Raw genomic sequence first — 56,445 nt, forward strand, 5'->3', positions numbered from 1 at the left:
CTGCACGTCGTGTGCGACCTCTCGGTGGCATCGGCGGAGGAAGCGCGCTTCAAGCAGACGGATGCCGACGTCGGCAGCTTCGACGCGGGATACGGCTCGGCGTACATGGCGCGGCAGACGGGCCAGAAGATCGCGCGTGAGGTGTTCTTCCTCGCCGAGGAGTACTCGGCGCAGCGCGCGTACGAGATGGGCGCGGTCAACCGCGTCGTGCCGCACGCGGAGCTGGAGCGCGAAGCACTGGCGATGGCCAGGACGGTGCTCACGAAGTCGCCGACCGCGATCCGCATGCTGAAGTTCGCCTTCAACGCCGTCGACGACGGACTCGTCGGCCAGCAGGTGTTCGCGGGGGAGGCGACCCGTCTCGCCTACGGCACGGACGAGGCCGTGGAGGGCCGCGACTCCTTCCTCGAGAAGCGCGCTCCCGACTGGTCGTCCTTCCCCTACCACTACTGATCCCGCCCATGGTCTCGACGATCTTCGACCCTCTCCACCCCGGCATCGTGGGGGAGAAGCCCCGTGCTCGGCGGGGTGGCCGATGATCGCGCTCAGGCCCACGGATGCCGACGACCCGGTCGCGCTGCGTGAGGCGCTGGCCCGGGCACTCGACGGCGGACCCGCTCTGGGATTCGGCATGCTCGACGGGGCCCCTGAGCGCGTGCCAGACGGCACGGCCGCGGTCATCGCGACCTCCGGGTCGAGCGGCATCCCGAAGCGGGTGGTCCTGAGCGGGGAGGCGCTCCGCTCCAGCGCCGAGGCCACCGCGTCGCGGATCGGCAGCGGCCGCTGGCTGCTCGCCCTCCCCGCGACCTATGTGGCCGGGCTCCAGGTGCTCGTCCGCTCCGTCGTCGCCGGCACCGAGCCCGCCGTGCTCGAGGGCCGGTTCTCGGCGGAGACGTTCGCGCAGACCACCCTGTCCATGCTGCGCACGGGGGAGGAGAGGCTCTACACCTCCCTCGTGCCCGCGCAGCTCGCGACGCTGCTGGATGCCGCGGACAGCACCCCCGTCCGTGCGGCGCTGCAGGCCTACCGCGCCATCCTGGTCGGCGGTCAGGCGCTGCCGGAGCCGCTCCGCGACCGTGCGGGAGAGCTCGGTGCGCGCCTGGTCCGCACCTACGGATCGAGCGAGACGAGCGGGGGCTGCGTGTACGACGGCGAGCCCCTCGACACGGTCGCCGTCCGTTCCGTCGACGGAGAGCTGCACATCGCCGGACCCATGCTCGCCGACGGCTACCTCGGAGACGAGGAGCTCACCGCCCGCTCCTTCACCCGAGACGAGCACGGCATCCGCTGGTACCGCACCGGCGACCTCGGACTGGTGGAGGACGGCATCGTGCGGGTGCACGGCCGTGCGGACAACGTGATCGTGTCCGGCGGCATCAACATCTCCCTCGACCGGGTCGAGCGGATCGTCCGGCGCGTCCCCGGACTCAGCGGCGCCGTCGTCGTCGGCGTCGCGGACGAGCGCTGGGGTGAGGCCTCCGTGATCGTCGCCGCCCGTGGTGAAGCGCTCCGCCGCAGCGAGTCCGAGCAGCTCGCCCACGCGAGGGATGCCGTCGCCGAAGAGCTCGGCAGGCACGCGCGCCCCGCGCGGCTCATCCTCGTCGACGAGCTCGACCTCCTGACCTCGGGCAAGCCCGACCGCGAGTCGATCCGCAGGGCCGTCTCCGAGCTGCGCTGATCGTCGCCCTGGCGGGCGCGGTCTCCGGCAGGTGCCAGACTGGAGCATGGCCACGTACACGCATGGACACCACTCGTCCGTCCTCCGCTCCCACAGCAGCCGCGACATCTCGAACTCCGCCGAGTACCTCCGCCCGCACCTCACCCCGTCGACGCGGCTCCTCGACGTCGGGGCCGGTCCCGGATCGATCACGGTCGACTTCGCTGGAGTCGTGGCCCGCGTCACGGCCACCGAGATCGACGAGAACGCCCTGGGGCTGTCGCGCGGGCTCGCGGAGAGCCGGGGCGTCGCGAACATCGACTTCTCGGTCGAGGACGTGCACGCGCTGAGCTTCGCCGACGACAGCTTCGACGTGGTGCACGCGCACCAGGTGCTGCAGCACGTCGGCGACCCGGTGCAGGCGCTGCGGGAGATGCGCAGGGTCACCGTGCCCGGCGGCGTCGTCGCGGCGCGGGACGCCGACTACGCGGGCTTCCACTGGTTCCCGATGCTGCCGGAGCTCGACCGCTGGCTCGACCTGTACCGGCGCGCGGCGCAGGCCAACGGCGGCGAGCCGGACGCCGGGCGACGTCTGCTGTCGTGGGCGCGCGCCGCCGGCTTCGACGACGTCACGGCGACGGCATCCACCTGGTGCTACGCGAACCCCGAGGACCGGGCGTGGTGGGGTGGCATGTGGGCCGACCGCATCCTGGAATCCGCGCTGACCCGTCAGCTGCTCGACAGCGGCATGGCGACCGACGCGGAGCTGCGCGGCATCAGTGAGGCCTGGCATCGCTGGGCCGACGACGGCGACGGCTGGTTCCTCGTGCCGCACGGGGAGATCATCGCGCGCGCCTGAGGTTCACAACTCCTCAAGAATCGGGCCGGGATGCGGCGACGGCGTCTTCACAGCGCCCGAACATCGGATTCTTGAGGAGTTGTGAACGCGGCTCGCCGGATACATCCGCAGACGGATGCGGCGTCCTGGCGCGGCCCCGTACCGTAGGAGGGTGTTCCGCCCCGTCTCCCGAGCCTGGCTCGTCGTCGACATCATCGGCGCCGTCTTCGGCTTCGTCGTCACCACCCCGCTGACGTTCATCGCCGGCTCCAGCTGGCTCAGCGCGTGGATCGGCGCCGAGCCGGTGGCCGTGGTGATGTACGTCATCGTCGGCCTCATCCTGTGGGGCGCCGCGGCGATCAGCCGTCTGTCTCCCACCCTCGCGATCGGCGTCGCCTGGTTCGGCGCCGTCGTGCAGATGGCGGCAGGGCTGCCTCCGAGCGCCTATGACGCGGGCATCCTCGTGGTGCTGTTCGCGACGGCCGCGTGGGGCACGCGACGGATCCTCTGGATCGGCGGCGTCTCGGCGCTGGGCGGCGGGATCATCGGCGGTCTCTACTTCGCGGTCATCTGGTCGGGAGAGCTGCTGACGGATGCCGCGAGCACCATGCGCGCAGCGCTGATCGGCTCGCTGATGGCCTCCGTCTTCGTGCTCGCGATGGTGATGTCCTGGGGCACGGGGCTCCTGTGGCGCGTGGTGCTGAACGGCCGGGAGACGCAGGTCGCCCGTGCCCAGGCGGAGCTGATGGCGGCCGAGGAGCAGGAGCGCGTGCGGATCGCGCGAGACATGCACGACATCGTCGCCCACTCGCTGGCCGTCGTGATCGCGCAGGCCGACGGTGCGCGGTATGCGGCGGCGGTCAAGCCGGAGATGGCGACCGAGGCGCTGAGCACGATCGCGCAGACCGCGCGCGGGGCGCTGTCAGACGTGCGGCTGCTCCTCACCCAGCTGCGTCATCGGCAGGGCGACGGTCCTCAGCCGACCCTCGCCGACCTCGAGACCCTCTTCGCGCAGGTGCGTCAGGCGGGCGTCGAACCGCGCATCACCGTCGATCCGATGCCGCCGGGTGAGCCGCCGGGGGCCATCCAGCTCGCCGTCTACCGGATCCTGCAGGAAGCGCTCACGAACGCCATCCGACACGGTGACGGCGCGGTGGACGTGCGGCTCGCGTGGCTTCCCGACCGCGTCGACGTCGTCGTCACCAACGCCTTCGAGAAGGAGACCGCGTCGCTCGGGGGCGGCCACGGCGTGATCGGCATGCGCGAGCGCGCCCAGCTCGTGGGCGGTAGCCTTCAGGCGGGGCAGGAAGGCGAACGGTTCGTCGTGCGCGCCTCGCTTCCCATCGGAGGAGCCGCATGATCAGGGTCGTACTCGTCGATGACCAGGCGCTGTTCCGCGCCGGCATCCGCATGCTCGTCGCGTCGCAGCCCGACCTCGACGTCGTGGGCGAGGCGGGCGACGGGCGGGAGGCGATCGACGTCGTCCTGGCCACGCGCCCCGACGTCGTGCTGATGGACATCCGGATGCCGGTCATGGACGGCCTCACGGCCACCGCCGAGATCCTCACCCAGCCCGACGCCCCTCGCATCGTGATGCTGACGACCTTCGACCTCGACGAGGCGGCGGCCAGAGCCATCCGTCAGGGGGCCAGCGGGTTCCTCCTGAAGGACGCCGACCCCGAGTTCCTGCTCGCGGCGATCCGCACCGTGCACGGAGGGTCGAGCGTGATCGCGGCATCCGCCACCCGTGATCTCTTCGCGCACTTCGCCGAGGCTCCCAAGCCCGTCCCCGCGCAGTACGCCGACCTCACCGATCGGGAGAGGGAGATCTTCGCGCTCGCGGCGAGGGGCCTCTCGAACTCCGAGATCGCCGCGCGCGAGTACCTCAGCGAGGCGACCGTGAAGACGCACATCAGCCGGATCCTCACCAAGCTCTCCCTGCGCGACCGGGTGCAGCTCGTCGTGTTCGCGTTCGAGCACGGGCTCACCTGACCCGATCCGCGGTCCTGGCGCCGAATGTCGGCGGGCGGGAGGATGCTGTCGTCATGACAGAACCTCTCGTCCCGATCCCCGTCCGCCTCGACATCGACGCCGTCGCCCCGCACTTCTCCCGGGCGCTCGCCCATCTCGACAACGCGATGGTCCGCGAGCTCGACGCGGTGGGCTTCGAGAGCCGTCTGCGCGAGCTGGTGCGTCTCAGAGCCTCCCAGCTGAACGGCTGCAGCTACTGCGTCGAGCTGCACTCCGGCGATGCCCTCACGGCGGGCGACACCCCGCAGCGGATCAACGCGGTGGCCGTGTGGCGGGAGTCCCCGCTGTTCACCGCACGCGACCGTGCCGCCCTCGCGCTGACCGAGAGCATCACGAGGACGTCGGAGACGCACGTCCCCGATGCCGACTGGGATGCGGCCGCCGCCGTCTTCCGGCCGGAGGAGCTGGGGGCGCTCGTGGCGCTCATCGTCACGATCAACGCCTGGAACGCGGTCGGGGTATCGACGCACGCCTGGGTGGGGTGATGGCCACAGACGCTTGTGCGGGGTGAAGGCCACGGACGCTTGTGTGGGGTGAAGGCCACAGACGCTTGTGCGGGGTGAAGGCCACGGACGCTTGTGCGGGGTGAAGGCCACGGACGCTCGTGCGGGTGACGGCGATGTCATCCTCCAGATGTACGCGGATGCGCCGCACGGGCGACGCGCCCGCTGACGCCGCCGAAATAGCGTCGAAGGCATGGAGATCACGACCACAGACCTGGGGCTCGCCGCCCGCGTCCAGCACCTGAAGAAGACCTACGGCGCCGGCGAGGGCACCGTGCGCGCCCTCGACGATGTGAGCGTCGGCATCCGTCGCGGTCAGTTCACCGCGATCATGGGCCCATCGGGCTCCGGCAAGTCCACGCTCATGCACATCATGGCCGGACTCGACACCCCCACCGAGGGGCGTGCCTGGATCGGAGACACCGAGATCACCGGACTCGGAGACCTCGACCTCACGATCCTGCGCCGACGCCGCGTCGGCTTCATCTTCCAGGCGTTCAACCTCGTTCCCACGCTCACGGCGCTCGGCAACATCATGCTGCCCTTCGAGCTCGACGGGCGTCGTCCGAGCGCGATCGAGAAGGCCCGCATCGACGGCCTCATCGAGACCCTCGGACTCGTCGCACGCCTGGACCACCGCCCGCACCAGCTCTCGGGCGGCCAGCAGCAGCGCGTCGCGATCGCCCGCGCCCTCGCCACGGCCCCCGACCTCGTCTTCGCCGACGAGCCGACGGGCAACCTCGACTCCAAGACAGGTCGCGAGGTGCTCCAGCTCCTCGCCACCGCCAGCCGCGAGCATGGCCAGTCCATCGCGATGGTCACGCACGACGCGATCGCCGCGAGCCATGCCGACCGCGTGCTCTTCCTCGGCGACGGCCGCATCGTCGCCGATCACCCGCGGCAGACCGCCGAAGAGATCTCGGCGTACATGCTCGCCGCCGAGGTGGCGGCGTGAGCGCGGTCGCGACGGTCGTTCCGCAGACATCGGCGACCGGTCCTCGGCTGGCGTGGCTCCGCGACAGGGGCATGGGCGCCAGCATCCTCGTGGCGACGCTGTCGGCCGCATTCGGCGTGCTCCTGGTGGAGACGACGGTGTTCATCGGCGCGGTGCTGCAGGCCGACCCCTTCATCGGAGACAGCGAGACGCTCGCCATCGTCGTCGGCATCCTGTCCGTGCTGCTGACAGGCGTCGCGATGTACGTCGCCGCGATCGTCACCGCCAACACGTTCTCCACGATCATCGCGGGACGCACCAGGCAGATCGCGCTCATGCGCCTGATCGGGGCCACGGCGCGCTCGCAGCGCGGTGAGGTGGGACGTCAGGGGCTGATCGTCGGCATCATCGGCGCCGTGCTCGGGCTGCTCGCCGGGCTGCTCGCCTCCGTCGCCGGCGTGCAGATCGCCTCTGGGCTGCTCGCCAACCCTCCCGTCGGCTTCTCGCTCGCGCAGCCGTTCATCGTGCTGCCCGCCGTCGGCGTCGCGCTCACGACCTGGGCTGCGGCCTGGGCGGGATCCCGCCGTGTGCTGGCGGTGACCCCGCTGCAGGCGATCGGCGGCTCCGTCGAGCGCACGCACGACGAGGTCTCCCGCCCCGGCCGTCACATCGGCGCGTGGGTGCTTCTGGCCATCGGTGCGGCCCTCCTCGCCGGCGGCGTGCTGGTCGGGCTCGCGAGCCCGCTCGGCGTCGTCGTCGCCTTCTTCGGCGGCCTGCTGTCGTTCACCGGGCTCGCTCTGGGCTCCGTGCTCTTCATGCCTCCGGTGCTCCGCCTCGTCGGCCGTCTCTTCGGGCGCAGTGCGACGGCGCGCCTCGCCGCCGAGAACGCCCTCCGGTACCCGGAGCGCTCCTCGCGCATGGCCATCGGCGTCGTGATGGGCGTCACGCTCGTGACGATGTTCGCCGTCGCGCTCGAGTCGGTGAAGCAGATGATGATCAACCAGGTGGAGGGCGAGGTCCCCGCGGAGTTCTTCGCGCCCTTCGACGCGTTCGCCTCGGTCATGATGGTGCTCGTCGCGGTCTCCGCGGTGATCGCCGCCGTCGGACTCGTGAACCTGCTCACGATCGGCGTGGTGCAGCGCCGTCGCGAGCTCGGGCTGCTCCGTTCGATCGGGCTGTCCAACGGTCAGGTGCGCCGCATGGTGCTGCTGGAGGCGACGCACATCACGGTCGCTGCGACGCTGACCGGACTCGTGCTGGGTGTCGTGTACGGCTGGATCGCCGCGCAGTCGCTGCTGGGATCGGTCCCCACGCTGCCCGACTTCGTGCCGGCGGGTCTCGTGCCTCCGCACGTCCCGTGGCTGCCCATCGTGATCATCGTCGCCGCGACCGCGGTGCTGACGCTCGTCGCGGCGGCCACCCCCACGCGTCTCGCGACCCGCGTCGCTCCGGTCGAGGCGCTGGCCGCCGACTGAACGACTCGGGGCCCGATGCGGGGAGCCGATCTCGCGTGCGGAGCCCCGGTGACGGAGATGGACGCCTCTGCGGTGCGGAGGCGTCCGTTTCGTGCACCCCGTGGCTGCGGACTGCGTCCTGGGGCGGCGGGCCCGCTCTCCGGGGCGCATAGGCTGGACGGATGGCTTCGCCGTTCGATCAGTCCACCTACCAGGTCCGCCACGAGTGGGGTGTCGCCGGGCTCGCCCGCCTGGCGCCGGCCGACATCGTCGTGGTGGTCGACGTGCTGCGGTTCTCCTCGACGCTCCCGGATGCCGTGGCGTCGGGGACCGTCGTCGCGCTCGCAGACGCCGTCGAGTGGTCGAGCAACGGCGCCGCCGTGGCCGCATCGGCGGGCGACGCCCTCGTCCTGGTGGGCGGGCTGCGCAACGCCTCGGCGGTGGCGAGAGCCGTGCAGACCGTGCAGGAGCGACGTCAGGCGCGCACCTCGGTCGCCGTGATCGCGGCGGGCGAGAAGGCGGACGACGGGTCGCTGCGCTTCGCGGTGGAGGATCAGCTCGGGGCGGGGGCGGTGATCGCCGCGCTCACCGACCTCGGCATCGATCACACCGCGCCGGATGCGGCCGTCGCCGCCGAGGGTTTCCGCGCGCTGCGGCGGGCTCTGGGCCACCTGCTCAGCGCCAGCGGCTCCGCCCGAGAGCTGGAGATCGGCGTGGCCTCCACCGCACGGATGGCGGAGTCCGGCATCCGTCCAGCGTCCGTCGCCGAGGCGGCGTCACTGGACTCGAGCGATGTCGTCCCTGTTCTTCGCGAGGGCCTGTTCGTCCGGTTCGAGTAGGCCGCGGCATCCGCCCCGCCGCGACGTAGGGTGGCGGCGCACGGCACGACCATCCGTCGCAGTCCTCAACAGGCCGTGCGTCCGGCGAGGAATCCGCCGCCGCGGACGTAGGGTCGTGGCATGAGGTACCTCCCCGCCTTCCTCGTCGACGCCGTGCTGGTTCTGATCTTCGCCGTGATCGGACGTGCGTCCCATGGCGAGAGTCCGATCGGCTTCCTCCTCACGGCCTGGCCGTTCCTCGTCGCCCTCGTCGTCGGACATGCCCTCGCCGCCCTGATGGGCAGCGGACCGCGCAAGCCGTGGTCGATTCTGTGGGGCGCCGTCGTCTGGGTGGTGACCGTGGCCGGCGGGATGCTGCTGCGGGTGGTCTCGGGCGATACGGCGCAGGTGCCGTTCATCATCGTCGCCACGATCGTGCTCGGTGTCTTCCTGGTCGGATGGCGGGCGCTCGCCGCGCTGTTGCGTCGCAGGCGGGGTGTGCAGGAGAGCACGACGGATGCCGCGGCATCCGATGCCCCCGAGGAGCCGACGTCGGTCTGAGCCCGCGGGCCGCCGTCGGTCAGCGTGCGGACTGTGCCGCCAGCCGCACGTCGGCGGTGATCTCGCGTCGCGTCCAGGTGAACTGATGCCGGGCGTCGAAGGACCGCGAGCAGCGGGCGCACGAGGTCGCACGCGTCGGACGGCGGTGTCGATAGGTCACGTGCCCTGCGGGGCAGGTGCCGACCCAGGGGGCGAGTTCCACCGCCGTCTCGCCGTGATGCGTGGTGCCGCCGACGTAGCCCAGATCGCGCGCGACGCGCTTCCAGGTCGGGCCGTGCGCCGCTCGATGCCCGGCGAGCGCGTGGGCCACCTCGTGCAGCAGCACCTGATGGATCTCATCGTCGTCGAATCGCGCGGCGAGATAGCGCGACACGGTGATCCGTTTGTTCGTGTAATCGCACTGTCCTGCACGGCGCTTCGCATTGTCGAAGCCGAACGACCAGCTGTCATCGAGATGCAGCGTGATCAGTGCTTCGCCCCAGACGCGCACACGGTCGAGTTCCGCCATGCGCCCAGGCTAAGCCATGCCGGGGACGTTGAGGTCGGCTCGACGCACCGCGTCAGGGTGAAGGGGCGGATTCAGCCCGCGACGAGCTGCGTCGATCGACGACGCTCCGCCGCGTCGATGGCGAGCAGCGCCGTCTCCAGCTCGCGGTCCTCGGCGCCGGCCTCGCGGCGCAGGAAGAGCGACCTCTTGAAGCTCTCGCGCGCGGTCTCGTAGTCCTCGGCCTCGTATGCGTTCTTGCCGTGGTGCTGGTGGGCGAAGGCGGCGATCGACAGCCACCGCTGTCCTTCGGCCTCGTCGGCGCAGGTGGCGAGCTCCTGTTCGGCCGCCGCGTGGGCGCCGCGGAACTGCAGGACGGTCGCGTGCAGCACGCGGGCGCGCAGAACGTCCTTGCGGGTGCCGGCCATGCGGGCCTGGCGCACGGCCTCGTCCGCCAGCGCGAGCGCATCGTCGAGGCGTCCGAGCACCTTCAGCAGCCACACGCGCTCCAGCAGAGCCGGAAGGCTGCGCTGATACTCGATCTCGGCGAGCCTCGTCTCGCACTCATCGAGATCGACCAGCTCGCGGAGGGTGTCCTGGTCGTATCCCCGGATGAAACTCATTGCTCTCCTTCCGCAGCGTCCCGCGTTCCAGTCTGCATGGCCTCGCCGCGGTCGCGGGGGCGGCGCGCCCCGCTCCTCGGCATCCGATTCCGCAGGTCGTGCTCCGCCCGGGCTGAGGAGCCAAAGATCGTTGAATGCTGGGCCCCCGAAGGGACACATTTTGACCCCTCACGTATGCGAGGGCATGACGGGGCGAGAGGGCCACGGTAGGAGGGGCGAGATGCTTCTTGACCCCCACTTGCGCTGCGCGCGGTGCGTGAGGGGTCATGAAGTGTTGGGTGCGGGGCTCGTGAGGGGACGTGTTGCGACCTCTCGCGCAAGGGAGCGCGGGGCACACGGGGTGAGGGGTCATGAAGTGTTGGGTGCGGGGCTCGTGAGGGGACGCTTTTTGACCCCTCAGCCCGGCAAAGTGCCGCGAGAGTGAAGGCGGCGGGTCAGCGCAGGAAGAGGGAGGCGTCGGGGCGAGGGGATGCCACGGCATCCGCGTCGGTCACCACTCTCGCGCCCTGGATGAACGAGGCGACCTCCGCGCCCTGGGCGATCTTCGCGGGATGCGGGCCCGCCGCGAGCATCCTCGGCAGCCACTCGGTGGGCAGAGGGGTGGCGGATGCGGCGATCACGAGGTTGCCGAAGCGGCGGCCCTTGAGCACCTGGGTGTCGGCGAGGATGCCGATCTCTGGGAGCACCTCCGCGACGGTCGCGGCCTGGCGTCGGGCGAAGGCGAGGCCCGGTCCGTCGGCCACGTTCACGAGCAGCACGCCGGATGGCGCCAGCAGCTCGCGCAGTTCCCGGTAGAACTCGACGCTCGTGAGGTGCGCGGGAGTCTGCGCTCCGGAGTAGACGTCGGAGACGACGAGGTCGCACGCGCCCGTGAGCGCCGGGGGCAGCTTCTGCACGCCCGCCCTCGCATCGCCGATGCGCACGCGGATCGCCGCGCCCCGGGGCAGCGGCAGGTGCTCGCGCACGAGTGCCGCGAGCGGACCCTCGAGCTCGATGACCTGCTGACGGGAGCCGGGCCGCGTGGCCTCGACGTAGCGAGGGATCGTCATGGCGCCCGCACCCAGGTGCACGGCCGTCAGCGCGCCAGCGGGCAGCTGGTCGATCACGGCGCCCATGCGCACGATGTACTCGAAGTGCAGATGCGTCGGGTCGTCGAGATCGACGTGCGACTGCGGGGTGTCGTCGACGATCAGCTCGAACCCGCTCGTGAACTCCGAGGGCACGATGCGGGCTAGGCCTCCCTGGTCGAGTCGGGCCTGCGGATGCTCGGTGTCTCGTGCGCGCGTCCTGCCCATGCTCCGAGACTACGCGGTCGTGCTCCGAGCCCTACGCGGTCACTTCGACTGCCTGCCGTTGGAGCAGGTCTCCTGATCCACGGATTGTCCGGAGATCTCCGGGGGCAGCGTCGTGCGCACCTCGGGAGTCTCGGTGGGCGTCGCGGTCTCGACCGGAGGCGCGGTGGGCGCCGGGGTGACCAGCTCGACGCCGGAGTTCGTCGCCACGTCGCCGGAGAGGGCGATCGGCTGCCCAGCGATCAGCGCCTGCCAGAGCTGCTCGGCGGCGGCTTCGTCGGGGACGACCCTGTTGCTGTCCGTCGGGTCTGCTCCGTTGGGGAACTGCACGAACACGAAGTCCGAGAACGGCACGTCCTTCAGGGCGAGGCCGAGCTGCGTCAGCGTGAGCGCGTTGTTGAGCGATTCGCTGGGGACGATGTTGTCGGCGACGGTGGTCGCCAGGCGCAGCACCTTCGCCGGATCGGTGAGCGTCTCGGCGCTGAGGATCTTCTTCGCCAGACGCGACATGTACTGCTGCTGGTTCGAGATGCGGGCGAGGTCGCTCTCGTCGCCGACGCCGTGCCTGGTGCGGATGAACGCGAGAGCGTCCGGGCCCGACACCGTGTGGGTGCCCGGCGGCAGGTTGATGCCGGCCTGCGAATCGCGGATGCCCTTGCCCGCGACGCAGACCTCGACGCCGCCGATCGCGTCGGTGATCTCGATCACACCGTCGAAGCTGATCTTGGCGGCGAACCCGATGGGGATGCCGCTGAGCTCGGAGACGGTCTTCACGATGCAGGAGACGCCGGCGCGGTCGAACAGGCTGTTGAAGGCGACCTTGGGGGAGGAGGGCGCAGTGGAGCCGTCTTCTCTCGTGCAGGACGGCACCTTGACCATGAGGTCGCGCGGGAAGGACACCACCGTGACGTTCCGCGGTTCGGCGGAGACGTGCACGAGGAGGTTCACGTCGTTGCGGATGCCGTCGTCGACCTTCTCGCAGCGCTCGGCGAGGTACTGCTTCGAGATCTCCCCGCATTCGTCCGTGCCGACGACGAGGATGTCGAACGACTTGTCCGCCGGATAGGGGCCGAGAGCGGGTGGTGCGACCGTGGGGGCGCCCTCGAGGACGACGGCGCCGTCGCCGATGCGGTTCGCGAAGTCGGCGACGAGGTATCCGGCCACGGCGATCGCCGATACGAGCACGACGCTCAGGGCGATGCCGGTCAGCTTGAGCCCGACGGAGAGGCGAGAGGGGGAGGGCAGATGTGCGTGACGTGCGACGGTCGAGCGGTCGGTGCTGTCGTGGGGACGGCGCATGGGCTGAGCCTACCTTTGGAAATTTGTGTCACGACGAGATGACGATCTTGAGAATTAGTTGCAGCGAATTAGTTAGTCGTGGATACTTATCTCAGTTGGTGAGCACCCGATGCCGCCAGGACGTTTCAAAGAGGAGATCCCTGATGCACAAGCGCATTCTCTCGGCTGTGGCGCTGGGCGCCGTGGCCACCCTGGGCCTTGCAGCCTGCTCGAGCGGTGGAGGAACCGGCTCCAGTGATGGCGGATCCGTCGACGGAAAGGGCAAGGAGCTCACCGTCTGGATCATGAAGGGCACCAACCCCGACTCGACCGCCTTCTACGACGCCGTCTCCAAGGAGTTCAAGAAGGAGACCGGCGCGACGGTCAAGATCGAAGAGGTCCAGTGGGCGGATGCGCACGACCGCTTCGTGACCTCGATCGCCGGACAGACGACCCCCGACATCGCCGAGACCGGCACCACCTGGACCGCCGAGTTCGCCGATGCCGGCGCACTGCTGCCCATCGACGACTACGTCGCCGCCGAGAAGGGCCTCGACAAGGACCTCGTCGAGGGCCTCAAGGTCGCGGGCACCTACGACGGCGAGCTCTACGGCATGCCGTGGTACGCCGGCGTCCGCTCCCTCGTGTACCGCACGGACGTCTTCGAGGAGCTCGGTCTCGACGCTCCGAAGAACTGGGACGACATCGTCGCCGCCGGCGAGGCCATCAAGGCCGCCAAGCCCGACATGCTGCCCTTCCCGGTTCCGGGTGACGCCGAGTTCCAGGTCTACCCCTGGGTCTGGGGCGCGGGCGGAGAGGTCGCGACCCTCGACGGCAAGACGTGGACCAGCGAGCTCGACAGCAAGAAGTCCCAGGAGGGGATCGAGTTCTACACCGACCTCGCGACGAAGCACGGCTTCTCGTCGGCCGGCGCCACGACCTGGAAGGAGACCGACCTCCGCGACGCCTTCACCCAGGGCAACGTCGCCATGATGCTCTCGGGCTCCTGGACCCCCAAGGCCCTCATCGAGGCCAACCCCGAGCTCGACGGCAAGATCGGCGCCGCGGTCATCCCGGGCAAGGACGGCGGTATCGCCCCCTCCGTGCTCGGCGGCTCGCACCTGTCGATCTTCAACACGACCAAGAACGCCGACCTCGCCTGGAAGTTCGTCCAGCTCATGACCACCGGCAAGTTCGCCGAGCAGTGGTCGCAGGAGACCGGCTACTTCCCCGGCGTGCAGTCGGCGATGGAAGAGGCCCTCGCCTCGACCGACCCGCTGGTCGCCCCGTTCGCGCAGCAGATGGTCGAGGGCGGCGCCTCCGTGCCCGTCACCCCGAACTTCGGTGCCGTGCAGGCGAAGAAGACCACCAACTCGATGATCCAGGCCATCCTCAGCGGGCAGAAGGACGTCGCCACGGCGACGAAGGATGCCGCTGCTGAGATGACCGAGCTCCTCAACCAGTAGGAAAGTCTCCCTCCATGTCGATGGTGCAAGCACCGCTGCCGGCCACGAAGGCGGAGTCCTCCTCCGCCTCCGTGGCCGGCAGGCCGCGCGGGTTCTCCCTGGTGAAGGCCCGCCCGTGGCTTCTTCTCGCTCCCGGCCTGATCATCCTCGCGGTGCTCATGCTGTGGCCCCTCGTGCAGGTGTTCCTCTTCTCGCTGCAGGACTACGGTCTGCGCGAGATCAACACCGGCGAGCAGAACTGGATCGGCCTCGAGAACTACGCGAAGGCGCTCAGCGACCCGCAGCTGTGGACCGTCGTGCTGCCGAACACGGTCGGCTTCGCCGCCGTCGCGGTGTTCGTCACCGTCGCCGTCGGCACGCTCGTCGCCCTGCTGCTCGCGAAGCTCGGCCCGGTGTGGCGCACCATCGTCTCCAGCTGCATCATGGTCGCCTGGGCGATGCCCGCGGTGACCGGCACCTACGTCTGGACCTTCATCTTCGATGCCGACCGCGGCATCTTCAACGCAGTCCTGCAGGACCTGGGGCTGATCGACGAGCCCGTCAACTGGTTCACGAACCAGTGGTCGTTCTACGCCATCGTCCTCCTCAACGTCGTGCACCACGGCTTCCCGTTCGTCGCGATCACGGTGCTGGCCGGACTCCTCGGCGTCTCGAAGGAGATGCTCGAGGCCGCCGCCCTCGACGGTGCGAACGCCTGGCGCCGGTTCTGGCAGATCGTCTTCCCGACGCTCAAGCCCGTGTTCTCGGTCGTCATCATCCTGTCGACGATCTGGGACTTCAAGGTCTTCGCTCAGGTGTATCTGATGCCCGGTGGAAACGGAGGCAACCGCTCCGTGCTCAACCTCGGCGTGTGGTCGTACGTCGAGTCCTTCGGTCAGAACAAGTACGGGTTCGGCGCCGCCCTCGCTGTGCTGCTGACCCTCGTGCTGATCGGCATCACGATCGTGTACATCCGCTCCCTCATGAAGGAGGACGAGCTGTGAGCTCCCGTCGGTCTGTCATGTCGAGGGTCGGCACAGGCGTCGCGATCGCCGCCGTCCTGATCTTCACCCTGTTCCCGGTGTACTGGATGGTCTCCAGCGCCCTGGACAAGAAGGCGTCGAGCGGCGGGCAGTCGCTGCTGCCGCAGGAGTTCACGTTCGACAACTTCGCCTTCGTCCTCACCGACGGCGGCTTCGGCACCTACCTGCGCAACTCGGCGATCGTGGCACTGGTCACCGTCCTCGTCAGCGCGCTGGTCTGCCTGCTCGCGGCGGTCGCCGTCGCCCGGTTCCGCTTCAAGTTCCGCACCACCATCCTCATGATGATCCTCGTGGTGCAGATGGTGCCGCTCGAGGCGCTCGTCATCCCGCTGTTCCTCCAGGTCAAGAGCCTCGGGCTGCTCAACAGCATCCTGGGTCTGATGGTCGTCTACGTGGCGCTGTCGCTTGCCTTCGGCATCTGGATGCTGCGCGGCTTCGTCGCCGCGGTCCCGGTCGAGCTCGAGGAGGCCGCGTACATCGACGGTGCGAGCTGGTGGCGGATGTTCCGCTCGATCCTGCTGCCGCTGGTCATGCCCGGCCTCGTCGCGACGAGCATCTTCAGCTTCATCACGGCGTGGAACGAGTTCATCTTCGCCATGACGATCCTCGGCAGCGCGACCGACCAGTACACGGTGTCGATCGGACTCAAGTCGTTCTTCGGCCTGCACTCCAACGACTGGGGCAGCATCATGGCCGCGTCGACGATCATCACCATCCCGGTCATGATCTTCTTCGTGATCGTGCAGCGCCGCCTCTCGGCCGGCATGGTGGCGGGAGCGGTGAAGGGATGAGCGGCGACCTCACCCGCCTCGCCAACGGCGTGCTCTGGCCGGGCTTCTTCGGCACGACGGCCCCCGCGTGGCTCCTGGAGGAGCTGCGCGATGGTCTCGCCGGCGTCGTCTACTTCGGTCAGAACATCAGCGACGATCTCGCCTCCCTCAGCGAAGAGATCCTCGCCGCCCGACCGGACGCGCTGATCGGCATCGACGAGGAAGGCGGCAGCGTCACCCGCCTCGAGACGGCCACGGGCTCGACCCTTCCGGGGGCGGCTCAGCTCGGCCGCCTCGACGACGTCGCGGCGACCGAGGCCACCGGCGCCGAGCTCGCACGACGCGTGCGTGCGATCGGCGGCAACGTCGTCCTCGGACCGGTCGCCGACGTGAACACCGACCCGCGCAACCCCGTGATCGGCGTCCGCTCCTTCGGCAGTGACGAGCAGCTCGTCTCCCGGCACACGGTGGCGGAGGTGCGCGGCATCCAGAACGGCGCCGTCGCGGCCTGCGTCAAGCACTTCCCCGGTCATGGGGACACCCATCTCGACTCGCATCATTCGCTTCCCGAGATCGCCCTGCCGGTCGAGGAGTTCGAGCGCGTGCACCTCGAGCCGTTCCGCGCCGCGATCGCCGCCGGCGTCGACACGATCATGACCGCGCACATCGTCGTCCCCGCGTGGGGCGAGGAGCCGGCGACCCTGAACCCGCGGGTCCTGGGGATGCTGCGCGAGATGGGCTTCGAAGGCGTGATCATCACCGATGCGCTCGACATGGCCGCGATCCGCGAGACCGTCGGCATCGGCGGGGGAGCGGCCAAGGCCCTGGCCGCGGGGGCCGATCTGCTGTGCATCGGAAACCCGACCAACCCGGGCGAGGCCGCGCTTCCCGACCAGGATCTCCGCGACTTCCTCGCGGCGCGCGACGGCATCGTCGCCGCTCTCCGCGACGGCTCGCTGTCGGAGGAGCGGGTCCGTGAGGCCGCGGGTCGCGTCGCCGCGCTGGCCGCGAGACTGCGGGAGGCGGATGCTGTGCAGGTCGCCGACTTCGACGCGGCCGAGGTGGTCCGCAGGGCCGTCGCCGACGCGGGCGTCGCACCGGCATCCGCTCTCTCCGTCGTCGATGCGCGCCGCCGCTCGTCGCTCGCCGTCGACAGCGCTGCGGGCTATGTCGCCGCAGCGCTGGCCGGCGACGGCCACCGGGTGCGGCTCGACGTGGCGAGCACCGGCGTCGAGGAGCAGGATGCCGCGCTGGACGCGGCGGTCGCCGCCGAGGGCACCACGGTGATCCTCGTCGACCGCCCCGACGCCGATCCGGCGCAGCGGGCCCTCGTGGAGCGCGCAGCGCAGCGCGATGCGGCCGCCGTCGCCGTCAACGTCGGGCTGGCCGCCGAGCGCCCGCTGGCACTGCCCACCGTCGAGGTGGGAGCCGCGAGCCGCATCGGGGCTCTGATCGCCAGGGAGACGCTGCTCGGCCGCGTAGGCTGAGCGCGGAGGCCACCGTGGACGCTGACGTTCTCGCACTGGTTCGGCGATCCCTTCCTCGGTTGAGCGCCGCCGAAGCGAGGGTCGCCGACACGATCCTGGGCGACCCGACGCTCGTCGTCGACCTCGCGATCAACGACCTCGCGAAGCTGTGCCGCACCTCGGTCTCCACGGTCGCCCGCTTCGCGCAGTCGCTGGGTTTCAGCGGCTATCGCGAGCTGCGGGTCGCCGCCGCGCGCACGATCACCCTCGCGCAGGCCCAGCAGGCGCGCTTCGGCCTCGACACGACGGCGATCGACCCGGAGGACGGGCCCACGGCGATCGGCGCGAAGATCGCCGCGCAGGAGATCGACGCGATCGAGAAGACGGCGCTGGGCGTCGACGCCGAGGCGCTCGACAGGGTCGCGCGCGCGGTCGTGGCGGCTCGCCACATCGACGTCTACGGGCAGGCGGCCTCGTCGCTCACCGCGCAGGATCTGCAGCAGAAGCTCGCGCGGATCGGCTGCTCGGTGGCGCACTCCGCCGATCCGCATCTGGCACTCACCACGGCGTCCCTTCGCACATCCGACGACGTCGCGATCGCGTTCTCGCACGGCGGGGAGACCGCCGAGGTGGTGCGCGCGGTGGAGGTCGCCAGGGATGCCGGCGCGCTCACGGTCGCCGTCACGAGCGTCGAGGAGTCGACGCTCGCCCTCGCCGCCGACGTGGTGCTGCTCACCCACGCGCAGGAGTCGCCCTTCCGGATGGCGGCGATGTCCAGCCGCATCGCACAGCTCGTGCTCGTCGACATCCTGTTCGTCAGGGTCGTGCAGCATCGCGGACTGCCCGTCGTGATCCCGCTCCAGCTGACGCACGACGCCGCGACCCGCCGAGGGCGCTGAGCCGCGTGTCGTCTCGCTGCGCTCGCTCAACGACCGCGGCGGTCTCGTCCCGCGGGGTGTGGGCTCTTCTTCGCGGAGCGGGCGGCGTCACCTCCGCGGGGTGGGCGCCTTCCCCTCCGTCGAGTGGGCGCCGTCTCCTCCGCGGGTCGTTGAGCGAGGAGCGCAGCGACGAGACGAAACGGGGTGTCGTCCGACGCGCCTCAGTCGACGTGGTCGCGCGTGCTCGCCAGGGCGCGCGTGGCGATGCGGTGCGCGCGGGAGAGACTGCCGCTGAGTGACAGGCCCGTGAGGATGCCGGCCAGGAACCCGGCCGCGAACGCGTCGCCGGCGCCGATCGTCTCCACGACGGCGACGTCGAGGGCGTCGCTGTGCGTGCGCTCCGATCCGTCGAAGGCCTCGGCCCCGCGGGAGTGCGTCGCCAGCAGATATCGGGGTTCGGGGAACAGCTCGCGGAGGCGCTCAGGGTCAGAGGTGCCGAACACGGCCTCGGCATCCGGCCGGGTGCAGAACAGTACGTCGGAACGCCGTGCATAGGCGGCGATCAGGGCCTTTCCCTCGTCTTCCCGCCCGCGCCACAGCGCAGGGCGCCAGTTCACGTCGAAGCTCACCAGACGCTCGCCCCGTGGGGCGTCGAACAGTGCGTCCTGCGCGGCACGGGCGCTCGCCGAGAGGGCGGGCGTGATGCCCGAGGTGTGTACGAGCGCGGCCTGATCGAGCAGAGCGGATGCCGCCGGAGACGCGAGGGTGCCGGGGGAGAGAGCGGATGCCGCAGAGCCCTTCCGGTAGTAGTGCATGGTGCCGTCGATCGAGCCGTCGGGCAGCGGGGACAGCTCCTTCACGTAGAGACCGGTCGGGGCGTCGGGATCGACCTCGACCGCCGAGTCGTCGACGCCGTGGTCGCGCAGCTCGCTGCGCAGGAAGCGACCGAAGCCGTCGTCTCCGACGCGCGACACGACGGCGGTGCGGATGCCCGCCGAGGCGAGGGCGATCGCGGTGTTCCACTCGGCGCCGGCGAGTGATCTGCGGAAGGTCTTGCAGTCCTCGAGCGGGGCCGCCGCGACCGGTACGAGCGAGATCAGACCCTCGCCGACGCAGACGGCGAGGGGAGAGGTGTCGGGCACGTCTCCGACGCTACCGGATCGCCCCGGCACCCGTGAGTCCGATACCGGATCGCAACCTGCAAGCATTTGGCATCTATGGATTCGCTGGGTAGCGTCGAGGGATCACCGTGTCCGGGGGCGAAGAGGCTCCCGGGTCGCGCAACGAAGCGCCCCAACAGGGAAGGTCACACCATGCACCACACAGTCACACGACGGCGGGGTCTCATCGCCGTCACCGGAGCCGCTCTCGCCGCTCTCGTCCTGGCGGGTTGCGTCGCCAGCGAGCGCGGAGACAAGGGTGACACCGCCTCCGGCGACGTCGACGGCACGTTCGTCTTCGCCGCGTCCTCCGACCCGGCGAGCCTCGACCCCGCCTTCGCTCAGGACGGCGAGAGCTTCCGCGTCTCGCGTCAGATCTTCGAGGGTCTCGTCGGCACCAAGCCCGGCACCGCAGACCCGGCTCCGCTGCTCGCGGAGTCGTGGGAGTCGTCCGACGACGGCATGTCCCACACGTTCACGCTCAAGAAGGACGTCACCTTCCAGGACGGCACCCCGTTCAACGCCGAGGCCGTCTGCGTCAACTTCGACCGCTGGTACAACTGGACGGGCCTGGCCGCGTCCGAGGCCTTCGGCTACTACTACAACAAGCTGTTCCACGGCTACGCCTCCACCGCGGCTGACGCCGTCTACAAGTCCTGCACGCCCGACGGCGACGACAAGGTCACGATCGAGCTGAACAAGCCGTTCGCCGGCTTCGTCGCCTCGCTGTCCCTGCCCGCGTTCGCGATGCAGAGCCCCTCGGCGCTGAAGGAGTTCGGCGCCGACGAGGTGTCGGGATCCGCCGAGGCCCCCGTGCTCTCCGAGTACGCCATGGGCCACCCCGTGGGCACCGGTCCCTACCAGTTCGAGGAGTGGGCTCCGGGCGAGCAGGTCACGCTCAAGTCGTACGACGGCTACTGGGGCGACAAGGGCCAGATCGACGAGATCATCTTCCGCACGATCGACGACCCGACCGCACGCCGCCAGGCGCTCGAGTCCGGCTCGATCGACGGCTACGACCTGGTCGGCCCCGCTGACACGAAGGCGCTCTCCGACGACGGCTTCACCATGGTCGCCCGTCCGCCGTTCACCATCCTCTACCTGGCGTTCAACCAGGCGGTGCCCGAGCTGCAGAACCCGAAGGTCCGCGAGGCGCTCTCCTACGCGATCGACAAGGACGCGCTGATCAGCCAGGTGCTCCCCGAGGGCACCAAGAAGGCCATCGAGTTCGTCCCCGAGGTCGTCAACGGCTACAACCCCGACGTCACGACCTACGACTTCGACCCCGAGAAGGCGAAGTCGCTGCTCGCCGAGGCCGGCTACACCGAGGCCAACCCCCTCAAGCTGACCTTCAACTACCCGGTCAACGTCTCGCGTCCGTACATGCCGGACCCCGAGCAGATCTTCACCGTGCTGTCCACGCAGCTCAAGGAGGTCGGCGTCGAGACCACCCCGGTGTCCGAGGAATGGGTCGAGTACCTCGACCGCACCACCGGCACGTCCGACCACGGCATCCACCTGCTCGGCTGGACCGGCGACTACAACGACACCGACAACTTCGTCGGCGTCTTCTTCGGACAGAAGAGCTCCGAGTGGGGCTTCGACAACCCCGAGCTGTTCCAGAAGCTGGCAGATGCCCGCGGCGTCTCCAACCTCGAGGAGCAGAGCAAGCTCTACGAGCAGATCAACGAGGATGTCGCGCAGTTCATCCCCGGTGTCCCGCTCGCGCACCCGGCGCCGACCCTGGCGTTCGACCCCCGCGTGAAGAGCTACCCGGCCAGCCCGGTGAACGACGAGGTCTTCACGGACATCGTCCTCACCAAGTAACGGGCTGACGCCGACAACCGGTCGTTGAGCGAGGAGCGAAGCGACGAGACGAAACGCAGCAGCAGAGACCTGCGGAAGCTGCGTTTCGTCTCGCTTCGCTCGCTCGACGACCGGGTGATAGGAGATCTTCGTGCTGCGCACCATCGGCAGGCGACTGCTGTTCCTCATCCCCACCCTGATCGGCCTCAGCATCCTGCTGTTCGCCTGGGTCAGGGCCCTTCCCGGCGGCCCCGCCGTCGCTCTTCTCGGTGAGAAGGCGACCCCGGAGGCCATCGCCAGAGTCAACGAGCTGTACGGCTTCAACCGACCGCTCATCGAGCAGTACTTCGTCTGGGTCGGCCGTCTCCTGCAGGGAGACTTCGGCACCTCCATCCAGACGAACCGACCGGTCGTCGAGGAGTTCTTCCGTCGCTTCCCCGCGACCATCGAGCTCAGCGTGATGGCGCTCATCTTCGCGGTGGGCGTCGGCGTCCCGCTCGGCTACTGGGCGGCCCGCCGCCACGGCAAGCTGAGCGACCACGCCTCGGTCGTCCTGAGCCTCGTCGGCATCACCATCCCGGTGTTCTTCCTGGCCTTCATCCTGAAGTACGTCTTCGCGGTGCAGCTGGGCTGGCTCCCCTCGGACGGGCGTCAGAACCCGCGGATCGACGCGACACATCCCACGGGCTTCTACGTGTGGGACGGCCTCATAACGGGGGAGTTCGACGCCGCCTGGGATGCGATCCTGCATCTCGTGCTGCCCGCCCTCGCCCTCGGCACCATCCCGCTCGCGATCATCGTGCGCATCACCAGGGCGAGTGTCCTGGAGGTGCAGAACGCGGACTACGTGCGCACGGGTCGTGCGAAGGGCGTCGGATCCTCGACGCTGCGCAACCGGTTCATCCTGCGCAACGCCATGCTCCCGGTGATCACGACGATCGGCCTGCAGACCGGTCTGCTGATCTCCGGCGCGGTGCTCACCGAGACGGTGTTCGCCTTCCCCGGCATCGGATCGTTCCTCGCGAGGGCGATCTTCACCAGGGACTTCCCCGTCCTCCAGGGGTTCATCATCTTCATCGCGATCGCGTACGCGCTCATCAACCTCGCGGTCGATGTGTCGTACAGCTTCATCGATCCGAGAGTGCGGGTGCAGTGATGGCCCGGCTCAGCATCCGAAATGAGGTGACGTCATGAGCGTCGCACTCCCACCCGCCCAGGGCGGCGAGATCATCGACACCGTCGCGATCGCCCAGGCGGACCTCAAGGACGGACCCGGCGGCTTCTGGCGCGACGTGTTCCGCCGCATCCGCCGCAATCCGACCGCCTGGATCGGCGCCGGCATCGTCCTGCTGTTCCTGCTGGTCGCCGCCCTCGCGCCCATCCTCGCTCCGTACCCGGAGACGGCCCTGCCCGGTGCGAAGTTCATCACGCCGACGCACATCCCCGGACCGGGGGAGCTGGCGCAATTCCCGCTCGGGCTCGACCGCTTCGGCGGAGACGTGCTCTCCAAGCTCATCTGGGGCGCCCAGGCGTCGCTGCTCGTCGGCGTCATCTCCACCGTGATGGGTCTCGCCGGCGGCATGCTGCTCGGCCTCCTGGCCGGCACGTTCGGCGGGTGGGTCGACACGCTCATCATGCGCTTCGTCGACATCATCCTGTCGGTGCCGAACCTGCTGCTCGCGGTCTCGATCGCCGCGATCCTCGGGCAGACGCCGTTCGCCGTGATGATCGCGATCGGTGCGGCGAACGTGCCGATCTTCGCCCGTCTGCTGCGGGCGTCGATGCTCCAGCAGCGATCGAGCGACTACGTCCTCTCGGCGCAGACGCTCGGACTCGGCCGCGGTCGGATCACCATGTCGCACGTGCTGCCGAACGCGATCGGGCCGGTGATCGTGCAGGGCACCCTGACGCTCGCCACCGCCGTCATCGACGCGGCAGCGCTCTCGTTCCTCGGACTCGGCGGCGGACGCCCCGAGACGGCGGAGTGGGGCCGCATGCTCACCTACGCGCAGGACGAACTGGCGATCGCACCGTGGCTGGCGTTCTTCCCCGGCATCTGCATCGCGATCACCGCGCTCGGCTTCACACTGTTCGGCGAGGCCCTGCGTGAGGCCATGGACCCGAGGACGAGGGCACGATGAACGATCTGAACCAGAGACAGCCGCTGCTCACCGTCGAGGGACTGGCCGTCGACTTCTCGACCATGGACGGCGTCGTGCACGCCGTCGAGGGCGTCGATCTCGACATCGCGGCGGGTGAGACCGTCGCGATCGTGGGGGAGTCCGGGTCGGGCAAGTCGACGACGGCGATGGCCATCATCGGCCTGCTCGCCGGCGGAGGGCGCATCGCCAGCGGCACGATCCGACTCGACGGCAAGGAGATCGGACACGCACCGGAGCACGAACTGCGCAAGATCCGCGGACGGGACATCGGCCTGGTGCCTCAGGATCCGATGTCGAACCTGAACCCGGTCGCGAAGATCGGCACGCAGGTCGCCGAGACGCTGCTCGCGCACGGTCTCGCGAACAGGCAGAACGTGCAGGCGAAGGTCGTCGAGGCGCTCACCGCGGCTGGTCTCCCCGACCCGGAGCGGCGGGCGAAGCAGTATCCGCACGAGTTCTCCGGCGGCATGCGGCAGCGCGCGCTGATCGCGATCGGCCTCGCGTGCAAGCCCCGCCTGCTGATCGCCGACGAACCGACCAGCGCCCTCGACGTGACGGTGCAGCAGACGATCCTCGACCAGATCGGGGCGATGACGCGCGAGCTCGGCACCGCCGTGCTGCTCATCACGCACGACCTCGGCCTCGCGGCCGAGCGGGCCGAGCGGGTCGTCGTGATGCACAGGGGCCGGGTCGTCGAGCGGGGGCCGGCGCGGCAGATCCTCGAGGATCCCCAGCATCCGTACACGCAGTCCCTGGTGAAGGCCGCGCCCTCCGTCGCCGCGGCACGGCTGCGGCCCGAGGCCTTCGTGTCCGCCGCGAAGGAGCGCGAGGAGGAGGCAGAGGCGGAGTCGGCTCCTGTGGACAACATCGTCGAGATCGAGAACCTCACGAAGGTCTACCCCGTCCGCGGGCGGGGCGAGGACTTCGTGGCGGTGAACGACGTCTCGCTCGCGATCCCGCGGGGGGAGACGGTCGCCATCGTGGGCGAGTCGGGGTCGGGCAAGACGACGACGGCGAGGATGCTGCTGAAGGTGATCGAGCCGACGAGCGGCCTGATCCGCTTCGAGGGAAAGGACGTGTCGTCTCTGAGCAAGGCGGAGACGCGCGACTTCCGCCAGCGGGTGCAGCCGATCTTTCAGGACCCGTACTCGAGCCTGAACCCGATGTTCACGATCGAGCGCCTGATCGCCGAGCCCCTCGACTTCTACCGGAGGGGCAGCGGCGCTGATCGCCGCAAGCGCGTCCGTCAGCTCCTCGACGACGTCGCGCTGCCGCAGTCGATGCTGAGGAGGTACCCGTCGGAGCTCTCGGGCGGTCAGCGTCAGCGCGTCGCGATCGCGAGGGCGCTCGCGCTTTCGCCGGATCTCATCGTGTGCGACGAGCCGGTGTCGGCGCTGGACGTGCTGGTGCAGGACCAGGTGCTCACGCTGCTGCGCGACCTCCAGAGCGAGTACGGCCTGAGCTATCTGTTCATCTCGCACGACCTCGCGGTGGTGCGGCTCATCAGCGACTACGTGTGCGTGATGAAGGACGGCTCGCTCGTGGAGGCGGCCTCCTCGGAGGAGATCTTCACGAACCCTCGCGATCCGTACACGCGGCGCCTGCTCGCGTCCATCCCGGGCAACGAGCTCAACATCGCGTCCTGAAAGGCTCGCTCTCGAAGACCCCCTGTCGCCCCGGAACGTCGGTCGCGGCAGGGGGTCTTCCGCATCGGCACCAGGCGGGTGTCGGATCCTGTGGATAGGCTGAGCGGCATGCGCACCCCGCTCCGTTCCGCCGCCGTCCTGCTCGCCGCGTCGCTCGCGCTCACCGGGTGCTCGTCGGCCATCCCCGCCCCTGCGAGTTCTGACAAGCCGTCGGCGTCGGCATCCGAGTCCTCGGGCTCAGGCGCCTCCGAGCTGAGCGCCACGCCGTCGACGGGCCCCGTGATCACGGGATCCGCGTACACCTTCAACGCCCCCGAGGGGTGGTCGGTGCCCACGCAGGAGATCCCCAACTTCACGCCGGACAGCATCGTCGCCGACGTGGCGGATGCCGACGGCTTCGCCGACAACATGAACGTCGTGAAGTCGCCGGCCGGTGTGGTCACCGCCGACCAGGTCGAGTCCGCGGGCGTCGCCGAGCTGAAGGCCGCGGGCGCATCGAATGTCACGGTGAACCCCCGTCAGACCATCGCGGGCTCCGAGGCCGCGCACCTGTCGGCGGAGATGTCCGGCGGCGGCGTGACCGCGGCCATGGAGCAGTACTACCTGAGCAATGACGAGGCGACCTTCGTCGTCACGTTCTCGTTCAACAGCACGGTCGCCCAGGCCGATCGGGTCGCGCTCGCCGAGTCGGTGCTCGCCTCGTGGAAGTGGTCCTGACCCTCGCCTGAGCACGGGAGCGGATGCCAATACCGCAGCATCCGGAATTGGTCAAGGATTTGACTTGCCATGTCGTGGAATCGCACGTATAGTTGGTAGTTGCGCTCGCTTCTCCGTGCCCTCATATGGTGGTCGGCATTCGTTGAGCTTCAGAGCGCGAACTCCACCTGACGACAAAGGAATCGAGAAGCCCTGCGGGGCTCACGGAGGTTATTCCCTTGGCTGCTGCTCGCAACGCATCCACATCCACCACCACCAAGAACGGACGCGGAGCATCCCGCCTCTCGTTCGCCAAGATCTCCGACACGCTGACTGTCCCCGACCTGCTCGCTCTGCAGACGGAGTCGTTCGGATGGCTCGTCGGCAACGACGCCTGGAAGGCGCGCGTCGCCGAGGCGAAGGCCGAGGGGCGCACCGACGTCAACGAGATCTCGGGCCTCGGAGAGATCTTCGAGGAGATCTCCCCGATCGAGGACCTCGGCGAGACGATGCAGCTCTCGTTCACGAACCCGTACCTCGAGCCGGAGAAGTACTCGATCGAGGAGTGCAAGGAGCGCGGCAAGACGTATGCCGCCCCGCTGTACGTCGAGGCCGAGTTCATGAACCACCTCACGGGTGAGATCAAGACCCAGACGGTCTTCATGGGCGACTTCCCGCTGCAGACCGACAAGGGCACGTTCATCATCAACGGCTCCGAGCGCGTCGTCGTGTCGCAGCTCGTCCGTTCGCCCGGTGTCTACTTCGACAAGACCCCCGACAAGACGTCCGACAAGGACATCGTGTCTGCGCGCGTGATTCCGAGCCGTGGTGCATGGCTCGAGTTCGAGATCGATAAGCGCGACCAGGTCGGCGTCCGCATCGACCGCAAGCGCAAGCAGTCGGTCACCGTCTTCCTCAAGGCCCTCGGCCTGACCAGCGAGGAGATCCTCGCCGAGTTCGCCGGCTTCCCCTCCATCGAGGAGACCCTGGCGAAGGACACCATCGTCACCAAGGAAGACGCGCTCCGCGACATCTACCGGAAGCTCCGTCCGGGCGAGCAGGTCGCCGCCGAGGCCGCCCGCGCGCTCCTGGACAACTTCTACTTCAACCCGAAGCGCTACGACCTGGCCAAGGTGGGTCGCTACAAGATCAACCACAAGCTGGGTCTCGACGCTCCGCTCACCGACTCGGTGCTGACCGTCGCCGACATCGTCGCGACGATCAAGTACCTGGTGCGCATCCACGCAGGCGTCGAGAGCTTCGACGGCATCCGCGGCGGCAAGCAGGCCGAGATCCGCATCGCCACCGACGACATCGACAACTTCGGCAACCGTCGCATCCGCGCGGTCGGCGAGCTGATCCAGAACCAGGTCCGCACGGGTCTGTCCCGCATGGAGCGCGTCGTCCGCGAGCGCATGACCACGCAGGACATCGAGGCCATCACGCCGCAGACCCTGATCAACGTGCGCCCCGTCGTCGCCGCGATCAAGGAGTTCTTCGGAACCTCGCAGCTGTCGCAGTTCATGGACCAGAACAACCCGCTCGCGGGTCTGACCAACAAGCGCCGTCTCTCGGCTCTCGGCCCCGGTGGTCTGAGCCGTGACCGCGCAGGCGTCGAGGTCCGTGACGTCCACCCGTCGCACTACGGCCGCATGTGCCCCATCGAGACCCCTGAAGGCCCGAACATCGGTCTGATCGGTGCTCTCGCGACGTTCGCACGCATCAACTCGTTCGGGTTCATCGAGACCCCGTACCGCAAGGTCGAGGGTGGCGTCGTCACCGATCGCATCGACTACCTCACGGCATCCGAAGAGGTCGACTTCAACATCGCGCAGGCGAACGCCCCGCTCGACAAGAACGGCCGCTTCCGCGAGAGCCACGTCCTCGCACGCCCCAAGGGCGGCTCGGGCGAGGTGGACCTCTTCCTGCCCGAGGAGATCGGCTACATCGACGTCTCGCCGCGCCAGATGGTGTCGGTCGCGACCTCGCTCGTGCCCTTCCTCGAGCACGACGACGCACAGCGCGCACTCATGGGCGCCAACATGCAGCGTCAGGCTGTGCCGCTGCTGCGCAGCGACTCGCCGCTCGTCGGAACCGGTATGGAGGGCTACACGGCCATCGACGCCGGTGACGTGCTCACCGCCGAGAAGGCCGGTGTCGTCACCGAGGTCTCCGCGGACCGCGTCGTCGTCATGCTCGACGAGGGCGGAACGCAGGAGTACCACCTGCGCAAGTTTGACCGCTCCAACCAGGGCACGTCGTACAACCAGAAGGTCGTCGTCAACGCCGGTGAGCGCGTCGAGGTCGGAGAGGTCATCGCCGATGGCCCCGCCACCGAGAACGGTGAGCTGGCACTCGGAAAGAACCTCCTCGTCGCATTCATGACGTGGGAGGGCTACAACTTCGAGGACGCGATCATCCTCAGCCAGGACCTGGTGAAGGACGACACCCTCTCCTCGATCCACATCGAGGAGTACGAGGTCGACGCCCGCGACACGAAGCTGGGCAAGGAGGAGATCACCCGTGACCTCCCCAACGTCAGCCCCGAGCTCCTGAAGGACCTCGACGAGCGCGGCATCATCCGCATCGGCGCCGAGGTCCGCCCCGGCGACATCCTCGTCGGCAAGGTCACGCCGAAGGGCGAGACCGAGCTGTCGGCCGAGGAGCGTCTGCTCCGCGCGATCTTCAACGAGAAGAGCCGCGAGGTCCGTGACACCTCCCTGAAGGTGCCCCACGGCGAGCAGGGCACGATCATCGCCGTCAAGGAGTTCAACGCCGAGGACGGCGACGACGAGCTCGGCTCCGGCGTCAACCGCCGCGTCGTGGTCTACATCGCCCAGAAGCGCAAGATCACCGAGGGCGACAAGCTCGCCGGCCGTCACGGCAACAAGGGCGTCATCGCGAAGATCCTCCCGATCGAGGACATGCCGTTCCTCGCGGACGGAACTCCGGTCGACATCGTCCTGAACCCGCTGGGCATCCCCGGTCGAATGAACTTCGGCCAGGTCCTGGAGACCCACCTCGGTTGGATCGCGAAGCAGGGCTGGAAGGTCGAAGGCACTCCGGAGTGGGCTGTGAAGCTCCCGAAGGACGCGTTCGAGGCCGCCCCCGGCACCAAGGTCGCCACCCCGGTGTTCGACGGTGCGAGCGAGGAGGAGATCGCAGGTCTTCTCGACGCGACCACCCCGACCCGCGACGGCGTGCGCCTGATCGACTCGAGCGGCAAGACGCAGCTGTTCGACGGTCGCTCCGGCGAGCCGTTCCCGGCGCCGATCTCGGTGGGCTACATGTACATCCTGAAGCTCCACCACCTGGTCGACGACAAGATCCACGCGCGTTCGACGGGTCCGTACTCGATGATCACCCAGCAGCCGCTCGGTGGTAAGGCGCAGTTCGGTGGACAGCGCTTCGGTGAGATGGAGGTGTGGGCCCTCGAGGCCTACGGCGCCGCGTACGCGCTCCAGGAGCTCCTCACGATCAAGTCCGACGACATCCTCGGCCGCGTCAAGGTGTACGAGGCGATCGTCAAGGGCGAGAACATCCAGGAGCCCGGCATCCCCGAGTCCTTCAAGGTGCTCATGAAGGAGATGCAGTCGCTCTGCCTGAACGTCGAGGTCCTCTCGGCGGACGGCACGGCTGTCAACCTCCGCGACACCGACGACGAGGCCTTCCGCGCAGCGGAGGAGCTCGGAATCAACATCTCCAGCCGCTTCGAGGCCGCCTCGATCGACGAGATCTAAGGTTCTGGCCGCTGCCCTGAGCGTCACGCCAGGGCAGCGGCCCACCTCCCCGATTTCTTCAGAAGAATTCCTACACAGGAGAATTTGTGCTCGAGTCAAACACTTTCGACGAGCTTCGCATCGGCCTGGCCACTGCGGACCACATCCGCGCGTGGTCGTACGGTGAGGTCAAGAAGCCCGAAACCATCAACTACCGCACCCTGAAGCCGGAGAAGGACGGTCTCTTCGGAGAGCAGATCTTCGGCCCCTCCCGCGACTGGGAGTGCGCCTGCGGCAAGTACAAGCGCGTCCGCTTCAAGGGCATCGTCTGCGAGCGCTGCGGCGTGGAGGTCACCAAGAGCTCCGTCCGTCGTGAGCGCATGGGCCACATCGAGCTCGCCGCGCCCGTCACGCACATCTGGTACTTCAAGGGTGTGCCCTCGCGTCTCGGCTACCTGCTCGACATGGCGCCGAAGGACCTCGAGAAGGTCATCTACTTCGCCGCCTACATGGTCATCTCGGTCGACGAGGATGCTCGTCACCGCGACCTGGGCACGCAGGAGAACAACATCCGCCTCGAGCTGAAGACGCTCGGCGACCGCCGCGATTCGAAGATCACGGAGCGCCTTGCGAAGCTGGAGGAGGAGCTCGCCGCTCTCGAGGCGGAGGGCGCCAAGGCCGACGTCAAGAAGAAGGTCAAGGACGCCGCCGAGAAGGAGATGTCGCTCATCCGCAAGGGTGCCGACGAGGCGATCGCCAAGCTCGAGCGCGTGTGGGAGGACTTCCGCACGCTCGAGGTCGGCGCACTCCGCCCCGAGGACGACGTCTTCCACGAGCTGCAGGACCGCTTCGGCCAGTACTTCGAGGCCTACATGGGCGCCGAGTCGATCCAGCGCCGCCTGGCGGCCTTCGACCTCGCGGCCGAGGCTGAGAACCTGCACCTGCAGATCTCCGAGGGCAAGGGTCAGCGCAAGATCCGCGCGATCAAGCGCCTGAAGGTCGTCAACTCGTTCCTGGAGACCGGCATGAGCCCGGCCGCCATGGTCCTCGACGTCGTCCCGGTGATCCCGCCGGAGCTGCGCCCGATGGTGCAGCTCGACGGTGGCCGCTTCGCGACCTCCGACCTCAACGACCTCTACCGTCGTGTGATCAACCGCAACAACCGTCTTCGTCGTCTGATCGACCTCGGCGCCCCCGAGATCATCGTCAACAACGAGAAGCGGATGCTGCAGGAGGCCGTCGACGCACTGTTCGACAACGGTCGCCGTGGTCGCCCGGTCACCGGTACCGGCAACCGCGCCCTGAAGTCCCTCAGCGACATGCTGAAGGGCAAGCAGGGTCGCTTCCGCCAGAACCTGCTCGGCAAGCGCGTCGACTACTCCGGCCGTTCGGTCATCATCGTCGGCCCGCAGCTGAAGCTGCACCAGTGCGGTCTGCCCAAGCAGATGGCTCTGGAGCTCTTCAAGCCGTTCGTGATCAAGCGCCTGATCGACCTCGGTCACTCGCAGAACATCAAGGCGGCCAAGCGCGCCGTCGAGCGCACCCGTCCCGAGGTCTGGGACGTGCTCGAGGAGATCATCCGCGAGCGTCCGGTGCTGCTCAACCGTGCACCCACCCTGCACCGTCTCGGCATCCAGGCGTTCGAGCCTCAGCTCGTCGAGGGTAAGGCCATCCAGCTGCACCCGCTCGTCTGCGCGGCGTTCAACGCCGACTTCGACGGTGACCAGATGGCTGTGCACCTGCCGCTGTCGGTCGAGGCTCAGGCCGAGGCCCGCGTGCTGATGCTCGCGTCGAACAACATCCTGAAGCCGTCCGACGGCCGCCCGGTGACCCTGCCTTCGCAGGACATGATCATCGGTCTGCACCACCTGACCACGGTCAAGGAGGGCGCAGCCGGTGAGGGTCGTGCATTCGGTTCGGTGGGCGAGGCGATCCTGGCGAAGGACGAGGGCACCCTCGACCTGCAGGCCAAGGTCCGCATCCGCATCCCCGGTCTGACGTTCCTCGAGGGCGACGCTCCCGAGGGCTACGAGCGTCACGGTCTCGTCGACGCTTCGCTGGGTCAGGCGATCTTCAACGACACGCTGCCCAAGGGCTACCCGTTCGTCCGCGAGCAGGCTGACAAGAACAAGCTGTCGCAGATCGTCAACAAGCTGGCCGAGGAGTACCCCAAGGTCGAGACGGCTGCGTCGCTGGACCGCATCAAGGACGCCGGCTTCTACTGGGCCACGCGCTCCGGTGTGACCGTCGCCCTGAGCGACATCCTCACGCCGCCGAACAAGGCGGAGATCGTCGCGGGCTACGAGAAGCAGGCCGCGAAGGTCCAGTCGCAGTACGAGAAGGGTCTCACGACCGACTCGGAGCGTCGCCAGGAGCTCATCAAGATCTGGACTGAGGCGACCGACGAGGTCCAGGCCGCGATGAAGGCGAACTTCCCTGAGGACAACACCATCAACCGCATGGTGTCCTCGGGCGCCCGTGGTAACTGGCTGCAGATCCGCAACATCGCGGGTATGCGAGGCCTGGTGAACAACCCCAAGGGTGAGATCATCCCGCGTCCGATCATCTCCTCGTACCGCGAGGGTCTGTCGGTGGCGGAGTACTTCATCGCGACGCACGGTACCCGTAAGGGTCTGGCCGACACCGCTCTGCGTACCGCCGACTCGGGTTACCTGACCCGTCGTCTGGTGGACGTCTCGCAGGACGTCATCATCCGCGAAGAGGACTGTGGCACGTCGAAGGGCCTCGAGCTCCCGATCGCCGCTGCCAACTCGCAGGGTGAGCTGGTGCGCGACGCGAACGTCGAGAACTCGGTGTTCGCCCGCACGCTGGCCTCCGACGTCGTGAACGCGGCCGGCGAGGTCCTCGCCTCCGCTGGCGACGACGTGGGCGACGTGCTCATCGACAAGCTGGTCGCGGCGGGTGTCGAGACCATCAAGGTGCGCTCGGTCCTGACCTGCGACTCCGCTGTCGGTGTCTGCGCGCAGTGCTACGGCCGCTCGCTCGCGACCGGCAAGACCGTCGACATCGGCGAGGCCGTCGGCATCATCGCGGCCCAGTCGATCGGTGAGCCCGGTACCCAGCTGACGATGCGTACGTTCCACACCGGTGGTTCGGCATCGGCGGATGACATCACCCAGGGTCTGCCCCGTGTCCAGGAGCTCTTCGAGGCTCGTACCCCCAAGGGTGCGTCGCCGATCGCCGAGGCCGATGGACGCATCACGATCGACGAGACCGACAAGGCCAAGAAGGTCATCCTCACGCCCGACAACGGCGACGAGGCAGTGGTCTACCCGGTCCTGCGCCGCGCGACCCTCCTCGTCGAGGACGGGCAGCACGTCACGGTCGGTCAGCCGATCCTGGTGGGCACGCTCGACCCCAAGGAGGTCATGCGCGTCATGGGCGCCCGCGAGGTGCAGCGTTACCTCGTCAACGGCGTCCAGGGTGTGTACCGCTCGCAGGGTGTGCCGATCCACGACAAGCACATCGAGGTCATCGTCCGTCAGATGCTCCGCAAGGTCACCGTCGTCGATCACGCCGACACGACCCTGCTGCCGGGTGAGATGGTCGACCTCAAGCGCTACCAGGCGATCAACCGCGAGGCTGTGGCAGAGGGCAAGCGCCCCGCGTCGGGCCGTCCGGAGCTGATGGGTATCACGAAGGCGTCGCTCGCGACGGAGTCGTGGCTGTCGGCCGCATCCTTCCAGGAGACGACCCGCGTGCTCACGCAGGCCGCCATGGAGGGCAAGCGCGACCCGCTGGTCGGTCTCAAGGAGAACGTCATCATCGGTAAGCTCATCCCCGCCGGAACCGGTCTCTCGAAGTACCGCGACGTCACGGTCGAGGCCACCGAGGAAGCCAAGAGCGAGCGCTACCCGAACCGGATCTTCGCATCCGACGGCGCGTACGCGGACGGCGACTTCGGCTACGTCGACTTCGACGCGTTCTCGACGGACGACATCACGCCGGGCACGTACAACTGATCGAGGCGAGAGCCGGCGAGCGTGCTCGTCCGGCCGAGCCGATTGAGGTTGTCGAGCGACGGAGTCGCGAAGCAACTGACGTGTTGAGTGAGTGAGAAGGCCCCGGGCGATTCGCCCGGGGCCTTCTTCGTGCGCCGCGCATCGTGAGGGGTCGAGAATCGTCGCCTCACGTGCCCCCGATCCGGCTTTCTCTGACTCCTCAGGGCAGATCGGCCGCGCGAGAGCGAGCGGCGCGGGAGAACGGCCGACGCGGGAGCGGGCGATGCGCGGGAGCGAGCGGGGACTCAGTCGAAGAGCTTCGCGATGATGCTGGACGTGTAGCCGCTGGGGGCGAGGTTCGAGTACCGGGTGTCGATGAGCACGTCGTCGCGCCAGAACAGCGTGCGACCGTCGGTGACCGGGTACTGCGTGTTGGGCCAGGTCTTCTCGCAGCGCGTGCCGTCATCGGGCGTGAAGCAGCTGAAGCCCTCGTCGGTCACGAGGCCGTTGAGCAGGTCGAGCGCGGGGCCGCGGTTCATGCGGGAGATCGTGGTGACCAGGCTCGTCGTGTCGGCGCCCGGGTCGGCCCAGATGCAGGTGAGGGTGCCGTTGGAGCCGACGCCGGACGGGCCGAACGCCGCGTCGTTGAGCGGGACGCCGTCGAGCTGGGCGAGGACGTCGTCTGACAGGATCGCCCGGCAGTCGGTGGGCAGGGCGACGGACTTCGTCGTCGCGGTCGGGGAGGGGGATGCCGTGGGCGACGGCTTTCCGGACTCCTCTGCAGAGGAAGACGGCTTCGGGCTGCCGCTCGCACCGCCGCCGCTGGACGCCGCGGGGCCGCATCCGGCGAGGACGGAGATGAGGAGCAGCGCGGCGGCTCCTGCGGTGATTCGAGCGTTCATGCGCTCACCGTACCGTCAGGAGTCGCCGGAGCGATACGGGACACAGCGTGTGCGTCGGAGGACGGCGCGGTAATGTCGGCGGGATGAGCACTGATTCTGCGGCTGAAGGACGCGTCGTCGTCATCGGCGATGCGCTGATCGACGAGATCCGCGATGGCGGCAACGTCCGCGAACTGGTCGGAGGGGCCGCGTTGAACGTGGCGGTGGGGCTGCGCCGGTTGGGGGTGCCGACGACGCTGATCGCGATGGTCGGCGACGACGAGCCGGGAGCGCACATCCGCGAGTACCTCGCCGACCACGACGTGCGGCTGATCGCGAGCACCGCACCGCACGGGTCCTCCCGGGCGATCGTCACCCGCTCGGCCGAGGGCGAGCCGCAGTACGTCTTCAACGATGCGGCGCAGCAGCGCAGCATCCGTTACTCCGACGAGGCCAGGGAGGCGATCTCCCAGGCCGATCTCGTGGTGGTCAGCTGCTTCCCGTTCGACGTGCCGGCGGAGGCCGACGCGTTCGTGGAGGCGGTCACGGGCGCGCGTCTCGCCGTCGACCCGAATCCCCGGGCGGGCATGCTGAGCGACCGCGACGAGTTCGTGCGCGGATTCGAGCGCGTCGCCGTCGACGCCGCGATCGTGAAGGTCGGGGCGGATGACGCAGCCCTGCTGTACGACGACGACCTCGATGCGCTGCGTGCGAGACTGCGAGGTCTCGGCGCGCGGGCGGTGCTCGCGACGGCGGGGTCTCAGGGCGCGGTGATCGAGTCGGATGCCGGCGTCGTCAGCGCCCCGATCTCGACGCTTCCCGGTCGGGTCGTCGACACCGTGGGGGCGGGCGATGCCACCCTCGCCGCAGTGGCCGCTGGTCTCGTGGCGGGAGAATCCGACTGGGCTGCGCTGCTGCGCAGAGCGATGGACGTGGCCGCCGCGACCTGCCGCATGGAGGGCGGGCTGCTGCGCACTCCGGAGTCGCTGGGCGACGCCGACCGCGGCGTATATGGGAGCTGAAGCGCCGGCCCGGACGACCGGGGACCTGCCTCGATTCTCGATTTCTCTCCCCACGTTCCGACCGGTATGATTGACACTCGTGCCCCCGGTTGGCTGTCGAAGTTGGACGGGTGCGCAATGGCGAGTTACCCAAGCGGCCAAAGGGATCTGACTGTAAATCAGACTGCACTGCATTCGGGGGTTCGAATCCCTCACTCGCCACCACATGAAAGAAGGGCCTCGCGAAGCGGGGCCCTTCTTTCATGTATCGAACGGAGCGGGATTCGGGAGCGGGCGGAGCGAGCACCGGAGTCCCGCACTCGCCACCTCACGACCGAGGGGCGCTCTCTTCGTCATCTTCTTCCCCGGCGGCGGATCCACCCTGCACATCCGGGATCGCTTCGGGCAGGACTACTGCCCGAGGTACCAGCTCTTCCACTGGTTGAACGAACCGGGGGTGAGGTACGCGGCATTGCCGTGCTGAGCCGCGAGCTGGTTTGCGAAGCTCTGGTCGGTTGTTTCCAGCCAGCCGGCATTTCCGACGCCGTCACCGGCGAGAGCGAAGACGGTGGTCCCGTTGATCGTCGAGTAGTAGAGCGAGCTCATGTTGTTGTTCCTTCGGTGAATTGCGGCCTGGTCGATGCCGGGAGATGGGTTCGGTTCTGTGGTGGGAGGGATCGAGTTGCCCTGGAGGAAGGAGAGCGGGTTGACGAAGCTGCCGCCGACGAGCACCTCGAAGTGAAGGTGCACGCCCATTCCGCTGGTCGGTCCGTACTGGCTGTTGCCCATGTAGCCGATCACTTGCCCCTGGTTGACGCTTGCGCCCATGTTCACCGTGGGCGCGCCATTGAAGTGGGCGTATCTGCTCGTCACCCCGTTGCCGTGGTTGATCTGAACGTAGTGGCCCCAGCCGTGGCCGTCGCTGCCTGTCGAGTTCCAGTCGCCGCCGGAGACTTGACCGCCGGCGATCGCGAGTATCGGCATGCCGCGGTATCCCCATGTGTCGATGCCCATATGCCGCCGGGTGCCTTCGCGCGGCGCCAGGTACTGGCCGCCCGCTTCGGTCGACATGCGGAACGGATCGGTGGGATAGATGTATCCGTTGGCGGCCGGCACCGCGGCGCTTGCTGATTCGCCGTGGAGCACGCCTGTCCCGACCAGCGCGACTCCGGCTGCGATTCCGGTGGCGGCGAGCAGGGTTCTCCGAGACATAGGGGCCGCGGAGAAGAACGATGATCCAGGAGGTGGTTCCAGTTGAGGTGGGCTCATGCGCCACACCGTATCGGCAGAATCGGGCTGCTCGCTGTCCCCTCTTCTACCTACAGACACAGCCGGCGGTGATCGATAGCTTGGAGGGTTCTCGTCCGAATCCAGACACGGTTTTCGCATCAGGTCAGCGAGCCTCAAACGCTTCACGATAGTCATCGAAACCAGAGCTGTCTGTAGGCCGAAGAGGGGACAGCGGACAGCCCCCATTCGTCAATACGGTGTGCTTATGACTTCACTCGATGGGCGTCCTGGCTCTTCTCGGCGCGACCGTTTCCGCAGGCTCCTCAGTATCGTGGCGGCGCTGGCCGTCGCTCTGGGGGTGCTTCTACCGACGTCGAGCGCGTCGGCCACGTCCACACAGGCGGGAGCCCAGGTGCTTGCTCAGCAACTGATCGCGAGCGGACGATTCAGCGGCACAGCCGAGACCAGCGCTCAGGTCCAGGCGTATGCGAACGGGGTGATGCGACAGCATCCGTCAACCGGCAGGGACTGCTACATCGACACGGCGATCCTGCAGGCGTTGAAGACCGTCGTCGTCGACCGGGGGTTCAACATCCGAGTGTCATCCCTCAACCGATACTGCACCGGCGAACTCACGGCTTCAGGCACCGGCAGCTATCACTGGCGCAACGGCGGGGGTCATGCGGTGGACATCGACCGCGTGAACGGTGTGGGGGCGACGGGCAACACCTCACAGGACAGGGCTCTGATCCAGTCGATGACGACGGCGCTCCCTGGGCCCGCAGGGCTCGGACAGAGCAACTGCCGGTCGACCCCGGTGTCCGTCCCGCAGAACTGGGTGCAGTTCAGCGACTCCTGCAACCACAACCACTTCGAGTACAGAGGAACCGGCGTGACCATCCCCGGGTCTCCCGCGACCGTGAGCGATGCGCCTTCGTCGATCATCGACGGCAGCGACAGGATCTCGTTGTACGCGATTCGTTCGGACGGGAATCTCTGGGGAACAAGCCAGGCGAGCGCAGGCAGCCCCTTCTCCGCGTGGCAGCCCCTGGGCGGGTCGATCGGGTCTCTCATGGGGCGGCCAGCCGTCCTCCAGCTGGACAGCGGAGTCATCGCGATCTATGCGCGCACATCGGCAGGGTACGTCGTCGGCACGAACCAAACCGCGCCCGGAGGATCATTCACCCCGTGGACGACCATCGGTACGGGAGGAGCGGGAATCGCCAGCGATCCCGTCGCCGTTCAGTTCGACAACGGTGCGATCGGCGTGTACGCCATGACGGATTCGCGCTACGTGGCTGGAACGGCGCAGGGCGGGCCGGGAGGTGCTTTCAGCTCCTGGGTCCCTATCGGCTCCACGACGACCGCACTCGTCGGACGTCCCGCGCTGGTGCATCTGGTCGGTGACCGCCTCATGTTGTTCGCCACGTCCGCCGACGGGTTCGTCCACGCGTCTGAGCAACCTGCCGCGGGTGGGGCATTCACGGCCTGGAGTGTCGTCGGCACAGGAGGCGCGCAGATCAACTCCGAGCCGATCGCGGTGAACGATCAGGGTCGCGTGACCGTCTACGCGGCCGCTGGCTCGACAGTGTCCAGCGTGACCCAGGACGCTCCGGGCGGTTCCTTCCACGCGTGGCTGAACCTCGGATCTGGCCCTGCGAGTCTGGGGGGCGCGACGCCGTTCGCGGTCGTCGGCGGCGGATACCACTCCGTCTACACCATCGGGGGTGACCATCTCATCTGGGGGACGAGCGTGCTCAGCCCGCCGACGACTGCTGCGGCCTGGTCCCAGATCGGCGCCGGCGCGCTTCTCTCCACGGTTCCCGTCGGAATCCGAACCTCGGGCGGCGTGAACTGCGTGTACGCCGCCAGCAACGGATCCGTCGTCGGCACCTGCCAAAGCGGTCCCGGGGGCACCTTCGGAAGCTGGTCCACGATGTAGTGTCTTGCGCTGTCGCAGTGCAGTCCCCGCACCTGTCCGAGAGGACGGGTGCGGGGACTGGCGCGTCTCGGTTGAGTCGTTACGACGCAGGCGTCTCGAAGGCCGCGTCGGGGTAGAGGCCCTCGGCGATCTGCCTGACCGCGGAGACGTTGCCGAGCGTGCCGGGGAACAGGTCCGTGGCCGACACGGCGATGAGCCGTCCGTCGCGCACCGCGGGCATGTCGGGGAAGGTCGCCGTGAGGTACGCGCGGACAGCCGACTCGTGCGCGGGGTCCGACACCGCGAAGACGAGAGCGTCGGGGGCCTCGGCGGCGAGCGACTCCGGCGTGATCTCGGCGGCGAAGAAGTCCGAGAACGCGGGGTCGTCGGGGGTGAGCACGTTGTCGGCCCCTGCGCGGTGCAGGATGTCGTACTCGATGCCGGCACCGATGGCCGTCAGGGTCGTGCCCTCGACGAAGACCTGGGCCACGCGCGGCCGGTCGCGGCCGTCGATCGCGGCATCCACCGCGGCGAGCTCGGCCCGGGACGAGGCGATGAGGTCGTCGGCCTCACCCTCGACGTGGAAGATCGTGCCGAGGTTCTTCAGGTCGGTGAAGAGGTCGTCGACCGTGCCCTCCATGCGGCGGTCGAAGCATCCTCCGGTGGCCGTGTAGGCGGCGACGCCGGCCTGGGTCAGCTGCTCGATGCTGGCGAAGCCCTGTTCGGCGGTGAACTCGTACGTGGTCGGCGAGTACACGAAGTCGGGCTGGACGGCGAGGAGCTCCTCGCGGCTCGGCGGGGTGTCTCCGCCGATGACGGGCACATCGGCCGCCAGACCGGCGACGTCGTCGGGCAGCTCCTGCGCCGTGGCCTGGGCCTGGCCGACGAGGCGATCGGCGAGGCCGAGCCGCAGCAGGAGCTCCGTCTGCGACGGGTGCAGTCCGACGACCGCGGTGGGCGTCGACGGGATCTCGGCCGTGCGGCCGCAGTTCTCGATCGTGACGGCATCCGTCGACGTGGTCGGCGCGGCTCCCGACGTGACGCCGGTGCCGCAGGCGGCGAGGGCGAGGGATCCTGCTCCCACCGCGACGGCGGCGAGCAGGCGGATGCTTCGGATTCGGGGTGTCATTCTCTTCTTCTCCTTCTGAGGGGGTCGGGTGCGGGGCTCAGCGGTCGCTGGACCCGCGGGGATGGAAGGTCATCGCCCTGGCGCCGGTGTCGACCTCGACGGCGATGCGCGCGGTGACGTGGAACACCTCGTCGACCAGGGCGGGGGTGAGCACGGCATCCGGAGGGCCGAAGGCCACGATCCTTCCCTCGTCGAGCACCGCGACGTCGTCGCAGAACGCCGCGGCGATGTTGAGGTCGTGGAGCGCGGCGATGACCGTCGTGCCGAGCCCGCTGACGACGCGCATGAGGTCGAGCTGGTGCGCGATGTCGAGGTGGTTGGTCGGCTCGTCCAGCACGAGGATCTCGCCGCTCTGAGCGAGCGCGCGCGCGAGCATGACCCGCTGGCGCTGGCCTCCGGAGAGCCGGCGCACGAGGCGGTCGCCGAGCTCGTGCACGTCGGCCGTGCGGAGGGCGTCGTCGACGATGCGCAGGTCGTCAGGAGTGTCGCGGCTGAACGGCGGCCGGTGCGGTGAGCGTCCGACGAGGACGGTCTCCCGCACGGTCAGATCGAACTCGGAGGGTGAATCCTGCAGCATGACCGACACGGTGCGGGCGAGCGCGCGAGGGGCCATGAGCGAGACGTCGGCGCCGTCGATCTCGACCCGCCCGCGGTGCGGACGCCGTCCGCTGAACAGGGTGCGCAGAAGGGTCGACTTGCCGCTGCCGTTCGGACCGAGGAGCCCCACGATGCGTCCGGTGCCGACCTCGAGGTCGATCTCGTGGAGCACCGTGCGACCGCCGCGCACCACGCTGACGTCGTCGAAGAGGACGGTCATCGGTCGAACCCCGCCCGCTCGCCGCCGCTCCGCATCAGCCAGAGGAAGAAGGGCGCTCCGACGAACGCGGTGAGGATGCCGAGGGGGATCTCCGTCGGCGCCGCCACCGTGCGGGCGAGCAGGTCGGCCACCATGAGGAACAGCGCGCCGCCGAGGATCGTGACCGGGAGCATCCGACGATGGTCGGATCCGACCAGGAGGCGGGCCATGTGCGGCACGACGAGACCGACGAAGCCGATGCCCCCGCTCACCGCGACGATCGCGCCGGTCAGGAGCGACGCGAAGATCAGCAGCAGTCCGCGCACCCGTGTGGTGCGCACGCCGACGGCCAGGGCCGACTCGTCGCCCGCGAGAAGCGCGTTCATCGACCGCGACAGTCCGAGCGCCGCGATGACGGCGACGGCGAGGGCGGCGGCGGGGATCGCGAGCGACGACATGTCGGCGGCGGAGACGCTGCCGAGGAGGAAGAACATGACGCTGACGACGTTCTGGGCGTCGGTGGTCAGCGTGAGGTAGCTCGTCACGGCGCTCAGCAGCGAGCCGAGCGCGACGCCCGCGAGGATCATCCTCGTCGGCGACAGCTCTCCGCGGATGCGGGCGAGGGCGGCGACGAGCACGCACGCGACGACCGCACCCACGAAGGCCGCTCCGCTCATCGTGAGGCCGAGGAAGGTGGCACCGCCGGAGACGATCACCAGCACGGCGCCGACGCTCGCCCCGGAGGAGACGCCGAGGATGTACGGCTCGGCGAGGGGGTTGCGCACCACCGCCTGCATCATCGCCCCGGCGAGGGCGAGCCCAGCGCCCGAGAGCCCGGCGAGGAGCGAGCGCGGCAGCCGGAACTGCCACACCGCCTGATCCTGCAACGGTGTGAGCGTGCCGTCGGTCATCCACGGCATGCCGGGGAGGAGATGGCCGATCACGATCTTCGCGGCGTCGGCGGGGGAGACGGAGACGGGGCCGACGGCCGCGGAGAGCACGAGGACGAGCAGGGAGAGCAGGGCGGTCGTCGTCACCGTCGCACCGACGGGGAGGGTCCGACCGCGACGACGCCGTCTCGGCTCAGGGCGGGAGGACGGGGTGCGCCGACCGGCGCTCTCCATCGTGGTGCCGGGGGATGCGGTCATCGTGCGTCTCCTGTCGTGACGTCGGCGGCGAACTCGAGCACGGCGAGGCCCAGCTCGTGCAGCACGGTCTGCTCGTTCGCCCCGTGCCCGGCATCCGCCGCCGTCCAGGTCCGGGCGGATCCGCCCGCGCATCGCAGCGCTGCGGTCATCCGATGTGTGTCGCGGGCGAGGACTCTCGTGTCCTGTCCGAGCACGATCCCCAGGTACGCCGGAACCGTCGCGCCGATCTGCAGCCCCTCGGCTCGGGCGAGGGGCGAGAGCACCCGGAGCCGCTCGCGGGCCTCCGCGGTGCCGTCGTCGCCGAACTCCGTTCGCCAGCGCGACCCGAACGGATGCTCGTCGAGGGCGAGCAGATCGAGCGGAGCAGCCGTGGTCGCGAATCCTGCGCACAGGTCGGGATGCCGCAGCGCACACGCGGCCGCGACGACACCGCCCAGCGAGGCTCCGACGAGGACGAGCAGATCGGGGCGGGTGACACCGCTGCGGATGAGACCGCGCGCGACGTCGGCGAGGTCGGCGATCGTTCGCGTCTTGCGGACACCGCGGCCCGCGTTGCGCCAGGCCTCTCCGCGCTCGCCACCGCCGCGGAGCTGCGCCGTCGCATACGCGCCTCCGTGCGCGATCCAGGCGGAGATGGTGGGCTCGTAGACCGGGAGATGGGGGACGCCGAAGCCGCCGTAGCAGGTGAGGAGCAGCGGCAGCGGGCCCTCCGCGCCCGCCGGAGCGGTGACGTGGACCGACAGGGTCTCGCCGTCGTCGGCGGGGAGGTCGTACCGGGTGGTGGTCCCGGGCAGGGCGGCGACAGCGGGGAGGCTCGTGCGGCCCTGCGGCATCCGCTCCACGATCCGCGGCGGGGTGAGAGGGCCCTCGACCGAGAGGCGCAGCACGCCGTCGTCGACGCCGATCTCCGTGGCGGTGAGGGTGCCGGCGGCTGACGATGCGGCCTCCGTGCGACCGACCTCGACGCCGTCGTGGAGGTCGATGAGCACGCTGCGCCCCCGAGCAACCGCGAGCACGACGACCCGGTCGCCGTGCACCGTGGCGTCGATGATCTGCACCAGCGGATCGCTCCAGCGCCAGAGCGCGGTTCCGTCGAGACCCAGGGCGTCGAGCCCTCCGTCGTGTTGGACCAGCACCGCGTCGGCGAGCGGCGATGCGCGCCGCAGCGCCGGCCATCGGCCCAGAGTCGTCTCCGTGGCGCGGTCGCTGAGCGTCGTGCCCCCGGCGAGGCTGCGGGCGAGCAGGCCGCTCGTGCCTCCGGGGAAGAGCCGCACGCGCGCCCAGGGGGCGAGGGCGGTCGACTGCACCGCACCGGTCTCGACGTCGAGGGTGACGAGAGCGTCGTCCCGGCTCGCGACGACGTCGAGGGAGCGCGAGTCCGGCGCCCACAGCACGGTGTCGTAGCGGAGACGGATGCCGGGGTGCGGATGCATCGTGCCGGAGGACGCGTCCACGATGCCGAGGACGGCGTTCTCGTCGGCGGAGGGAGCCCACTCGACGGCGATGAGGCGGCCGTCGGGCGAGGGGTGGATCCGCTGCACGTGGCCGTCTGGCTCGATCACCGGGGTGCCGTCGAGCCGATGGATGCCGCGTCGAGGGCTGCCGTCTCGGCGGCCCAGCACGAAGCCTCCGATGGGGAGCCCCGGCCGACCGTGGTGCTCGGCGCGGGACAGGGCGGCGTCGAGCACCGCACGGTGTGCGCTCATCGGCCGACCAGATCGTTCACGCGGTCGTCGCCGCCCGCCCACAGGAGGTGACCGCCCTCGTCGAGCGGGGTGGGGACCGCGATCGTGGTGATCTCGTGATCGTCGATCAGGTGGATCATGCCGTCGCCGCCGCTGGTGACCGCGATGGCGCCGGTCAGCGGATCGATCGCGATCGATCGGCGTTGCGCCGCCTGTCCGTCGACGCCGTCCCACGGCATCCGTCCGGCCTGTGGCGGGTGCGTCATCGGGGGGAGCGGGACGATCCGGGAGATGCGTGCCTGCTCCCGATCGATCACGACCAGCGCGTCGCCGTCGGGGTGGATGACGGCGACGGCGGCGGCACCCGCGGCGAGGGCGAACCGGAACGCGAGCCCCGGCGGAAGGGCGACCGCCGTGGATGCTCCGGATGCGAGGTCGATCTCGACGAAGGTGTTGGTCCATTCAGGCCACGCTCCTGGCGACGCCGGCCCACCGCGCACGATGCCCGTGACGCGCCCGGTGTCGCCGGCGAGGCGCAGGTAGAACGCGCGACCTTCGACGGGCCAGCGGATGATGCCGATCGCCCGGGGCGCCCCGCGCTCGACGATGAAGCGTTCGAGGCCGCGGCCGGTCGCGACGCCGACGACACCGGACACGGGGTCGACGACATCGCCGTGACCGTCGGGTGCGAGGTCGTCGAGGAGCGCACCACGGAGCACCGGCGCGTGCGGCCCCACGTCGAGCGCCGAGGCCAGCGGCAGCGCCTCGACGGCGCCGGGCTCGCGGTGGCGGAGCACGATCATCGAGTCGCCCGATGCCTGGTCCGGCGCGATGACGACGCCCGGCTCGCCGGTGCGGACGCGGAATCGCGCAGAGGATCCGGCCGCGAGGTCGACGACCGAGACGAGGTCGCTCCAGGCTGCCTCGTTCATCCCCAGGCCCGATGTGACCACGACGTGCCGACCCGACGCGTCGCAGGCGAGGTGCTCGGCGGGGATGGCGATCGGGATGCGGCGGACCTCCCCGGCGCCTCCGACGACGAGGGCGCCTCCGCGATCGTCCGCGAAGACCCACCGTCCCGATGCTTCGGCGGGGAGGCGGAGGAAACCCGCGTGCTCGGCGAGCCAGGCGCCGGCGACGACGACACGCCGAGAGCCGTTCTGGATCTCGTAGACGATTCCGGCCCGGTGATCAGCGGCGAGGAGGGGGAGCGAAGAGGACATGGGGGTCAGCCTAGTAGATATTGAGAATCATTATCATTTAGGGTCGTCAGTGTTCACACACCGTGAACCCCGCCCCGCAGATCGCGGAGTGGACCACCTCACAGAAGGAGCACGAAATGGAAAAGCAGATCCTCGCAGAGATCGAAGAGTCCGAGCAGCTGGCGCACCTGTCGGCGACGCACTCGAACGCACTGGTCGAGAACCCCTTCGACTGACCGCGGATCCTTCCGCCGCGCTTCCGAGCGCACTCAACCCCGGCCGGGCGCCCTCGCCCGGCCGGGCCCACCCTCGAGAGGATCCATGACCGCCGAACTCCGCATCCATCCGCTCCCCGGCACCGGGGCGCACCTCGTCTCGGGCGCCGACGGCCGACACCGGGTCAGGCTGCGCACCGGGCGCCTCACGCTTCTCGACGCGCCGCCCGACGGACTGGTCGCCGCCATCGAGAGCGCACCCGACGGAGAAGCCGCGGACTACCTCCATCGACTGACCGGAGAGGTGCAGACGCGGGAAGCTGAAGATGCCAGCCGTCGCTGGCCGACCGCGCGTCGTGCCGTCTGCCTCCTCGGCTCCGACCCGATCCTGGACGACCTCGGCGGCGCCCTCGCCGCGTGGGGAGCGGCGGTCACCCGTCTCGGCGCCGAGGAGGAGCCCCCGCAGGACGCGGCCCTCGTGATCGCGTACGCCGACGACGCGCGGGGTCGCCGGCGGTGGCTCCGTCACGACCAGCTGCCGCGGCGCGGCGTGGCCTGGCTCCGCGCGCACCGCGACGGCGAATGCGTCCTCATCGAACCTCTCGCCCTCGACGGCGACGACCCCACCTCCGTGCAGGTCGCCACAAGACGCGCGGCGGCGAGCAGCGCGCCGACCGCGACCGAGGCCTGGCACCGGGCGGCGCCGCCGGCGAGTGCACCCGTCGATGACGCCACGCGGGTGCTCGTGCTGGGGCGACTGCTGCAGATCGCGGCCGCGTGGGCGCAGGACGGCCCCTCGCTCGACCGGCTGCGCACGACCCTGTGGAAGCTGGTGCCCGCGCTCGGCGCCGTCACCGAGCACACGGTGCTCGCGTATCCCGCGGCGCCTGAGCGCGTGATCCGATGACGCCGCCGCGCGATGCCCGCAGGCACGACGTCGTCGCCCCCGACGGCGTGCTCCTGCGCGGATGGGTCTGGGAGCCGGAGGAGCCGAGGGGAACGGCGCTCATCCGCACGCCGTACGGCGCCTGGCGGCACGGCGCCACCGCGAAGGCCTGGACGCGGCGGGGCTACCGCTGCGTCATCCACGACGTCCGCGGCCGCCACTCCTCCGAGGGGGACTGGCACCCCTATCTCGCCGAACGCGGCGACGGCCGAGCCGTCGTCGAGGCGATCAGAAGCGGCGAGCCGGGGCTCCCCGTCGTGCTGTCAGGCGGTTCATACGCCGCGCACACCGCGCTCGAAGCGGCCAGGGTCGTCGACGTCGACGCGCTGGTGCTCCTCGTCCCCGCCCTCGGCCTCGCCGAGACCGCGTGGGATGAACACGGAGAGCCGCAGCTCCTCCACCGCATCGGGTGGTGGCACCAGCACGGGCGCGGATCCCGGTCTCTGCCGCCGCTCGCCGCCGAGGAGCTCGCCGCGCGCGTGAAGAGGGCGAGAGAGGTGGGCGTGCATCGCGCCGCCGAGGAATGGGGGTGGACGCACGACGTCCTGTCGGGATGGCGGCGCCTCTGGTCCGCCCCTCCGGTCGACCTGGCTCGCGCCTACGGTGCGATCCGGGCGCCCCTGCTCCTCATCCGCGGCGACCACGACTTCTTCTTCGCCGACGCCGGTCGACTCGCCGACGCCTGGAGCGCCCGCATCCGTGTGGTCGACGGCCCGTGGGGGCATCGGCTGGCCGACGACATCGTCGATGACGACGTGCGATCCCGGCTGCACAGCGCCGGGGGGATCGGCGTCGTGCTCGACGACTGGCTGGCCGAGAACGGCCTGCCCTCGGCGTCTCCCGCTCCCGCCGTATCCGACGGGCATCGAGCCCGCCGCACCCGATCCGCCTTCGACGCCGACGCCGGTCGTTGGCGACACGAGAGGACAGCATGACCAGCGACACCCTGCACCGCACCCCCGGGCGACCCACCCTGACGGCCGAGGCCCTGGTCGACCAGGAGACCGGGATCATCCGCTCCGTGCGGGAGGTCCCGCATCCGTCCGGTGCACCGGACCGGTACCTCGCGCTCACGGCATCCATCGCCGACGCGCGCATCCTCGGCGAGTGGCCGGCCGACCGCGTCTCACTCGGCACGTCCTTCGGAGACCGCGCTCAGGCGCGCATCGCCGCCATCGGCGAGGGCGTCGAGCGGTACTGCGGCAACTGGCTGCCGGATGTCCTTCCACCCGGCGAGCTGCGCGTCACCACGGCGCAGGAGCTGCGAGCGCAGGGAGAGGCGGTCCTCGACGAGTCCGCGCTGCCCCGGTTCGCCGACTGGCAGCTCGATCGGCCGGGGTTCCCGTATCAGCGGCTGCTCCCCGAGACTCCGACGCTGTGGGCGAGGTGCGACGAGCTCGGCGGCGGATCCGTCTGGGTGCCGGACGCCCTCGTGCACCTGAACTGGCGGCAGTCCCGGTTCCGCACGCTGCCCCGGACGCACCACCTGAACTACGCCGGGATCGCCACCGGCGACGGGGTCGACGACGCGCGCGACAGGGGAGTGCTCGAGGTCGTGGAGCGCGATGCGCTGGAGGTCTGGTGGCACCTCGACGGCCCCGCGTTCGGCATCGACCCCGCCACCGTCCCCGGTCTGCTCGACGACCTGCGGGGCAGCAGTCTGCGCGTGTGGCTCGTCGCGATGCCGTCGGAGTTCGCCCCCGCGATCGGTGCGCTCGTGCACGACGAGGAGCGCGGCCTGTACGCGGCCGGGTTCTCCGCAGCCCTCGAGCCGGAGCGCGCCGCACGCAAGGCGGTGCTGGAGGCCGTGCACACGTGGATCTACACGCAGGGCTGCACCTCGGCCGACGGGTGGGTGTTCCGCGCTGTCGCCGAGGGGCTGATGGCGAAGGGCCTCACGCTCGACCACCGCCCCGACGCGGACTACACGACCGCGGCGGGCCCGCAGTACGAGAACGTGATCGATCTCGGCGCGCACGTGCAGGTGTGGCTCGATCCCGCCGTGCACGGCGAGGCGCGCCGGTTCCAGGCGCCCGTGCAGGGAGTGCGCCCGTTGAACGCGATGTCTGCGGTGACGATGGACGAGGTCTATCGGCGGCTGCGCGAGCGGGGGCATCGGGTGCTCACGCGCGACCTCACCACCTCCGACGTACGGCGCACGCACCTGCGGGTGGTGCGCTCGATCGTCACGGGGCTCGTGCCCAACGCCCCCGCCGCGTTCTCCTACCTCGGGATGCCGCGGTTCAGGGCCGCCGCGGAGGAGCGCGGCTGGCGCACGACCTGGACCGGGGGACCGGAGGACTTCACGCTCCTCCCGGCCCCGCACATGTGAGGGCCGCGGTGAGTGTCATGAGACAGGTGGGCCGCGGCATCCTCGGTCCGCTCGCCGAGGCGATGTCGTCGCGCGCGCCGGCGGGTCCGCTTCCGCCCGGACCGAGGGTGAACGACTGGGCCGCCGCGCGCGCCGTCGTCGTCGAGCCGTCACGGAGCGTGCGGGATCTCCTCGACGACCTGTGGCGCCCCGGGCCCCTCCATCGGGCAGCGGACGGCACGCCGACCCGCATACCCCGCCGCCCCGTTCCCTCGGCAGGGGCCTGCTATCCGGTGCAGACGCACGTGATCGACGGGACGGGTGCGAGGCGCGTGTTCGACCACGAGCGGGGTGTCGTCCTCCGGCGGGATGCCGAAGCGGAGGGCGCCTCCGGGTGGCCCGCGTCGGAGCGGGTCACCGCGGGAACGAGGCTGGTGTTCACCGTGCAGCCGGGCCGATCGTTCGGGCGCTATCGTCACCGGGCCTGGCCCCTGTGGATCGCGGATGCCGCCTACGCGCTCGCTGCCGTGCAGTTCCTGCTGGGCGTGCAGGCCGGACGGGTCGAGCTCGGCCCGTCCGACCGCCTGCGCGGGATGCTTGGGGTTCCGCGGGCAGCCGACGCGGAGGCGTGGCTCGCGCTCGGGCTGGCGCCGGAGATCCCTCTCGCCTCCGTCGAGATCGCCGATGACCCGGCGTCGCTCCCCGCCCGCCGCGCGGCGCTCGCCGGCCGCCGTTCACCATCGATCGAGGAGTTCTCCGCACGCATCGGACCGGCGCCTCGGCCCGACGCGGAGCGCATCGCGCGCGCCGCGGGGCAGGCGTGGGTGCGCGGCGCATCGGCGATCTCCTCCTGGTCGGTGTCGGTGGATGCCGCTCCGGATGCCGTCGCCGCCGCGCTCTGGGAGTCTCACCTCTCCGCCGCACGCCTCTGCTACGAGGCCTTGCTCTCCGGGGACGCGGGCGCCCGTCCCGTCTCCGGTTTCCCCTCGACCGGCGACCGCTGGATCCTCCACGCCGTCGCCCTCCTCGACACCCCTGGAGGTCCACGATGATGATCGTCCCCCCGCTGTGGCGCGAAGCGCGACGGCATCCGTGGCTGCTCGGCGGGAGCGTCGTGCTCCTGCTCCTGGTTTTCGCCACGCACCTCCTGCAGGCGCTCTCCCTCGCCTGGGCGCTCGCGGCGTTCGTGCGTGCGGACGTGGCAGGGGCGCTGGCCGGCATCGGCGCGATCGTCGCGATCGGCGCGACCCGGGTGCTGCTCACGCTCGCTCAGGGCGACGTCGCCGCGCGACTCGGTGCGCGGGTCAGGGAGGATCTGCGGGATGCCGCCGTCAGGGCGGTGCTCGTGCCGTCGCGCCTGCACGACGCGGCGCTCCGGGACGGGTCCACCCAGCTCACCATCGGCGACGGGATCGACGGGACCGACGCCTACGTGTCGAAGTACATCCCCGCCGTGGTGCAGCTCGCCGTCGGCAGCGTGATCGCCGTCGCACTGGTCGGGATACTCTCGCCCCTGGCCGCGCTGTGCGTGTCACTCGGCATCCTGCTCGCCGTGCTCGGTCCGCTGCTCTGGAAGAGGATGCTCGCGCGGCGCGGATTCGCGCACTGGGACAGCTACGAAGCGCTCAGCGGAGACCTGCTCGAATCGCTCCGCGGCATGTCGACGCTGCGTGCCCTGGGCGACGTGCCCGCGACGCGCTCCCGACTGGATGCGAGATCCGAAGCCCTCCGCCTCGCCACCGAGCGGGTCATGCGGTCGTCTCTCGCGGAGACGGCCATCACCGATCTCGCCGTGCAGGCCGGGGTGGTCGTCGCGGCCGGTCTCGCCGTCGTCTCCGTGATGACGGGGCAGCCCCCTGCCGTCGAGGTCTACGCGCTGCTCCTGCTCTCCTCGGAGGCGTTCCGCCCGGTGCGCGAGCTCTCGCGGCACTGGCATGCGGGGTTCCTCGGGCTCACGGCCGTGCCGGGGCTGGTCGCGCTGGGGGCGTTCCGACGCGCCGACGTCGAGCCGTCGCCCGTCGCGGCCCACCCCGCGGCACCCGCGGGGGAGGTGCTGCGCATCACGGGGCTCTCGTATCGCTACCCCGGCGCCGCCGCCGACGTCCTCCGGGGCGTCGACCTCCGTGCCGAGCGGGGGGAGGTGCACGCGATCGCCGGGCCCTCCGGTGCGGGCAAGTCCACGCTGTTCGACGTGGTCCTCGGGTTCCTCCCGGCGTCATCGGGCACGGTGGAGCTCGACGGACGTCCGCTCCGCGCCTCCGACGTCGCCGTGGTCTCGCAGCGACCCGTCCTGTTCGCGGGAACCATCAGAGAGAACGTCGATCTGTTCGGTGCGGGGCAGGAAGCGCTCGAACGGGCCTGCGCAGCCGCCGGCGTGCTCGACGAGATCAGAGCGATCCCCGAGGGGTTCGACGCGATGGTGGCGGAGGCGGGGACGAGCCTCTCCGGCGGGCAGAGGCAGCGGCTCGCCCTCGCGAGGGCGCTGCTCGCGCGCCGCCCCGTGCTCCTCGTCGACGAGCCGACCAGCGCCCTCGACGACCGCAGCGCCCTGACCGTCGCGGAGACGCTGGAGCGTGTCGCCGCAGAGAGGATCGTGCTCATGATCAGCCACCGCCCCGAGGCCCTCGCGCGGGTCGCCGATGTGCGCGTCCTGCGCGACGGGATGCTCGTGAGGGAGGCGTCGTGACCTCCGCCGTCGCCGTGCTCGCCCGCCTGCTCCCGCCCCTGCGGCCGGAATGGCGGAGGATCCTCGGCAGCTACGCGATCGCCACGGCGAGCCTGTGCGCCCTCGCGGCGATCGGCGTGCTCACCGCCCTGGGTGTCGGCGGGGCGGTGGTGCACGGATCCTGGCCGCCTGCGGCGTGGTGGATCGCTCTCGGCGCTCTCGTGCTCGTGCGCACGGTCCTCACCTGGCGGGAGATGGATGTCTCGCACGCCCTCGCGTATCGGGTCCTCGCTCGACTCCGGATGGCGCTGTTCGACGCCTACTCGCGCAGCGTGCCCGGCCGCCGCAGGGAGCACTCAGGGCGCGCGGCATCCGTGGCGCTGACCGACATCGAGAAGCTGGAGTTCTTCTACGCGCACACGGTCGCGCAGATCGGCGCGGCGCTCACCCTGTTCGTCGGGGCGCTGGTGTGCGCCGTCGCGGTGATGCCGGCGGTGGGGCTCGTGATGCTCGGCGGAGCCCTCGCCGTCGCGCTCACGGCCTGGGCGGGAGCGGGTCCCGCGCGTCGCGTCGGGGCTCAGGAGCAGCGGGAACGAGAGACGCAGTCCGAGCGGCTGGTGGACGCGCTCGGCGCGCTGCGAGAGATCCTCGCTTACGGTCTGCAGGACCGCGTCGTGCGGGAGGCGGTCGCGGGAACGCGGCGGTCGGCGCGCATCAGCCGTCGCCGGGAGGCCATCTCGCACCTCGTCGACGGGACGCGCGAGCTGATCCTGGCCGTCGTCGTGATCGGTGTGATCGCGGTGGCTCTCGTGCAGCGCGGCACGGACGACGCCCAGGCGGCGCTGCTCCCCGCGCTCGTCGCGCTGGCCGTCGCGGGGGTCGCCGCGGTCGCGGATGCCGCGCGCACCGTGTCGGAGCTGCATCCGCTGATCGCGAGCGCCGACCGCGTGGGCGCCGGACTCCGTCGTCCGCCGGTCGTCGCGCCGGTCGACGATCCGATCCTCCTGCCGGACGGACCGCTGGGTGTGCGGTTCGGCAGGGTCTCGTTCTCCTACGACGATCGGTCCGAGGTGGTGCACGACTGGTCTCTCGACGTCGCACCGGGCGAGCACGTCGGGCTGGCGGGCCCGTCGGGCGCGGGCAAGAGCACGGTCATCGCCCTCGCGGCTCGTCTGTGGGATCCCGATGCCGGCGCGGTCGCGCTCACCGACGACTCGGGGGCGACGTATCCGCTGGGCCGTGTCCGCGATGCCGACCTCCGACGCGTCGTCGCCGTCGTGGAGCAGGACGCCAGGCTCTTCCACGGCACCGTGCGCGAGAACCTGCAGCGCGGCGACGGCGTCCGCAGCGACGACGAGCTGCAGGACGCCCTCGCGAGGGTCGGCGCCGACGACTGGATCGCCCTCGACGACGAACTCGGAGAGCACGGAGTGCGCCTCTCCGGAGGTCAGCGGGCCCGGCTGGCGCTGGCGCGGGCGCTGTGCCGGGAGCCCCGCATCCTCATCGTCGATGAGATCACGGCGAGCCTGGACGCCGAGTCGGAGCGCATCATCTCCGACGTGCTCGGAGCGTTCCCCGGCACGGTCATCGCGGCATCGCACCGAAAGGAGACCCTGGGGGCCTTCGCTCGCGTCGTCAGAGTCGGCTGACGCTCTCGAGCGGATTCTCCGCCAGCTTGCGGATGAGGCCGCCATCGACGAGACGCCGCGCGGCGCTGCGGGGCTTCCGCGCCGACTGGTCGAGCACACACGTGCCGAACTCCTCGGCGAGTGTGAGCCGCGGGTAGGCGTTGAGCACCTCGCGGCGGAAGTCGAGGGGTATCTCCTCGTCGCGTCGACCCGAGATGTCGAGGCCGGTCGCGATCTCCAGCAGGTAGCCCTCGACATCCTCGTCGGGGTCGACTTCGGGCCAGTTGTGGCGGACGATGACCTCGTTCACTCGCCGGCGCCGGTCGGGCGACCACCCGGCCCCCGCGGTGAGGGCTTCGCCGACGAAGCCGCCGGCCTCCTCGTAGCCGAGAGCGTGGTTGTCGTAGGCGGGCACCAGGCCGATGTCGTGGAGGATCGCAGCGGTGTAGAGCAGCTCGTGATCGACGTCGGTGCGGCCCTCGACGATCGCGAAGGCCTCGGCCCAGAGCCACGATCGCACCACATGGTTCGCGATCGCCGGCGTGTGGAAATCGTCGAGCAGAGCCAGCGCGCCTCGTGCGGCCGCGGTGTCCGGTGGCGTGAAGTCGGTGAGGCGCATGATTCTCCGGTGGGTCGCGATCGCGTGCGCCCAGTGTAGCCGCGCGGTCGGCGCTCCCCGCCTACATGCCGGGTCCGGCATGAGATCGATCGGATTCGCGTAATGAAACGGCCCCTGTCTGCATCTCATCGGTATGAGCATCATCGAGCCGCGCCTGTTCCGTGATCCTGAGTCGGATGCCGCCTTCACCGCGGTCGGGACTCGCCTGCAGCGACGGGCGATGCTCGACCTGAGCATCGACGAGGAGATCGTGCGCGGAGACCTGCGCGGGGCCACTCTCGAGGAGCCGTTGCGTTCGGCGCTGGTGCTGGTCGTCGAGCACGAGCTCAAGCAGGAGGAGCCGCTCACCGAGGCCGAGCTGCTCGCCACCGTGCGCACGCGCCGCCTGTTCGGAGCGGGGCGCTACCGTCGCCGGCTCGATGCTCTCGCTGGCATGAACCTCGTCCGTCGTGAGGGCCGCGGCCTGCACGCCACGGTCGCCGGCATCTCCGCGGTGCTGCGGCCGTCGTCGCTGGAGGGGCCGCGTCTGCCGCGCGAGCTTCTGCGCGTCCTCCGTCAGGCCGAGCTCGCCCGTCAGCGTCGCTGACCCGGCTGGCGATCGCCTGAGCGGATCGCCGTATATAGAACCAGATAGTTGAGACTGAAAGTACACTTTCTGTACTGTGGGTCTTAGCTAGGAGGTTCTGATGAAGCCGATCACGCTTGCGCGCGTGGTGGAGCGCGCCCCGATGCGAACGGTTCGATGGAAGGACGTCGCGCAGACCTCCACGAACGCCCCCCGGGATCTGGCCCGGCTGGAAGACGAGGGCGTCGTCCTCAAGATCGCCCAGGGGGTCTACACGGCCCCACCGGACGGAGCCGACGGACGTCGTTGGAAGCCGCCCCTGGAAGCGGCGGGGCTGGCTCTGGCGACGGCGCGGTTCGGTCAGCGACGTGTGGCTCTCATGGGGCTGGGAGCCGCTCGATTCTGGGGGGCGATACCTCGGGCCATCGGTACGACGACCATCGCGGTACCTGTGGCCGGACGGCCGCCCGTCACCCTCACCACCGGAGGGACCGTGCATCTCATTCCTCGGGATCTCGACGCCCTCGATCTGGTGCTGGAGCGCACGCCCCTCGGTGAGGCGCTCATCACCACTCCCGCGCAGGCCCTCTACGACGTGCTGGCGCGACCGATGCAGGGCGGTGCCCCTGATGTCGCTCGCGAGGCGGCGGCCAATCTGCGGGTGCGTGTCGACGCTGACGAGCTGCGCGGGATCGCCGGCCGCGCGCGGCGAGTGCCGCTCGCCGTGCAGAAGACCATCGCAGACATGGAAGCATCATGAGCCGCGGCAGGTTCGGCCCGTTCACGAGCAGCGTCCGTGTCTCATTCGCTGCGCTGCCGGACGCGATGCAGTGGTCGATGGCACTCGATCACCAGTGCATCCCCGAGGTGGATGCCGAGGAGGCAGCCGAGGTCGTGCGCGCCGCCTGGCGATAGCAGCCCCGGGGAGCGGCGAGCCACCCGCTAGCATCGGGCGCATGTCTGCCTCACGGTTCTGGTCGGCGGCGCTCGCCGCGGGTGTCCTGCTGCTGCTCACGACCGGCTGCTCGGCGAACGTGTCGCAGGCTGGCGAAGCGCAGGATGCCGGTGCACCGGCTGTGGAGTCCGAGACGGCGGGTGAAGGCTGGGTCGTCGTGAAGTTCGAGAGCCGCGACGAGCGGTTCGACCTCGACCTCATGGACAAGATGCTCGCCACGGAGCTCGCCGCCGATGAGGCGCTCGCCGCCGCCGAGGCCGGCGCGATCGACGGCAACGACGTCGGAGACGGCGAGTACGCGCTCTACTTCACCGGGGGAGACGCCGAGCGGATGTGGGAGATCCTCGAGCCGATCTTCGCGGACGCGCCGGTGCCGTGGACCACGGTCGTGCTCAAGAGCGGCTTCGAAGACTCCGCGCCCCGCATCCTCACGCAGTAACGGCGCGCAGCTCCTCCGCCTGTGGGCGGGTTCGATGCCGCTCAGCACGCGCGAATCGGTGCGTGATCTGCGCGTGGATCCGGTGCCGTCCGAGGACTCTCCGATCGATTCCGCGTAATGGAACGCGTTCTCGCGCGTCTTGCAAGTATGAACGCCGACGACCGGCGCCTACCTGGCGTGCCCGAAACCACCCCGCTCCCGCAGAGCGGGGCGGCGCCGCTGCGTCGCCGTGCCGCCCTCGATGTGAGCATCGACGACGAGCTCCTGCGCGGTGAGCTGCGCGGGGCCGAGCTCTCCGATGCGCTGCGTCTCACGCTCTCCGCTCTGGTCGAGCACGAACTGGCGACCGCAGAGCCGCTCACAGAGAAGGAGTTCCTCGAGAACGAGCCGATCGGCGGTCCCTTCCCCTCCACGCGGAAGGCTCGCAGGCTCGAGACGCTGATCTCCCAGAGTCTGGCGCGCCGGGAGGATGGCCGCGTCCGGCCGACCGTCGCCGGTGTCGCGGCGATCATGCAGATCTCCGCGCTGCCCGACTCCGAGCACCCTCCGCGAGAGCTGCTGCGCGCTCTCCGGCAGTCGGAGATCGACGGCATCCGGCTCTGAGCGCTCTGCCTAGACTGGTGCGATGCGAGCGCTCACCGAGGCAGAAGTCCGCTCCTCGTTCGTCAATGCGGATGCCGACGAGCTGCGGGTCATGGAGATTCCGCACGATTTCGTGCTCGTCGACTGGGACTACCTCGACTTCTTCGCCTGGCGCGACCCGAGCGCCGGTAAGCGCGGGTACGTGCTGATCCAGCACGAGGGCCAGATCAGGGGCGTCGTGCTGCGCGTCTCCGAGCCGGGGCGCGCACGCTCCGGGATGTGCAACATCTGCCACACGATGCAGCCGGGCAACCAGGTCGCGATGTTCTCCGCTCGGCGTGCGGGCGACGCGGGCGAGCGGGGCGATTCGGTCGGCACCTACATCTGCGCCGATCTCTCCTGTCACGAGAGCGTCCGGCTGGCTCCTCCGCTCGCGCCGAACGAGGTGCGGGCACCGGGGCAGGTCGACTACCGCCTCGACGGCACCCGTCGCCGCATGGAGGCCTTCGTCGCGCGGGTGTGGGAGCGGTCCTGATCGCGATTACCCTGGAGGCATCCGTCCTGTGCTCGAAGGAGACGCCATGAGCGATGCCATCCTGTTGTCCGTCGATGAGGGGCTGGCTCGGCTCACGCTGAACCGTCCGTCGCGGTTGAACGCCTTCAACGCCGAACTCGCCTACGCCTGGCGTGACGCGACGGCAGAGGTCACGAGCCGTGATGACGTCAGAGCGATCCTCCTGGATGCGGCCGGCCCCGCCTTCTGCGCGGGCGGGGACGTGATCGAGATGTCGATGACGATGGGGTCCGGCGACGACATCACCGCGCTCGCCGAGGTCATCAACGCGGGCATCCGGTCGCTCACCGGATCAGCCGTTCCCGTCGTCGCCGCAGCGCACGGCACCACGGCTGGTGGAGGACTCGGCATCCTGCTCTGCTCCGACTATGCGGTCGTCGGCGCGCGCTCCAAGCTGGGCAGCCTCTACGCCAACATCGGACTGACCCCCGATCTCTCGGTCTCCGCGCAGCTCGCTCGCGCGATCGGCCAGCGGCGAGCGCTGCAGCTCGTGCTGCAGGATCGCCTCCTCACGTCGCAGGAGGCCGTCGAGTGGGGTCTCGTCGCCGAGGCCGTCGATGGGGCGGATGCCGCCGCCGAGGCCGACCTGGTTCGCGCCAGGGCGGAGGAGGTCGCGCGGTTCTGGCTCGCCGGCGCCGCCGCGGCCTACGGCCAGGCGAAGCGCCTCGTCCGCTCTCAGCCCGAGCGCACGTTCGTCGAGCAGCTGAGCGAGGAGGCGCGCTCGATC

Annotated in this window: 51 protein-coding genes and 1 tRNA gene (2 of these 52 cut by a window edge); 39 read left to right on the forward strand and 13 right to left on the reverse strand. The window is 69.8% G+C overall.

Features of this window, described 5'->3' with window-relative positions; genetic code table 11:
• The 10 genes from ACFY5A_RS09145 to ACFY5A_RS09190 form a co-directional block, all read left to right on the forward strand.
• Positions 1 to 453, forward strand: the final stretch of a protein-coding gene (locus ACFY5A_RS09145; protein WP_105676036.1) for a 1,4-dihydroxy-2-naphthoyl-CoA synthase. Its footprint begins 459 nt before the window's first position; the window shows 453 of its 912 coding nt (coding positions 460–912); its start codon lies off the left edge, out of view; its stop codon occupies positions 451 to 453.
• 82 nt (positions 454 to 535) lie between these two features.
• A complete protein-coding gene (locus ACFY5A_RS09150) occupies positions 536 to 1,678 on the forward strand; it encodes an AMP-binding protein (RefSeq protein WP_387233360.1) in 1,143 nt (380 codons plus the stop codon).
• 46 nt (positions 1,679 to 1,724) lie between these two features.
• Entirely contained in the window at positions 1,725 to 2,516 is a 792-nt protein-coding gene (locus ACFY5A_RS09155; RefSeq protein ID WP_387233363.1) for a class I SAM-dependent methyltransferase, read from the forward strand.
• Positions 2,517 to 2,667: 151 nt separating this feature from the next.
• On the forward strand, positions 2,668 to 3,855 hold the full coding sequence (locus ACFY5A_RS09160) for a histidine kinase (RefSeq protein WP_341940100.1): 1,188 nt from the start codon (positions 2,668 to 2,670) through the stop codon (positions 3,853 to 3,855).
• Positions 3,852 to 4,487: a response regulator gene (locus ACFY5A_RS09165; protein ID WP_387233367.1), complete on the forward strand. Its 636-nt coding sequence runs from the start codon at positions 3,852 to 3,854 to the stop codon at positions 4,485 to 4,487. The genes ACFY5A_RS09160 and ACFY5A_RS09165 overlap by 4 nt, the downstream gene beginning before the upstream one ends.
• A 53-nt stretch (positions 4,488 to 4,540) precedes the next feature.
• Positions 4,541 to 5,011, forward strand: a complete 471-nt coding sequence (locus tag ACFY5A_RS09170; RefSeq protein WP_341940099.1) for a carboxymuconolactone decarboxylase family protein — start codon at positions 4,541 to 4,543, stop codon at positions 5,009 to 5,011.
• Positions 5,012 to 5,222: 211 nt separating this feature from the next.
• Positions 5,223 to 5,984 carry an ABC transporter ATP-binding protein gene (locus ACFY5A_RS09175; RefSeq protein ID WP_387233370.1) on the forward strand — a complete coding sequence of 254 codons (762 nt, stop codon included), beginning with the start codon at positions 5,223 to 5,225 and terminating at the stop codon, positions 5,982 to 5,984.
• Complete coding sequence (locus tag ACFY5A_RS09180) at positions 5,981 to 7,438, forward strand: FtsX-like permease family protein (protein ID WP_341940097.1); 1,458 nt, start codon at positions 5,981 to 5,983, stop codon at positions 7,436 to 7,438. The genes ACFY5A_RS09175 and ACFY5A_RS09180 overlap by 4 nt, the downstream gene beginning before the upstream one ends.
• Positions 7,439 to 7,599: 161 nt before the next feature.
• A complete protein-coding gene (locus ACFY5A_RS09185; RefSeq protein WP_387233373.1) occupies positions 7,600 to 8,256 on the forward strand; it encodes a 2-phosphosulfolactate phosphatase in 657 nt (218 codons plus the stop codon).
• 120 nt (positions 8,257 to 8,376) lie between these two features.
• Entirely contained in the window at positions 8,377 to 8,796 is a 420-nt protein-coding gene (locus tag ACFY5A_RS09190) for a DUF3054 domain-containing protein (RefSeq protein ID WP_105676052.1), read from the forward strand.
• Between the two features lie 19 nt (positions 8,797 to 8,815).
• Here the strand turns inward: ACFY5A_RS09190 and ACFY5A_RS09195 are convergent, their stop codons facing one another.
• The 4 genes from ACFY5A_RS09195 to ACFY5A_RS09210 form a co-directional block, all read right to left on the reverse strand.
• Positions 8,816 to 9,304, reverse strand: a complete 489-nt coding sequence (locus ACFY5A_RS09195) for a SprT-like domain-containing protein (RefSeq protein WP_105676054.1) — start codon at positions 9,302 to 9,304, stop codon at positions 8,816 to 8,818.
• A 71-nt stretch (positions 9,305 to 9,375) separates the two neighbouring features.
• The gene (locus ACFY5A_RS09200; protein ID WP_105676056.1) at positions 9,376 to 9,903 is read right to left on the reverse strand and encodes a hypothetical protein; all 528 of its coding nucleotides are present in this window, start codon (positions 9,901 to 9,903) and stop codon (positions 9,376 to 9,378) included.
• Between the two features lie 434 nt (positions 9,904 to 10,337).
• Positions 10,338 to 11,198 (reverse strand): spermidine synthase, encoded by an 861-nt coding sequence (locus ACFY5A_RS09205; RefSeq protein ID WP_387233376.1) that lies wholly within the window; start codon positions 11,196 to 11,198, stop codon positions 10,338 to 10,340.
• A 39-nt stretch (positions 11,199 to 11,237) separates the two neighbouring features.
• A complete protein-coding gene (locus ACFY5A_RS09210) occupies positions 11,238 to 12,494 on the reverse strand; it encodes an LCP family protein (RefSeq protein ID WP_387233379.1) in 1,257 nt (418 codons plus the stop codon).
• A gap of 143 nt (positions 12,495 to 12,637) precedes the next feature.
• Between ACFY5A_RS09210 and ACFY5A_RS09215 the strand changes: the two genes are divergently transcribed.
• The 5 genes from ACFY5A_RS09215 to ACFY5A_RS09235 are packed head-to-tail and all read left to right on the forward strand — an operon-like array spanning position 12,638 to position 18,096.
• On the forward strand, positions 12,638 to 13,939 hold the full coding sequence (locus ACFY5A_RS09215; RefSeq protein ID WP_105676062.1) for a sugar ABC transporter substrate-binding protein: 1,302 nt from the start codon (positions 12,638 to 12,640) through the stop codon (positions 13,937 to 13,939).
• A 14-nt stretch (positions 13,940 to 13,953) separates the two neighbouring features.
• Entirely contained in the window at positions 13,954 to 14,922 is a 969-nt protein-coding gene (locus tag ACFY5A_RS09220; protein ID WP_223587013.1) for a carbohydrate ABC transporter permease, read from the forward strand.
• Positions 14,923 to 14,939: 17 nt separating this feature from the next.
• Positions 14,940 to 15,752 carry a carbohydrate ABC transporter permease gene (locus ACFY5A_RS09225; RefSeq protein ID WP_387235914.1) on the forward strand — a complete coding sequence of 271 codons (813 nt, stop codon included), beginning with the start codon at positions 14,940 to 14,942 and terminating at the stop codon, positions 15,750 to 15,752.
• Positions 15,749 to 17,218 (forward strand): glycoside hydrolase family 3 N-terminal domain-containing protein, encoded by a 1,470-nt coding sequence (locus ACFY5A_RS09230; RefSeq protein ID WP_341940092.1) that lies wholly within the window; start codon positions 15,749 to 15,751, stop codon positions 17,216 to 17,218. Before ACFY5A_RS09225 ends, ACFY5A_RS09230 begins: the two co-directional genes overlap by 4 nt.
• Positions 17,219 to 17,232: 14 nt before the next feature.
• Entirely contained in the window at positions 17,233 to 18,096 is an 864-nt protein-coding gene (locus tag ACFY5A_RS09235; RefSeq protein WP_105676071.1) for a MurR/RpiR family transcriptional regulator, read from the forward strand.
• A gap of 200 nt (positions 18,097 to 18,296) precedes the next feature.
• Here the strand turns inward: ACFY5A_RS09235 and ACFY5A_RS09240 are convergent, their stop codons facing one another.
• The gene (locus ACFY5A_RS09240; RefSeq protein WP_341940091.1) at positions 18,297 to 19,217 is read right to left on the reverse strand and encodes a sugar kinase; all 921 of its coding nucleotides are present in this window, start codon (positions 19,215 to 19,217) and stop codon (positions 18,297 to 18,299) included.
• Between the two features lie 171 nt (positions 19,218 to 19,388).
• Here ACFY5A_RS09240 and ACFY5A_RS09245 point away from each other — a divergent pair, with 171 nt between their 5' ends.
• The 7 genes from ACFY5A_RS09245 to rpoC all read left to right on the forward strand — a co-directional run bounded on the left by ACFY5A_RS09245 (position 19,389) and on the right by rpoC (position 33,247).
• A complete protein-coding gene (locus tag ACFY5A_RS09245) occupies positions 19,389 to 21,062 on the forward strand; it encodes an ABC transporter substrate-binding protein (protein ID WP_105676075.1) in 1,674 nt (557 codons plus the stop codon).
• A gap of 130 nt (positions 21,063 to 21,192) precedes the next feature.
• Positions 21,193 to 22,197, forward strand: coding sequence for an ABC transporter permease (locus ACFY5A_RS09250; RefSeq protein ID WP_105676077.1), 1,005 nt, complete (start codon positions 21,193 to 21,195; stop codon positions 22,195 to 22,197).
• Between the two features lie 34 nt (positions 22,198 to 22,231).
• Positions 22,232 to 23,182, forward strand: coding sequence for an ABC transporter permease (locus ACFY5A_RS09255; protein WP_105676079.1), 951 nt, complete (start codon positions 22,232 to 22,234; stop codon positions 23,180 to 23,182).
• Positions 23,179 to 24,849, forward strand: coding sequence for an ABC transporter ATP-binding protein (locus tag ACFY5A_RS09260; protein ID WP_387233384.1), 1,671 nt, complete (start codon positions 23,179 to 23,181; stop codon positions 24,847 to 24,849). Before ACFY5A_RS09255 ends, ACFY5A_RS09260 begins: the two co-directional genes overlap by 4 nt.
• Before the next feature lie 108 nt (positions 24,850 to 24,957).
• On the forward strand, positions 24,958 to 25,566 hold the full coding sequence (locus ACFY5A_RS09265) for a hypothetical protein (protein WP_341940088.1): 609 nt from the start codon (positions 24,958 to 24,960) through the stop codon (positions 25,564 to 25,566).
• Between the two features lie 218 nt (positions 25,567 to 25,784).
• Positions 25,785 to 29,285, forward strand: coding sequence for a DNA-directed RNA polymerase subunit beta (locus ACFY5A_RS09270; protein ID WP_105672635.1), 3,501 nt, complete (start codon positions 25,785 to 25,787; stop codon positions 29,283 to 29,285).
• An 86-nt stretch (positions 29,286 to 29,371) separates the two neighbouring features.
• Positions 29,372 to 33,247 (forward strand): DNA-directed RNA polymerase subunit beta', encoded by a 3,876-nt coding sequence (gene rpoC / locus ACFY5A_RS09275; RefSeq protein ID WP_387233388.1) that lies wholly within the window; start codon positions 29,372 to 29,374, stop codon positions 33,245 to 33,247.
• A 284-nt stretch (positions 33,248 to 33,531) separates the two neighbouring features.
• Here the strand turns inward: rpoC and ACFY5A_RS09280 are convergent, their stop codons facing one another.
• A complete protein-coding gene (locus tag ACFY5A_RS09280) occupies positions 33,532 to 34,128 on the reverse strand; it encodes a hypothetical protein (protein WP_387233391.1) in 597 nt (198 codons plus the stop codon).
• An 83-nt stretch (positions 34,129 to 34,211) separates the two neighbouring features.
• Here ACFY5A_RS09280 and ACFY5A_RS09285 point away from each other — a divergent pair, with 83 nt between their 5' ends.
• Together ACFY5A_RS09285 and ACFY5A_RS09290 are read left to right on the forward strand one after the other, a co-directional pair.
• Entirely contained in the window at positions 34,212 to 35,129 is a 918-nt protein-coding gene (locus ACFY5A_RS09285; protein ID WP_387233394.1) for a PfkB family carbohydrate kinase, read from the forward strand.
• A 119-nt stretch (positions 35,130 to 35,248) separates the two neighbouring features.
• A tRNA-Tyr gene (locus ACFY5A_RS09290) sits at positions 35,249 to 35,333 on the forward strand.
• 186 nt (positions 35,334 to 35,519) lie between these two features.
• Here the strand turns inward: ACFY5A_RS09290 and ACFY5A_RS09295 are convergent.
• Positions 35,520 to 36,377, reverse strand: coding sequence for a M23 family metallopeptidase (locus ACFY5A_RS09295; protein WP_341940085.1), 858 nt, complete (start codon positions 36,375 to 36,377; stop codon positions 35,520 to 35,522).
• Between the two features lie 226 nt (positions 36,378 to 36,603).
• Here ACFY5A_RS09295 and ACFY5A_RS09300 point away from each other — a divergent pair, with 226 nt between their 5' ends.
• Positions 36,604 to 38,280, forward strand: coding sequence for a hypothetical protein (locus tag ACFY5A_RS09300; protein ID WP_341940084.1), 1,677 nt, complete (start codon positions 36,604 to 36,606; stop codon positions 38,278 to 38,280).
• A gap of 79 nt (positions 38,281 to 38,359) precedes the next feature.
• Here ACFY5A_RS09300 and ACFY5A_RS09305 read toward each other — a convergent pair whose 3' ends face one another.
• From ACFY5A_RS09305 to ACFY5A_RS09325, 5 genes are read right to left on the reverse strand one after another with little or no spacing between them, the layout of a single operon-like run.
• On the reverse strand, positions 38,360 to 39,388 hold the full coding sequence (locus ACFY5A_RS09305; protein WP_387233397.1) for an ABC transporter substrate-binding protein: 1,029 nt from the start codon (positions 39,386 to 39,388) through the stop codon (positions 38,360 to 38,362).
• A gap of 37 nt (positions 39,389 to 39,425) precedes the next feature.
• On the reverse strand, positions 39,426 to 40,205 hold the full coding sequence (locus tag ACFY5A_RS09310; RefSeq protein ID WP_387233400.1) for an ABC transporter ATP-binding protein: 780 nt from the start codon (positions 40,203 to 40,205) through the stop codon (positions 39,426 to 39,428).
• On the reverse strand, positions 40,202 to 41,332 hold the full coding sequence (locus tag ACFY5A_RS09315) for an iron ABC transporter permease (RefSeq protein WP_341940081.1): 1,131 nt from the start codon (positions 41,330 to 41,332) through the stop codon (positions 40,202 to 40,204). The genes ACFY5A_RS09310 and ACFY5A_RS09315 overlap by 4 nt, the downstream gene beginning before the upstream one ends.
• A complete protein-coding gene (locus tag ACFY5A_RS09320) occupies positions 41,329 to 43,038 on the reverse strand; it encodes a prolyl oligopeptidase family serine peptidase (RefSeq protein WP_387233404.1) in 1,710 nt (569 codons plus the stop codon). The genes ACFY5A_RS09315 and ACFY5A_RS09320 overlap by 4 nt, the downstream gene beginning before the upstream one ends.
• A complete protein-coding gene (locus ACFY5A_RS09325) occupies positions 43,035 to 44,240 on the reverse strand; it encodes a hypothetical protein (protein ID WP_387233407.1) in 1,206 nt (401 codons plus the stop codon). The genes ACFY5A_RS09320 and ACFY5A_RS09325 overlap by 4 nt, the downstream gene beginning before the upstream one ends.
• A gap of 116 nt (positions 44,241 to 44,356) precedes the next feature.
• Between ACFY5A_RS09325 and amiA the strand changes: the two genes are divergently transcribed.
• The 7 genes from amiA (at position 44,357) to ACFY5A_RS09360 (ending at position 52,005) form a co-directional block, all read left to right on the forward strand.
• Positions 44,357 to 44,455: a streptamidine family RiPP gene (amiA, locus tag ACFY5A_RS09330; RefSeq protein WP_254408313.1), complete on the forward strand. Its 99-nt coding sequence runs from the start codon at positions 44,357 to 44,359 to the stop codon at positions 44,453 to 44,455.
• Between the two features lie 85 nt (positions 44,456 to 44,540).
• Positions 44,541 to 45,341, forward strand: coding sequence for a hypothetical protein (locus tag ACFY5A_RS09335; protein ID WP_341940078.1), 801 nt, complete (start codon positions 44,541 to 44,543; stop codon positions 45,339 to 45,341).
• Positions 45,338 to 46,315: a CocE/NonD family hydrolase gene (locus ACFY5A_RS09340; RefSeq protein WP_387233410.1), complete on the forward strand. Its 978-nt coding sequence runs from the start codon at positions 45,338 to 45,340 to the stop codon at positions 46,313 to 46,315. Before ACFY5A_RS09335 ends, ACFY5A_RS09340 begins: the two co-directional genes overlap by 4 nt.
• Entirely contained in the window at positions 46,312 to 47,712 is a 1,401-nt protein-coding gene (locus ACFY5A_RS09345; RefSeq protein ID WP_387233413.1) for a YcaO-like family protein, read from the forward strand. The genes ACFY5A_RS09340 and ACFY5A_RS09345 overlap by 4 nt, the downstream gene beginning before the upstream one ends.
• Before the next feature lie 17 nt (positions 47,713 to 47,729).
• Complete coding sequence (locus ACFY5A_RS09350; protein WP_387233416.1) at positions 47,730 to 48,743, forward strand: hypothetical protein; 1,014 nt, start codon at positions 47,730 to 47,732, stop codon at positions 48,741 to 48,743.
• On the forward strand, positions 48,740 to 50,377 hold the full coding sequence (locus ACFY5A_RS09355) for an ATP-binding cassette domain-containing protein (RefSeq protein ID WP_387233419.1): 1,638 nt from the start codon (positions 48,740 to 48,742) through the stop codon (positions 50,375 to 50,377). The genes ACFY5A_RS09350 and ACFY5A_RS09355 overlap by 4 nt, the downstream gene beginning before the upstream one ends.
• The gene (locus ACFY5A_RS09360) at positions 50,374 to 52,005 is read left to right on the forward strand and encodes an ATP-binding cassette domain-containing protein (protein ID WP_387233422.1); all 1,632 of its coding nucleotides are present in this window, start codon (positions 50,374 to 50,376) and stop codon (positions 52,003 to 52,005) included. Before ACFY5A_RS09355 ends, ACFY5A_RS09360 begins: the two co-directional genes overlap by 4 nt.
• On the opposite strand, the gene ACFY5A_RS09365 is transcribed toward ACFY5A_RS09360, so the two are convergent.
• Positions 51,992 to 52,603: an HD domain-containing protein gene (locus ACFY5A_RS09365; RefSeq protein WP_341940072.1), complete on the reverse strand. Its 612-nt coding sequence runs from the start codon at positions 52,601 to 52,603 to the stop codon at positions 51,992 to 51,994. The two genes, ACFY5A_RS09360 and ACFY5A_RS09365, sit on opposite strands and share 14 nt — an antisense overlap.
• Positions 52,604 to 52,736: 133 nt before the next feature.
• Here ACFY5A_RS09365 and ACFY5A_RS09370 point away from each other — a divergent pair, with 133 nt between their 5' ends.
• From ACFY5A_RS09370 to ACFY5A_RS09400, 7 genes are all read left to right on the forward strand, one after another.
• Positions 52,737 to 53,189 (forward strand): hypothetical protein, encoded by a 453-nt coding sequence (locus tag ACFY5A_RS09370; protein ID WP_341940071.1) that lies wholly within the window; start codon positions 52,737 to 52,739, stop codon positions 53,187 to 53,189.
• 100 nt (positions 53,190 to 53,289) lie between these two features.
• A complete protein-coding gene (locus tag ACFY5A_RS09375) occupies positions 53,290 to 53,928 on the forward strand; it encodes a hypothetical protein (RefSeq protein WP_387233426.1) in 639 nt (212 codons plus the stop codon).
• Positions 53,925 to 54,083 (forward strand): hypothetical protein, encoded by a 159-nt coding sequence (locus ACFY5A_RS09380; RefSeq protein WP_387233428.1) that lies wholly within the window; start codon positions 53,925 to 53,927, stop codon positions 54,081 to 54,083. Before ACFY5A_RS09375 ends, ACFY5A_RS09380 begins: the two co-directional genes overlap by 4 nt.
• 41 nt (positions 54,084 to 54,124) lie before the next feature.
• A complete protein-coding gene (locus ACFY5A_RS09385) occupies positions 54,125 to 54,562 on the forward strand; it encodes a hypothetical protein (protein ID WP_341940068.1) in 438 nt (145 codons plus the stop codon).
• 177 nt (positions 54,563 to 54,739) lie between these two features.
• Complete coding sequence (locus ACFY5A_RS09390; protein ID WP_146114250.1) at positions 54,740 to 55,165, forward strand: hypothetical protein; 426 nt, start codon at positions 54,740 to 54,742, stop codon at positions 55,163 to 55,165.
• A 22-nt stretch (positions 55,166 to 55,187) separates the two neighbouring features.
• On the forward strand, positions 55,188 to 55,679 hold the full coding sequence (locus ACFY5A_RS09395) for an FBP domain-containing protein (protein ID WP_387233432.1): 492 nt from the start codon (positions 55,188 to 55,190) through the stop codon (positions 55,677 to 55,679).
• A gap of 46 nt (positions 55,680 to 55,725) precedes the next feature.
• Positions 55,726 to 56,445 carry the 5' portion of an enoyl-CoA hydratase/isomerase family protein gene (locus ACFY5A_RS09400; protein ID WP_387233435.1) on the forward strand. Its footprint extends 78 nt past the window's final position, so the window shows 720 of its 798 coding nt (coding positions 1–720); the start codon lies at positions 55,726 to 55,728; the stop codon falls past the right edge of the window.

It is taken from the genome of Microbacterium sp. NPDC012755, assembly GCF_042901325.1.
GTDB classification, from domain to species: Bacteria; Actinomycetota; Actinomycetes; order Actinomycetales; family Microbacteriaceae; genus Microbacterium; species Microbacterium natoriense.

Bases quoted from the DNA above. Each gene is read 5' to 3' on its own strand.
- ACFY5A_RS09295 (WP_341940085.1), bottom strand. From the start codon at position 36,377: ATGAGCCCACCTCAACTGGAACCACCTCCTGGATCATCGTTCTTCTCC.
- ACFY5A_RS09220 (WP_223587013.1), top strand. From the start codon at position 13,954: ATGTCGATGGTGCAAGCACCGCTGCCGGCCACGAAGGCGGAGTCCTCC.
- ACFY5A_RS09200 (WP_105676056.1), bottom strand. From the start codon at position 9,903: ATGAGTTTCATCCGGGGATACGACCAGGACACCCTCCGCGAGCTGGTC.
- ACFY5A_RS09325 (WP_387233407.1), bottom strand. From the start codon at position 44,240: ATGTCCTCTTCGCTCCCCCTCCTCGCCGCTGATCACCGGGCCGGAATC.
- ACFY5A_RS09355 (WP_387233419.1), top strand. From the start codon at position 48,740: ATGATGATCGTCCCCCCGCTGTGGCGCGAAGCGCGACGGCATCCGTGG.
- ACFY5A_RS09310 (WP_387233400.1), bottom strand. From the start codon at position 40,205: ATGACCGTCCTCTTCGACGACGTCAGCGTGGTGCGCGGCGGTCGCACG.
- ACFY5A_RS09255 (WP_105676079.1), top strand. From the start codon at position 22,232: ATGAGCGTCGCACTCCCACCCGCCCAGGGCGGCGAGATCATCGACACC.
- ACFY5A_RS09175 (WP_387233370.1), top strand. From the start codon at position 5,223: ATGGAGATCACGACCACAGACCTGGGGCTCGCCGCCCGCGTCCAGCAC.
- ACFY5A_RS09215 (WP_105676062.1), top strand. From the start codon at position 12,638: ATGCACAAGCGCATTCTCTCGGCTGTGGCGCTGGGCGCCGTGGCCACC.
- ACFY5A_RS09380 (WP_387233428.1), top strand. From the start codon at position 53,925: ATGAGCCGCGGCAGGTTCGGCCCGTTCACGAGCAGCGTCCGTGTCTCA.
- ACFY5A_RS09280 (WP_387233391.1), bottom strand. From the start codon at position 34,128: ATGAACGCTCGAATCACCGCAGGAGCCGCCGCGCTGCTCCTCATCTCC.
- ACFY5A_RS09375 (WP_387233426.1), top strand. From the start codon at position 53,290: ATGAAGCCGATCACGCTTGCGCGCGTGGTGGAGCGCGCCCCGATGCGA.
- ACFY5A_RS09285 (WP_387233394.1), top strand. From the start codon at position 34,212: ATGAGCACTGATTCTGCGGCTGAAGGACGCGTCGTCGTCATCGGCGAT.
- ACFY5A_RS09190 (WP_105676052.1), top strand. From the start codon at position 8,377: ATGAGGTACCTCCCCGCCTTCCTCGTCGACGCCGTGCTGGTTCTGATC.
- ACFY5A_RS09210 (WP_387233379.1), bottom strand. From the start codon at position 12,494: ATGCGCCGTCCCCACGACAGCACCGACCGCTCGACCGTCGCACGTCAC.
- ACFY5A_RS09165 (WP_387233367.1), top strand. From the start codon at position 3,852: ATGATCAGGGTCGTACTCGTCGATGACCAGGCGCTGTTCCGCGCCGGC.
- ACFY5A_RS09395 (WP_387233432.1), top strand. From the start codon at position 55,188: ATGCGAGCGCTCACCGAGGCAGAAGTCCGCTCCTCGTTCGTCAATGCG.
- ACFY5A_RS09345 (WP_387233413.1), top strand. From the start codon at position 46,312: ATGACCAGCGACACCCTGCACCGCACCCCCGGGCGACCCACCCTGACG.
- ACFY5A_RS09195 (WP_105676054.1), bottom strand. From the start codon at position 9,304: ATGGCGGAACTCGACCGTGTGCGCGTCTGGGGCGAAGCACTGATCACG.
- ACFY5A_RS09260 (WP_387233384.1), top strand. From the start codon at position 23,179: ATGAACGATCTGAACCAGAGACAGCCGCTGCTCACCGTCGAGGGACTG.
- ACFY5A_RS09150 (WP_387233360.1), top strand. From the start codon at position 536: ATGATCGCGCTCAGGCCCACGGATGCCGACGACCCGGTCGCGCTGCGT.
- ACFY5A_RS09340 (WP_387233410.1), top strand. From the start codon at position 45,338: ATGACGCCGCCGCGCGATGCCCGCAGGCACGACGTCGTCGCCCCCGAC.
- ACFY5A_RS09335 (WP_341940078.1), top strand. From the start codon at position 44,541: ATGACCGCCGAACTCCGCATCCATCCGCTCCCCGGCACCGGGGCGCAC.
- ACFY5A_RS09300 (WP_341940084.1), top strand. From the start codon at position 36,604: ATGACTTCACTCGATGGGCGTCCTGGCTCTTCTCGGCGCGACCGTTTC.
- ACFY5A_RS09265 (WP_341940088.1), top strand. From the start codon at position 24,958: ATGCGCACCCCGCTCCGTTCCGCCGCCGTCCTGCTCGCCGCGTCGCTC.
- ACFY5A_RS09315 (WP_341940081.1), bottom strand. From the start codon at position 41,332: ATGACCGCATCCCCCGGCACCACGATGGAGAGCGCCGGTCGGCGCACC.
- ACFY5A_RS09385 (WP_341940068.1), top strand. From the start codon at position 54,125: ATGTCTGCCTCACGGTTCTGGTCGGCGGCGCTCGCCGCGGGTGTCCTG.
- ACFY5A_RS09305 (WP_387233397.1), bottom strand. From the start codon at position 39,388: ATGACACCCCGAATCCGAAGCATCCGCCTGCTCGCCGCCGTCGCGGTG.
- ACFY5A_RS09205 (WP_387233376.1), bottom strand. From the start codon at position 11,198: ATGGGCAGGACGCGCGCACGAGACACCGAGCATCCGCAGGCCCGACTC.
- ACFY5A_RS09245 (WP_105676075.1), top strand. From the start codon at position 19,389: ATGCACCACACAGTCACACGACGGCGGGGTCTCATCGCCGTCACCGGA.
- ACFY5A_RS09185 (WP_387233373.1), top strand. From the start codon at position 7,600: ATGGCTTCGCCGTTCGATCAGTCCACCTACCAGGTCCGCCACGAGTGG.
- ACFY5A_RS09230 (WP_341940092.1), top strand. From the start codon at position 15,749: ATGAGCGGCGACCTCACCCGCCTCGCCAACGGCGTGCTCTGGCCGGGC.
- ACFY5A_RS09370 (WP_341940071.1), top strand. From the start codon at position 52,737: ATGAGCATCATCGAGCCGCGCCTGTTCCGTGATCCTGAGTCGGATGCC.
- ACFY5A_RS09365 (WP_341940072.1), bottom strand. From the start codon at position 52,603: ATGCGCCTCACCGACTTCACGCCACCGGACACCGCGGCCGCACGAGGC.
- ACFY5A_RS09320 (WP_387233404.1), bottom strand. From the start codon at position 43,038: ATGAGCGCACACCGTGCGGTGCTCGACGCCGCCCTGTCCCGCGCCGAG.
- amiA (WP_254408313.1), top strand. From the start codon at position 44,357: ATGGAAAAGCAGATCCTCGCAGAGATCGAAGAGTCCGAGCAGCTGGCG.
- ACFY5A_RS09170 (WP_341940099.1), top strand. From the start codon at position 4,541: ATGACAGAACCTCTCGTCCCGATCCCCGTCCGCCTCGACATCGACGCC.
- ACFY5A_RS09155 (WP_387233363.1), top strand. From the start codon at position 1,725: ATGGCCACGTACACGCATGGACACCACTCGTCCGTCCTCCGCTCCCAC.
- ACFY5A_RS09225 (WP_387235914.1), top strand. From the start codon at position 14,940: ATGTCGAGGGTCGGCACAGGCGTCGCGATCGCCGCCGTCCTGATCTTC.
- ACFY5A_RS09350 (WP_387233416.1), top strand. From the start codon at position 47,730: ATGAGACAGGTGGGCCGCGGCATCCTCGGTCCGCTCGCCGAGGCGATG.